The sequence below is a fragment of the Marichromatium purpuratum 984 genome (assembly GCF_000224005.2).
Classification (GTDB): Bacteria; Pseudomonadota; Gammaproteobacteria; order Chromatiales; family Chromatiaceae; genus Marichromatium; species Marichromatium purpuratum.
This window is the reverse complement of the sequence record NZ_CP007031.1, coordinates 1,318,050-1,375,720: the sequence shown is the minus strand read 5'-3', so window position 1 is coordinate 1,375,720 and position 57,671 is coordinate 1,318,050. Positions and strand designations below refer to the sequence as shown.

The following is a 57,671-nucleotide window of genomic DNA, read 5'->3' as shown; positions in this document are numbered from 1 at the left end:
AGGATGCGCCAGGGACGGCGCCAGCACGGCATCACAACGAAAACGCCCCGTCAGGCCAAGCCTGACGGGGCGTTTTCACGCCTGCGACGAGGGACCGGCTCAGTGGCCGGGGAAGCGTACCCCGGCCATGCGGTCGATCGCGCGGGTCAGCGGCTGCCAGCGCTCCGGCGGCTCGAAGGCATCGAGGAAGTTCTTCAGATACAGTCCGAGTTCGGTGCTGCCCGACATCCGCAGCCGACGCTGGAAGAACAGGGTGTCGGCGTCCTCCTGACGCGCCGCCAGCATCATGAACTCGCGGGTGTCGCCGGCGATGCTGGCGTCGGCCGGACGCTGCTCGCCATAGCCCTGGATACGACCATTCTCGAAACCGAGGCGATAACGCACACCCATGTCGGCGATCTCGATGGCGACTTGACGGCCCTCGAGGAAGTCGAGTTCGCCATCAGCGATGGCCTCCTTCATCACCTGGTTGAGGATGCGCGCCAGCGCGCGGCTGTGGAAGGTCGTCGGCATCAGGCGCAGCGGCAGAGAGAGCGGACGCAGCAGACGGGGGGGAAGGACAGACGACATGGTGGTAATGATCTCTATCAAGGACTTTTATCAGATTAACTTTGGATTTTCGCCGCTCTCTCGACACAAGCGAATGACGCATGTCAAATAGCCACTTTGGCCGCTCGCCACCGGGGGACCCGTCACCATGGCCACCAGCCTGCTTGCCCTGCTCGACGACATCGCCAGCGTGCTCGACGACGTCTCGCTGCTGACCAAGGTCGCGGCGCGCAAGACCGCGAGCGTCCTCGGCGACGACCTCGCGGTCAACGCCGAACAGGTCCACGGGCTGCGCGCCGAACGTGAACTGCCGGTGGTCTGGGCGGTGTTCAAGGGCTCGCTGCGCAACAAGCTGGTCCTGGTCCCGGCGGCGTTGCTGATCAGCGCACTCGCCCCCTGGGCGATCATGCCGCTGCTGATGCTCGGCGGACTGTTTCTCTGCTACGAGGGCTTCGAGAAAGTCGCTCACCGTCTCCACGGCAACCCCAAGGGCGAGACGCGCGAGGCCGAACTCGAACAGACCCTCGCCGACCCCACGACCGACCTCGCCGCCGTCGAGCGCGCGCGCATCGCCGGCGCCATCCGCACCGACTTCATCCTCTCGGCCGAGATCATCGTCATCACCCTGGGCACCGTCGAACAGGCCGGCTTCATCACCCAGGTGCTGGTCCTCACCGGCATCGCACTGCTGATGACCATCGGGGTCTATGGTCTGGTCGCGGCCATCGTCAAGCTCGACGACGCCGGGCTCTATCTCAGTCGCAGCAGCGGCGCGGGCGCGCTCGCCAGCGTGCGGCGCCGACTCGGCGCGGCCATCCTGCACGCCGCACCACGACTGATGAAGGGGCTGTCGGTCGTCGGCACCGTCGCGATGTTCCTGGTCGGCGGCGGCATTCTCGTCCATGGCCTGCCGATCATCGGCGAACCGCTCCACCATCTCGCCGAGGTCCTCGCCGGACTGCCCGTGCTCGGCGCTCTGCTCGCAACCCTGACGCCGCTGCTGATCAACGCCCTGATCGGTATTCTCGCCGGCGCCCTGGTACTCAGCCTGGTCGAGACCATCGATCGGCTGCGTCGCGCATAGCCCCAACCCAGAAAGGTCAACGATGCCCGCACCCGTCACCCCGCTACTCACCGTCGACGTCATCATCGAGCTGATCGACCGGCCCGAGCGTCCGATCGTGTTGATCGAGCGGCGCAACCCGCCCCACGGCTGGGCCATCCCCGGTGGCTTCGTCGATCCCGGCGAACGGGTCGAGCACGCTGCGATCCGCGAGGCACTGGAGGAGACCGCCCTGAACGTCGAACTCCAGGCGCTGCTCGGCGTCTATTCGGCGCCACTACGCGACCCGCGCGCTCATACCGCCAGCGCAGTCTATATCGCCACCGCCAGCGGCGAGCCCGAGGCCCGTGATGACGCCAAGGGGATCGAGCTGTTCGATCCCGATGCGCTTCCCGAACGGCTCGCCTTCGATCACGCCGAGATCCTCACCGACTATCGTCGCTTCCGCCTGGTCGGCACCCTGCCGCCGCCACGTCTCGGTTGACCGCCGGCCCCGGCCAGAGACCAGCGTGACAGCGCGACGCACGCGCACCTTGCGCCACTGCCGTGACAGCTCGATCGGGAACCGACGGACAGCGCTTGATCGACGCCATCGGCGGGCCAATTCTCAGCCCCGTCTACGCGCCAAGCCCCGCCTCATCGACCAACAAGGAGCACAATCGAGATGCGTCCGTTCAACCTGCTCGTCACACTGTCACTGCTCGCGCTCGTCACCGGTTGCGGCACCACCATCCCCACCACCACCGAGCGCGAAGTCACCAACACCTCGATCCAGCGCCTGCTCGGTCCAGACGAGACCCTGGTCGAGGTCCAGTCGCCCTCCAGGAGCGGCCCCGTGTACTTGCAAGGCCGCATCGATGGCTACGCCAGCCCCGCCTACGCCGTCCGCAGCGCCCCCGGCGAGCGCCTGGTGGTGACCATGGAGAGCGCCAGCCAAAACGCCTATTTCAACGTCCACGACAGCTCCGACAGTCGCGGCAGCGCGGTCTTCCGCGGCGAGTTCGAGGGCCGTACCGCCACCCTCGAGGCCAGCGCCCCGACCGTCTGGCTGATCCGCCCCTTCCAGCCCCGCGCCTCGGCGCGACGCGGCGAGCGCATCGACTTCAGCATCCGCATCTCCCGCAACGGGTAGGTCGGAGCCGCCAGCCGCCAGCCGCCAGCCGCCAGCCGCCAGCCGCCAGCCGCCAGGAGATCGAACCGCGATGACGCGAAGGACGCAAAGGGCTTGAAAGCCCCCTTTGGTCAAAGGGGGTTGGGGGGATTCGATCCGAAGAGATTGCGATCAACCCGGGCTCGACGTCTCGTCCGCGCACCGCTCAGTCGACGAGCTGGGAACGCCCGTGGACGTGTCACCCGGCATCGGCGCGCCATCATCGGGCAACGGCGCCGGTGTTGGGTTGCCGACGGCAACCCAACCTACAGCTGGCGGCGGGGAGCGGGACGCCATCCTGGAACAACGGCGCCTTTGTCCACCTTACGAAATCCCTTCGCGTCCTTCGCCTCATCGCGGTTCAATCTTCTGGCGGCTGGCACACGGTGGGCACGCTGCACTTTGCCCACCCTACGATCGTTGCCCACCCTTCGCGTCATCGCGGTTCACTTCCCTGTCGATCGCTCAGCGTCGTAGGTTGGGTTGCCAACGGCAACCCAACACTTTCAAACCCTTCGTGTCCTTCGCGTCATCGCGGTTCAATCCCCCGGCGGTATGGGCATGATGCCGCAACCCTGAGACACCGACCGGCGCGGGGCAGCACCCCTGGTGCCCCGCGCGATCAACCCACCGACAGCGCCGCCACCCGCCTCTGCGGCCGACCGATCAGCCGCGGCACCACCACCTCCCAGCGCGTGCAGCGCAGCTTGCTGCGGAATGGTGGCTCGCTGTCCTCGGCCTCGCGGCGGATGATGGCGACGACCTCGCAGACCGGATCGACCAGCCCCAGCCGGAAGGCCCGCGCGGTCCGCCCGACTACCTGACCATCGGCGCGGCGCAGCAAATACCGCTCCCCCTCGGAATCGAGGAACAACCGCTCGCCCGGCACGATCGCGGCGATCGCGGCATGGATCGGCGCCCCCTCGGGCTGGCGCCCCGGATAGCCGAGATCGATCTCCTGCAACCCCAGGGGCTGATAACACACCTCCAGCTCGGGGGCGTGCGCGAGCCGCACCTGGCGCTCGAACAGCCCCTCGCCGAGCGCATCGAGACAGGGGTTCCCCGCGCCGATGGCGCACAGCGTCAGGGTCTCGCGAGCACGGGTCATACCGACGTAATAGAGTCGGCGCATCTCCTCGATCGCCTCGGGCGTCGCGCGCCAATCACCATCGAGCAGCACCAGATGGCGGAACTCCAACCCCTTGGCCGCGTGCACCGTGCCGAGGAAGAGCCCCAGGCGCGGCTGCTGGCGGATCTCGCGAGCATGGTCGTAGAGCCAGTCGATCAGCGTCGCCGGGGCGAGCTGGCAATCACCAAGCTCGCCGGCCAGCGCCGCCAACGCCTCGGCGAAGAAGCGCCGCCAGCGCGGCTCGAGCCCCAGCACCGCGGTCCGCGTCCCTGTCGCGGCGGCATCGAGCAGCTGCTCGCGGGGCAGCGCGCGCAGCGCGTCGATCACCCGCAGGAAGCCGCGCTCGCGGGTCAGCGGCAGCGCCCGCCCCTGTTCGGCGGCAAGGTGATAGGGCACCCCGGCGCGCTCGCACCAGCTCTGTAGCGGGCGCAGATAGCGATGGCTGCGCGCCAGCACCGCACAGCCCTGCCACTCGCCCTCGCCCTCGCCCTCGAGCGCGAGCAGCCGGCGCAGCTCGCCGAGCGCGGCCTGGGCCTGCTGGTTGCCGCTGGCGCGGTCGTGCTCGGGCAGACGCAGACAACACACCCGCCCCGCCGCCACGGGATCGAGCCCCGCCCAGCGCCCGCCCAGCGGCGCCTGCGCGCGCGCGGCATCGACCCGTACCGGGTGCGCCTCCTTGAGCCTGTCGGGATTGGTCGCGATCAGCCGGTTGGCGGCGGCGACGATGGCGCCGCTGGAGCGATAGTTCTCCACCAGATAGGCGATCTCGGCATCGTATTCCTCGCGATAACGTTCGATGTGACGGTTGTTGCCGCCGCGCCAGGCATAGATGTTCTGATCGTCGTCGCCGACGGCGAGGATACACAGCCCGGCATCCTGCTCGCCCTCGGCACGCCGCCTGGCCAGACCACTGACCAGGCGGTACTGACGGTCGTCGATGTCCTGGTACTCGTCGACCAGGATATAACGGTAGCCGCGCAGCAACTGCTCGCGCAGATCGTCCTCGCCGTCGGCCTCGACCGTGCCATCGAGCAGCGCGGCGGCGCGATCGAGCACCTCGTCCAGGCACGCCTCGTCGACGCTGTCGCGCCGCTCGAAGCTGGTGCCGGTCAGGCGCATCGCCATGGCGTGATAAGTCAGCACCGTCAGCCCCCAGGCATCGCGCCCGACCAGGTCGAACAGACGTCGGCGGATCTGGTTGGCGGCATGGCGGTTGAAGGTGAGCGCGATGATGCTCGCCGCCGGTACCCGCAACACCCGCAGCAGATAGGCGATACGGTGCACCACCACCCGGGTCTTGCCCGAGCCCGGCCCGGCGAGCACCAGCCGGTTGCGATCGTCGTGGGCGGTGACGATGCCGCGCTGGATCGCGTTGAGCGGCTCGACGATCGCCCGCCACGACGCCTCGCTGGTGGCCAACTTCAGCACCTCGGCCTTGCCGGCGAAGTAACGACGCTGGAAGGCCTGGCGGGACTGGCTGAAATAGTCGGCCAGCAGCGTCCGTGCCGCCTCCATGCCGCTGTCGAGGGCGCGCTCGGCATACTCGCGCATAGCGTGGATCTGGAAGCGACGCTCGCGATAATGGGCATCGAGCCGATCGTGGTCCTTGCGCTGGTAGCCACCGGTGCGCTCGGGCGCAAGCGCGATGGTCATCGCCCGCCGCATCACCGTCATGCCGTGATTGAGCGCCAGCACCTCCTGCTGATGGAGGAAGAGCAACACGTGCTCGATGGCCGCGCGACGCTGCTCCGGGCGCAGGGTGGCGGCGAGCACGGCATCACCCTCGATGCAGCCGAGCAGCTCGCCGAAGGTGGTGCTGACCAGGACATCCTTGCGCCTGACCCCCTCGGGGATCCGCGCGATGAGGAAGCGCAGCAGCGTCGCTGCGAGCGCGCGCCGGCGCTCGCCGAACTCACGGATCTGCCTCCAGCCCCAGCGCCCGCGCAACCGCAATCGGAGATGGTCGCGACTGAAGGCATCCAGCTCGAAGGCGCTGGGCTGGCGACTGTCGCCATCACGCTCCTGCGCGAGCCCGCGCAGCAGCCGCAGCACCCGTGGCGGGCTGAGCCCGTCCTGCCCGGTCTCATCGCGCAGGCGCGCGGTGAGCCGGGGCAGATTGAGGTCCTGCCACTCGCCCTGGTCGGCGTCCGGGGCGAGTTCCGGCAACAGCGCGAACAGCGCCTGTTCGAGCGCGAGACAGCGCTCCAGGCGCCCCTTCGCCGCGCCACTGACGCCATGGCGCAAATACAGCGTGAGCTGGGTGTCGTTGTCCACCAGCCCGAGCTGTTCGAGCTGGCGCAGCACCCCGGTCACTTCCTCACCGCTGGTCCCGGTCGCCCGCGCCAGGGTGTCGGTGTCGATCCGCGCATCGGCCGCGGCGGCATAGAGGCAATCGAGCACGGTGTCGAAGATCGTGCGCTGGCGGCGCGGCAATCCCGCCCGGTCGAGACGGGCGGCGGCGCGGGCGCGATCCGGCTCGTGCAACCGCGCGGGGAAGATGCGGGTCTCGTTGACATCGCGCTCGAGCAGCGCGGCGCGCTCCAGCCAGGCGAGCGCGGTCACCACCTTGATCTCGGCGTGATCGGCATCGGCGTCGAACCCGGCATCGAGCGCGGCGTGCTGGAGGATCTCGCCACTGCTGACCACCAGATCGCGATTCTCGCCGCGTATCTCATGGACCCGGTACAGCGCGGCGAGGACCTGCTTGATATCGCGCAGGCTCAGCTGGGTGCGGGCGGCGAGCCCGAACTGGGTCTCGATGTCCTGCGGATCGTAGAGCAGCACGCAGCGCGCCGGTTGCTGGTCACGCCCGGCGCGCCCGGCCTCCTGCAGATAGTTCTCCAGCGAGCCGGGGATGTCGGCGTGCACCACCAGCCGCACGTCGGGCTTGTCGACCCCCATGCCGAAGGCGTTGGTGGCGACGATCACCCGCAGCTCGCCGCGCTTGAAGGCGTCCTGGATGTCCTTCTTGGCGTTCGGCGCCAGCCCGGCGTGGAAGTGCCGACAGTCCCAGTCCTGCCCGACGAGGAAGTCGGCCAGCTCCTCGGCATGGCGCCGACTGGCGGCGAACACCACGGCGCCGCCGGGCGAGTCGGGCTCGGGGAAGGTCTCGGTGAGCAGCTGATGGATGCGCACCGGTTTCTCGGCGGCGCCGACCGGCAGCACCCCGTAGTCGAGATTGGCGCGCCGGGGCGTGCCGATCAGGTCGCGGAAGCCGATCCCCAGCACCTTGGTGAAATGGGCGCGGATGTCCTCCAGCACATCGGGCTTGGCGGTGGCGGTGAAACACCCGATCGGCGCCACCGGCGCATCGTCGCCGCCGAAGCGGCGGATGAAACGCGCGACATAGAGATAGTCGGGCCGGAAGTCGTTGCCCCACTTCGACAGACAGTGCGCCTCGTCGAAGATCCAGGCACCGACCTCGCGCTGGGCGATGGCGGCGCGGAAGGCGCGGTTGCGGAACTGCTCGGGCGAGACCAGCAGGAGCCCGACCGCGCCGCGCCGGATGCGATCGAGTACGTCGGCGCGCTCGGGCAGGGTCAGCAGGCCGTTGAGCGTCGCCGCGCAGTGCAGGTTGTGCGCCAGCAGCCCGTCGACCTGATCCTTCATCAACGACTGCAATGGCGAGACGATCACCGTCAGCGCGCCATTGCGCTGATAGCGGTTGAGCGCCGGGAGCTGGTAGCACAGCGACTTGCCACCGCCGGTGGGCAACACCGCCAGCAGCGACTCGCCGCGCATGCCACCGAGCACCAGATCGTGTTGCAGGCTGCCGCCCTCGGGCTCGCGGCGGAAGTCGTCGAAGCCGAAATAGCGCCGGAGCTGAGTCCTCGGGTCGTGGACCTGCGCGCAATAGGCGCAGGCGGGATCGCCACAGGGAGTGTCGCGCAGCCGCGCGATCAGCTCGGCGGTGACGGGGAACTGATGGCGCACCCAGGGCGCGAGCACCGCCTCGCCCACGCCCGCCAGCAGCCAGGACAAGGCATAGGCCAGCGACCAGCGCTGCTCGGTGTTGACGACCAGCCCGGCGAGCAGCGCCTCCAGCGCGGCGGGACAGACCCGGACGGCCGCCGCCGTCATCTCGTCGACGAGCAACCCGCGCAACGCCCCGACCAGCCAGTCCGCCGCATGTGGCGCGTGCCCGGTCAGGCCAGCGAACCAGGCGCCGAGCCCGCCGTCGGCGCGCTCGGTGAGCAGGGTCTGATAGCAGTCGAGCAACTCGGGGCAGCGCGCGCCCAGCGCGGCGAGGGCCTCGGTCTCGGCTTCGAACAGGGCCGCGGTCGCGCGACAGTCGGCCAGCGGCGAGTTACGGCTTGCCGCGACCGCCTTGTAGTCCTTGACCAACTGGTGATAGGGGTCCTGGGGGAAGGCCAGCGGCGAGAGCCTGAGGGTATCGATCGCCGGCAGGCGCAACAGCCTCAGATCGGGGGCGGCAGCACGCAACAGCGGCAGGTCGTGGTCGAGGATATTGTGACCGAGCACGCAGTCGGCACCCTCGGCCAGGGCATCGAGGCGCCGCAGCGCGGCATCGAGCCCGCCGTCGGTGTCCAGCTCCAGCGTCTCGCCGGACCCCTGGCGCAGCGCACCGATCTTGAAGATACGGGCGGGCGCCTCGTCGCCCGCGGGAACCACCTCGAGGTCGACGATCAACCCATCCACCGCACACCCAGCTCCTGCTCGAATCCTGCATCCTCGACCGCCAACCACCGGGCGCGCCGCAAACCGTGGACGTTAGACGCAGATCGCGACCGATGCAAGATCGGTCGCCAGAAGATTGAACCGCGATGACGCGAAGGACGCGAAGGTTTTTTGTAGGGTGGGCAAAGCGCAGCGTGCCCACCAGCCGCCAGCCGCCAGCCGCCAGCCGCCAGCCGCCAGCCGCCAGCCGCCGAGGGATTGAACCGCGATGACGCGAAGGACGCAAAGGGCTTGAAAGCCCCCTTTGGTCAAAGGGGGTTGGGGGGATTCGATCCGAAGAGATTGCGATCAACCCGGGCTCGACGTCTCGTCCGCGCACCGCTCAGTCGACGAGCTGGGAACGCCCGTGGACCTGTCACCCGGCATCGGCGCGCCATCATCGGGCAACGGCGCCGGTGTTGGGTTGCCGTCGGCAACCCAACCTACAGCTGGCGGCGGGGCGCGGGACGCGATCCTGAAACAACGGTGCCTTTGTCCACCTTACGAAACCCCTTCGCGTTCTTCGCGTCATCACGGTTCGATCGGCTGGCTGCTGGCTGCTGGCTGCTGGCTGCTGGCTGCTGACGGCTGACGGCTGGCCCACGGTGGGCACGCTGCGCTTTGCCCACCCTCCGCGTTCTTCGCGTCATTGCGGTTCACTTCCCTGTCGATCGCTCAACGCAAACGCTGACTCATCGAAATAAATCGATACAAATCAGCTAAAAGATCGATTTTTTAAGGAGGGATGACCGACCTACCCTGAGGACATCGCCCATGGATTGCTCAGTCGGGAGGATTCGGTATGACGCTCACGCTCTCCACCCTCGCCGCCCTGCTCACGCCCGCCGTGCTCTGGGCCGCCGGGGCGCTGCCCGGGCTGCGCGCGCGGGAGGCCGGGCCCGGGATGGCCCGGCTCTCCGGGCTGGCGGCCTGGACGGCCTTCGCACTGGCGCTGGTCACGCTTCTCGGACACGGCTTCGGCCCGGCGCAGTCGATCACCCTGTTGTCACTGCCGGTACCGCTGTTCGGCAGCCTCGGGCTCGGGGTCTATCTCGACGGGGTGACCGCGATCATGCTCTGTCTGGTGTCGCTGGTCGGCGCCGTAGTCACCCGCTATGCACGCAACTACATGGCCGGCGACCCCGGCGAGGGGCGTTTCCACCAATGGCTACTGCTGACCCTGGCGGCGATCCTCACCCTGATCGTCGCCGGCAACCTGCTGCTGTTCGCGCTCGCCTGGATCGCCACCAGCCTGAGCCTGCACCGCCTGCTGCTGTTCTACCCGGAGCGGCCCGGCGCGCAGCTTGCCGCACACAAGAAGTTCGTGTTCAGCCGTATCGGTGACGTCAGCCTGTTGATCGCGGTGGTGCTGATCGGCGCCGAGCTGCACACCCTGGAGTTCGCCGGACTGCACGCGGCCATGGCCGGGCATCTCGGACCGCTGTCGGCGCCCTTGCAGTGGGCGGCCTGGCTGGTGGTGCTGAGCGCGGCGCTCAAGTGCGCCCAGTTCCCCTTCCACGGCTGGTTGTTGCAGGTGATGGAGGCGCCGACCCCAGTCTCGGCGCTGCTCCACGCCGGGATCGTCAATGCCGGGGCCTTCCTGGTGATCCGCATGAGCCCGATCATGTCCTTCTCGGGCGCGGCGCTCGACGCCCTCGCGCTGATCGGGCTCGTCACCCTGGTGGTCGCCTCGCTGGTGATGCTCACCCAGACCAGCATCAAGGTCTCGCTGGCCTGGTCAACCTCGGCGCAGATGGGTTTCATGCTGCTCGAGGCCGGGCTCGGACTCTACAGCCTGGCGCTGCTGCACCTGGTCGCCCATTCGCTCTACAAGGCGCACGCCTTCCTCGCCTCGGGCAGCAGCGTCGACGGCTTCCGCGCCCCCACACCGCAGCTCGCCCAGGCCCTGCTCGCGCCCTGGCAGTGGCTGGTCGCCTTCCAGGGGGCGCTGCTGATGGCGCTGCTCGCCGCGCTGGCCTTCGGCATCGATCCAGGCCACCAACCGGCGCTGCTCGTCGCCGGGGCGATCGTCACCGTCGCCGTCGCCCAACTGCTGCTGCAGGCGCTGCGCCTCGGCGCCGAGGCCGCGCTGCTGCCGCGCGCGACCCTGATCGGCGCCCTGGTCTGCGTCGGCTACTTCGGGCTGCACCGACTGTTCGAGCTGGCCGTCGCCGACGACCTGGTGGCGCTGCCGGTCGCCGCCGCGCGGCTCGGCACCCTCACCGCGCTGGCGATCGTCGCCGTCTTCGTCGGCCTGCTGCTGCTCCAGCATCTGTTCACCCGGCTGCACGGACCGCTGCGCCAAGCGATCCAGGTCCATCTCTACAACGGACTCTACGTCGACATCCTGGTGACCCGACTGATCACCCGACTGTGGCCGCCGCGTCCGGCGACCGTCACGGCCTGATGGAGGGATCTCAGATGAAGCCCAATGACCTGCACACCCCGGAGCCACGCATGGCCGGCCAACTGCCACTCGATGCCGAGACACCCGGTCCCGGCGAGCACGACCTGATCGAGGCGATTGAGACGGCCTGCGCGCGCATCGCCCCGGTGTGGCCGCTCGACCGCTTCGTCGCGGTCAACCCCTTCCACGGGCTGCGCGCGCTCGACTTCGACCACGCCGGGGATCTGCTGCGACGCATCGCCGGGGTGCGGATGTACATGCCGCGCGGCTATTTCCGCGAGCGGCTCGAGCGCGGCGAGATCGGCGAACGGGACCTCGTCGAGGCCGCCGCACGCTGCGCCAGCACGCTCACCCCCGAGCAGCTGCGTGCGGCGCTCGGCCGGGAGCGCGCGCCACGCACCGGGGTGCCGCTGATCACCGCGCTGGTCGACGAACTCGACGCCGACGACTGGTCGGGGTTCGTGATCGATCGCATCAGCCATCACTGCGCGGCCTACTTCGACATGGGCCAGGCGACCTGGCAGCACCCCTGGTCGGGGATGCGGCTCTACGACGCCTGGCGCGCCTTCGCCGCGCTCGACTACAGCGCCGACATGATGGGCCAGAGCGGCATCCGCGCCCGGGTGCGCGCCCTGCCCGAGGCGCCACGCGCCTGTATCGGCGCGGCCCTGGGACGGCTCGGCATCCCCCAGGCGGCCTGGGCCGACTATCTCCACGCCGCGCTGCTCGATGTCGGCGGCTGGGCGGCCTGGACCCGGCTGCTGCGCTGGGAGGCCGAACTCGAGGGCAGCAGCGACGACCACATCGAGGCGCTGCTCGCCATCCGTCTGGCCTGGGAGGTCCTGGTCTACGAGCACAAGGCCAGCCCCGGTCTCACCGCCCGCTGGCACGCGCTCTGCGCCGACCTCGAACGACGCGCCGGCGACCCCGACGCGCCCGACCCCGAGGACACCATCGACCGGGTGCTGCTGTGCGCCCAGGAGCTGGCCTATCAACGCGCTCTGATCGCGCGACTGCGCGCACACCGCCACAGCGCGCCCGCCACCCGCCCACCGCTCCAGGCCGCCTTCTGCATCGACGTGCGCTCCGAGGTGATCCGCCGCGCGCTGGAGACCGTCAGCCCCCAGGTCCAGACCCTCGGCTTCGCCGGTTTCTTCGGCGCCCCCATCGCCCACCAGCCGTTCGGCGCCGATCGAGCACGCCCGCAGCTCCCGGTGCTGCTCACGCCGCGCTACCGGGTCTGCTCCGAGCTGCACGAGGCCGAGCCCGAGGAGCAGGCCGAGGCGCTGACCGCCCAGCACCGACGGCTCGGCATCGGCAAGGCATGGAAGACCTTCAAGATGGGCGCGGCCTCGTGCTTCTCCTTCGTCGAGGCCGCCGGCTTCTGGCTCTACGCGCCCAAGCTCATCGGTGACAGCCTCGGCTGGAGCCGCCCGGTGCCGGCCCCGGACGATCCCAGGCTCGACCCCGAGCAGGCCGCGCGCCTCGCCCCCAGCCTCGCGCCCTGTGGCCACCCTCATGCCGATCACGCACTCGGCATCCCCGAGGCCGAGCGTGTCGCGCTCGCCGAGGGCATCCTCCGCGGCATGTCGCTGACCACCGGCTTCGCCCGGCTGGTGCTGCTGGTCGGACACGGCAGCAGCAGCGTCAACAACCCGCATGCCACCGGGCTCGACTGCGGCGCCTGCGGCGGCCAGAGCGGCGAGACCAACGCCCGCGTGGTGGCGGCGCTGCTCAACGCCCCGGAGGTCCGCGCGGGACTCGCCGAGCGCGGTATCGCGATCCCGCAGGACACCTGGTTCCTGCCCGCGCTCCACGACACCACCACCGACCGCATCCGGCTGTTCGACCACCAGCGACTCCCCGCCGACTCTGCCGAGGAGCTGGCCGAACTCGGCAGTCGGCTCGATCAGGCCGGCGAGCTGACCCGGCTGCAACGCGCCACGCTGCTCGGACTCGGCGGACGCGAGGGCCGGGCGCTGACCAAACGGGTCGAGCACCGCGCCCGCGACTGGTCGCAGGTGCGCCCGGAGTGGGGGCTGGCCGGCAACGCCTGCTTCGTTGCCGCGCCACGCGCGCGTACCCAGGGTCTCGACCTCGGTGGCCGCGCCTTCCTCCACGACTACGACTGGCGCGCCGATCACGGCTTCGCGACCCTGGAGCTGATCATGACCGCGCCGATGGTGGTCGCCAGCTGGATCAACCTCCAGTACTACGCCTCCTGCGTCGACAACCACCGTTTCGGTAGTGGCAACAAGGTGCTGCACAACGTCGTCGGCGGCGCCATCGGTGTGATCGAGGGCAACGGCGGCGATCTGCGCGTAGGGCTGCCGCTGCAGTCGTTGCACGACGGCCGACGCTGGATCCACGAGCCGATCCGGCTGAGCGTGTTCATCGAGGCGCCGCAGAGCGAGATCGACGCTGTGATCGCGCGCCACGACCTAGTGCGCGAGCTGGTCGAGCACGGCTGGCTGCACCTGTTCCGCATCGAGTCGAGCGGCGACTGCGCCCGACGGACGGAGGACGGGGACTGGTGCACGGTCGAGTCGCACTGAGCACGCCCAGCGCGGCGCACTGGACCGCGGCGGATCTCGCCGGGGTGGTCGCGGGACACTGGCTCGGCCCGATGCCCGTCGCGCGACCGCTCGCCGGGTTCGGCATCGACGGACGGCGACTGCGCCCAGGCGAGGTGTTCGTCGCCATCGACGGGGCACGATACGACGGCCACGACTTTCTCGCCCAGGCCGCCGGCGCGGGGGCCGCGCTCGCCATCGTCGAGCGCGCCCCGCCCGACCCACCGCCGGGGCTGGCGCTACTCGCGGTCGACTCCACCCTCGGAGCGCTGCACCGACTGGCCATGGCCCAGCGCACGCGCCTGCGCGCCGCCGGTTGCCGGGTGATCAGCGTCTCCGGCTCGAACGGCAAGAGCACCACCCGACACCTGATCCACCAGCTGCTGAGCGCCGGTGGCCTGACCGGCACCCAGAGTCCGCGCAGCTTCAACAACCATCTCGGGGTGCCACTGACCCTGCTCGCGGCACGCCCCGGAGACGACTTCGTCGCCTGCGAGATCGGCACCAACCACCCCGGCGAGATCGCCGCGCTCGGCGCGCTCGTCCAGCCGGACCTTGCGGTGATCACCAATATCGGCGAGGAGCACCTGGCCTTCCTCGGTGACCTGTCCGGGGTCGCGCGCGAGGAGTTCGCGCTGCTCGACCAGCTCGCCCCGGACGCCCTGACGCTGCTCCCGGCGTCCCCCTGGCTGGCGATCGAGCCACCGGCCTGTCGCGCCCGGATCGCGCGCTTCGCCCCCGAAGCGGGGCTGGTCGCAGCGGCGCTGCCCGGCGTCCACAACCAGCTCAATGCCGCGGCGGCGGTCGCCGTCGCACGGCGTCTGGGGATCGCCGAGTCCCGCATCCGCGCCGCGCTCGACACCGCCCAACCGCTACCCGGTCGCAGTCGGATCCTGTTCGCCGCAGATCCCGGCCGGCCGACCCTGATCGACGACAGCTACAACGCCAACCCCGACTCGATGCGCGCCGCGCTCGCGCTGCTGCGCACCTGCCCCGCCCCACGCCTCGCCGTGCTCGGCGACATGCACGAGCTGGGCGCGCACGCACCCACCGCCCATCGCGAGATCGCCGCCCTCGCCGCCGCCAGCGCCGAGCGCTGCATCCTCATCGGCCCCGGCTTCGCCGCCACCGCCGCACCCACATCACCAGCCCAGGTCGAGCATCATTCCAGTCAACCGCCGACACTGGCGGCACGGATCCTCGCCGACACCGATCCAGCGACCTGCATCCTCGTCAAGGGATCACGCGCGATGGCGCTGGACCGGCTGGTCGAGGAGCTGAGTCAGCGCATTGCTTTCCCTGCCGGCGACTGACCATCCCACCCTCGCCGACAGTCAGACGGACCCGTCTCCCGGCCCCTTTCGATCACGTCCAGACACAAAAAAACCGCCCAGGGGCGGCGCACAAGCAGGGAGTGTTCACGGATAGACCTGCCATCTCTGACCTCTGGTTTGGACCCTTAGTGAAAAATTCACTAAGCCCTCTCCCAAACGCCAGCGCCAGCCACGTCTACGCGGCGTCTTAATCCCCTTTGGATCGGGTTTCTGGTTCGGACTCCCGGCGATTGATCGCCAGCTTTGCGAGGCGATGTCTTAATCCCCTTTAGATCGGGTCTCTGGTTCGGACCCCACCGAGGCACACTGCAAAGGTGCCGGGGTGCCGTCTTAATCCCCTTTAGATCGGGTCTCTGGTTCGGACCCCACCGAGGCACACTGCAAAGGTGCCGGGGTGCCGTCTTAATCCCCTTTAGATCGGGTCTCTGGTTCGGACTGCCAGTTGCCAGAAAGGCTTTACAAACAAACACCTGCAAGGGTGGTTCGCAAAAATTCCGGCAACCGGAAAGTTGACGTGCACGCGCAGCTCTCCGAGGGCTGTGCCAAGGGTCCGAGGGCCTCAAGGTAAGCGACCCGATGCCCGCTGTCCACCGCCCCACTCAAGGCTCGATCTCGAGCAGTCGGCGCGAGGCCTCGCGGACCAGCTCGGGCAGGTCGGTCGCCGGCACCGGGTAGCCGACGTGGTAGCCCTGGATGGAATCGCAGCCTTGGGCATGAAGATAATCGAACACATCCTGCGCCTCCACGCCCTCGGCGCAGACGCTCAGGCCGAGGTTGTGGCCGAGTTCGATACTGGCACGAATGATCACTCGCGCCTCTGACTGATCGATGCAATCGACCACGAAGGAGCGATCGATCTTGAGTTCGCAGAAAGGCATGCGATAGAGCTGCACCAGCGACGAGTAACCGGTACCGAAGTCATCGCAGGAGAGGTTGAAACCCTTGAGCCGCAACCGCGTGAGGATGTCCATGGCATGCTCCGAGTCGCGCATCGCCCCGGATTCGGTGATCTCCAGGGTGAACCATTCGGGCGAGGCGCCGGCACGCTCCACCAAGGCCGCGAGGCGGTCGGGATAGTCGAGATCCTGGATCACCGCCGGGGCGATATTGATCGCAACCGACAGGTGCAACCCATCGGCTCGCCATTGTGCCAACTGGCGAGCGCTCTGCTCGACCATGGTCCAGGTCAGCGGCAGAATCATCCCGGTCGATTCGGCCAACGGGATGAACTCCCCCGGCGCGATCAACCCATGCTGCGGGTGCTGCCAGCGCGCCAGTGCCTCGACTTCGCAGATGGCCGGGCCACTGGGATGGACCAGGCAGGCCTTGGGCTGGAAGAAGGGCAGGATGTCGCCGCGATCGAGCGCTTTGCGCAGATCGGCCGCATCGGGCTTGAATGCACGCGTCTCGATGGGCGCGATGAGGTTTTCGAGATCCTGGATGGAGAACGGCTTGCGGAGCGAGCCGAGCATCCGCAGCCCGTGGGTCTGGCCGATGCGCATCGCCGAGCCGACCACCCGGGTGTCGAAGCCGCTGATGACGATGATCGACGCCTCGCAACCCTGGTCGGCGAGATAACGCAGGATCTCGACCCCATCACCACCGGGGAGTTGCAGATCGAGAGTGATCAGGGTCGGATCGATCGCCGTGAATACCGTCTCGAAGTCGTCACGAGACATCACGACCTGGACCTCGTACCCCAGATCCTCGGCGAGATCGCGAATGAGATCGCACACCCCCGGGGTGTCATCGACGACGAGAAGTCGCTCGCTATGCGTCATCAGACATCATCCTGCGCTGAATTGATCGATTCGACAACGGCACCCTCCTCCGGGTCGAGCAGCGTGCTCAGTATTTCGGCGAGCTTGCGCGCCGAGAACGGCTTGGAGATGAAGGGGTGCGCGCCGAGTGCGCCGCCGAGATGGTCGCGTGGGTGCCCCGAGGTCAACAACACCGGCAAGGTCGGACGCAGGGCACAGGCCTGCTCGGCCAGCTCCGGACCGGAGAGACTACCGGGCATGATCACGTCGGAGAACAGCAGCGCGACCTCAGGTGTCTCGCGCAGCACTGCCAGCCCCTGCTCGCCATCCTCGGCGCTCCTCACCCGATAGCCGAGTTCCACCAACAGCGCGACGTGGGTCTCGCGTACTCGGGGGTCGTCCTCGACCAACAGGATCAGCTCGCCCTGGCCATGACGGACGCCGATCTGCCGGGCACCGGGATGCCAGACCGCAGCGTTCTGGTCGTCATCGCTCGCCCGCGGCAGATAGATACGGAAGGTCGCCCCCTGTCCTCGCTCGCTGTAGACCTGGAGATCGCCCATCGACTGGCGCACGAAGCCGTAGAGCATGCTCAACCCGAGCCCGGTGCCCTGACCGGCGGGCTTGGTGGTGAAGAAGGGTTCGAAGATGCGTCCCTGGATCTCGCGGGGGATGCCGGCACCGGTGTCGGTCATACCGATCATCACGAACTCGCCGGCATTGAGCTGGGGATGGGTGGCGGCATAGCGCGCGTCGAGTTCGATGTTGTCGGTCTCGATCAGCAAGCGGCCGCCTTCGGGCATGGCATCGCGGGCATTGATCGCCAGGTTGAGCAGGGCCGATTCGAGCTGGACGGGGTCGACCATCACCGGCGCGATCCGCTCGCACAGCCGCAGCTCCACCTCGATCTGCGAGCTGAGGGTGCGCCGCAGCAGGTCGGTCATCCCCGAGACCAGCGTATTGACGTTGGTGAGCCGGGGTGCGAGCGGCTGACGACGGGCGAAGGCGAGCAACTGCCGGGTCAGCTCCGCGCCCCTGGCCGTCGCCTCCAGGGCATTGCACACATTGGTGCGGACCCGCTCGTTATCGTGCACCCGGCGCTCGACGAGTTGCAGATTGCCCATCACCACCGCCAACAGGTTGTTGAAATCGTGCGCGATGCCGCCGGTGAGTTGACCGATCGCCTCGAGTTTCTGCACCTGACGCAACTCGTCCTCGGTGCGTTTCTTGTCGGTGATATCGTTCATCACCGCCAGGGCGCGCACCAGCCGCCCCTCGGCGTCGACATCGGCGATCGCCGAGAGTTCGACCTCCAGCGACGTGCCGTCGTGGCGCACGAGGGTATAGGCCACCCCTTCGCAACTCCCTTGCCGCAACAGCACCGGCAGCGCCTGCTGGAGGTAGAAGTGGCGCGACGCCTCGGTGAGGAACTCGACCACCGGTCGGCCGATGACCGCCTCGCGGGCATAACCGAGCTTGCGCAACCAGTAGTCGCTGACCGCCACCAATCGCCCCTCGGCATCGATCGAGCTGAGCATCACCGGGGTGTCGTTGTAGAGCGAGCGATAACGCTCGTGACTCTCGCGCAGCGCCTCCTCGGCACGGATGCGCTCGGTGACGTCGGTGACGATGCCGACGAAATGGACTAACTCGCCGTCACTGTCAAAGACCGGTGCGATCGAGATCTGGTTCCAGAACAGGCTGCCGTCCTTGCGATAGTTACGCAGCAACACCGTGACCGGCTGCCGCCCGCCAAGTCCCTCGCGCAGCATCTTCACGCCGGGCTGATCCGAGTCGCCGGCCTGCAACAGCCGGCAGTTGTGGCCGACGACCTCGCTGGCGCGATAGCCGGTGATGCGCTCAAACTCGGGATTGACATAGACCAGCGGATTGTCGGCGCGACGCGCATCGGTGATGAGGATGCCGCAACTGGCCGCCTCGATCGCGCGGTCGCGCAGATTGAGTGCGGCCTCGGCCAGCTTGCGCGAGGTGATGACCTCGGTGAACATGATGATCCCGCCGACCGACTCGTCGTCGAACCAGGGGTGGATCTCCCAGCGCACCCAATCGACCGTACCGTCGGCGCGGATGAATGGGTCCTCTTCGCAACGCTCGACCCGTCCCTCGAGGCAGCGCTGATGGATGGCGCGCCAGCGCTCCGGGACCTCGGGGAAGATGTCGTAATGGCAGTGGCCGAGCAACGCCCGGTCGCCAAGCCCGTAATCGGTGCGCCAGCGCTCGCTGCACAGCAGATAACGCATCTCGCGATCGAACATCGCCACCGCCGCCGGGGTATGACGGACGAAGGTTTCCAGCCGCGCGCGTTCCATGCGCAACGCCCGTGCGGCATGGTGGCGCGCCGAGACATCCCGCACCACGCAGATCGCCAATCGCAGGCCAGCCGCCTGCATGGTGCCGCGCGAGACCTCGAGCGGAATCTCGCTGCCATCGCCCCGACGCCCCCGTGTCTCGTGCGAGAGATCGACATCGTCGAGGACCAAGCCGGGGATCAATGCCTGGATATCGTGATCGACCATGGCGCTCGCCGCACGCCCGAAGATCTGCGCCGCGGCCGGATTCGCCGAACGCACCCGACCGTCTGTATCGACGGTGATGATGCCCTCGGCGACGTGCTCGGTGATACCGCGCAGCAGCTCGTGCTCGCGCATGATCCGGTGCGCCATCGGGCGAAAAATGAAATGCCAGATCCCGACCAGACACAGCAGCAGCGAGAGAAACAGCACCGCGCCGATCCAACCGACCGCCCGGACGCCGGCGCTCACCTCACGCTCGAACTGCTTGGTGAGCGCCTCGAGCCCCAGCACCACCTCATCGCGCAACGCCCACAGCTCGTTGAGTACGCCATCACGCGCGCCGAGACCGGATGTCAGCGACTCGCCGACCCGATCAAGATAATGCGCCATGGCATCATCGAGTCGATAGGGCAGCTCATGGTAGATCGCCTCCACCGCGCGACTTTCGGCACGCACCAGCCGCAGCTCGGTGGAGCCGTCGATCAGCGCGCGGTGTACGCGTTCGAGCTGGGCCAGATTGGCCGCGAGTTCATCGTGCAGGCGTTGCACCTGCCCCGGCTCGTCGCTCAACGGCAGCCGGGTCATCAAGGCATCGACCCGGGTCACCAGCATCCGCTGTCGCCCCGAAAGATTGACCACCCGACTCGCACCCTCGAGTTCGCGCAGCCCCTGGGAGAGCACGAAAAAGCTTGCACTCAGCAACAACGCGATGAGCGCCAGGCTGGCGATCAGATAGCCACGCAGGGCGACGAGTTCACCAAACCCGACCGCGCGCGGCGGCAAGGCACGTCCACCGGCATGATCACCGGCGACCGTGAACACAGTGTCGGCTCGACCAGGCATCGCCTCCCGCTCCCCTCATCATGACCGTCCCGGGTTCATCCGAGCGGCGTCAATGGATCCCGCCGCGCACCTGACGCAACTCCAGCAGATCGATGGTCAGGCGCGCGAGATCACGCAGGATCAACTGATGCCCGCCGGACATCCCAGGGCGGGGCGTGGCATCGATCACGCACAGGGTGCCGAGTGCGAAACCGTCGGCGGTGAGCAAGGGCGCCCCGGCGTAGAAACGGATGTGCGGCGGTCCCGTCACCAGCGGATTATCGCGAAAGCGCGGATCGAGTCTGGCATCGGGCACCACCATCACCTCCGTACCCTGGATGGCGTGCGCGCAGAAGGCCCATTCACGCGGGGTCTCGCGCCCGGCCAGCCCACAGGCCGACTTGAACCACTGTCGATCCCGATCCACCAGCGAGATCAGCGCGATCGGCGCCGAGAACAGAAAGGCCGCGATCCGCGTCAACCGATCGAACCCCTCCTCGGGCGGCGTGTCGAGCAGACCGTAACGCGCGAGCGCGGCCAGACGATCCGCTTCGTTGCTGTCTTCGCTCATAATCCCCCGCTTGACCTCCATGACGACTCCCGCTCGGCCCAGGCACACGATACACAGCGACCCTCGGTCAACGGCGTGATACACCCGTTGCTACAGGGATGGTGGCTGTGGGGGGGGAAGCCAAGCCGGAGGCGATGGAGTGGTGGGGGAGCCTCAGAGCGCTAAAGACCCGAAGAGATGAACGAGCAGATCGTGCAATCCGGGAACGATGTTGACGAGCGCTTCGGTCTGGATGGTTTCGTCGATCAGGATGGGCAAAGCGCCGGGGGTGCGTGCGCGTGCCCGAGACCCTGACTGTCGGCGGCCTGATCGGTCGCCGCTTCCAGGCGCATCGGGTGCGGGAGGGCCACCACACTCGAGGCAGTCATGGGGTCCACACTCAGGGACCTGTAGTGCCAGTCTGGAATGAAGCCCTGGTTGGTGGCCAGAGTCAGTAGAGGACCGAGAGTGCGCGCGAAGGCATTCTGGAGTTGATCGAAGTCCAACAGCGCTTCCAGCGACGGTAGATGCAAATCGGCCAGATAGTCCTCGACCACCTTGCCGAAACGCGCCTCGCCGAGCAACTGGCAAGCGATCAACAAACCGCGATGCTGCAAGGACACGAAGCCCGGCAGATAGTCAACGCTCGGGAGCCGGTTGGATTTGGCCGAGTTCACCGCAGACGGGGTTGGGATCAGGTTCCAGAGTTGATCGTGAACCACGAACGACCACGGCAGATAGTGATCGAGGGCGAAGCTCGCGGCAGTCAGCGGTTCACCGGAATAGATGCAGGTCAGTGGGGGATCGATCTCCTGCTCCAGGATCCCGCGCCAATACTTCGTCTGCTTGGTCAGCGCCTCGCGCTTGGCCGGCGGAAAGAGTTTGTTCGACAGACTCGGCGTGGTTGGATTGCGCCGCTGCATGTAGTGCAGCCAGCACCACGCCGCCCAGCTCTTGATGATCGACCAGTGTTGCTCCAAATAGGCCACCCAGGCCGGATGCCAGCGTATGGCCGAGCAATGCTGATAGTCGTCGCTATCGAAGCGGTAGAGTGGGCGTACCGTCTCGAAGTGGGCATTGGTGATCGCGGGCATGGCGCGTTCAAACACCATCCAGGCACTGCGGTCGACGCCCTGCAAGTGTGGCCCAAGGAAGGGAGCCAACAGACGATAGGGGACGAACTCCATCAGCCGCCCAGCCTCTTTGAGCGAGGCTGCTTCCAAAGCTGCACGCAGTACTTTGTGATCCACAACGCTGTGATTGGCGCTGCCCAAGTCCAGCTCTAGCCCATCGAGCTTCTGCGCGATCGTATCCTGAGTGCCGAACGACAACTTGAAGAAGGTGTGCGGATACCACGCAATCACCAGCATCTCGACGGTGAGTTCATCGTATGTATAGGGCCGTTCGGCGTCGAAGCGATGACGCTTGAGCAGATCCAGGAGCGCGAGGAAGAAGACGAACTTATAGGAGTTCGTGGTGTGCCGGAACAATGCCGAGAGGGCGCTGATGTTGAGGTCGAGGGCAGGAGGTAGCGTGTTGTTCTCGATCGGTTCGATCATCCTTTGCGTACCCTATCGACTTGATCAGCGCATCGATGCGAGCGCTTGATGACCGCCAAGTCTCTTCCATCATGGTCAGCTGGTGACCTTCCCGATTGGCGAGACCCAAACGTGGGGCAATACCCCCAGCATCCCATCATCCAGAAGGGCCAGCGTCAAGGTCTCGACATTGAAGCGAGCGGGCTTGCTCGGGGGCGTTGGCCTCGATCCAGCTTGGGATGTCGTGCTCGACCGAGTGCTCCAGTGTCGGGCACTTCCCCCACGAAGGGGCGAGCATACTGACCCAACAGGCATCCATCGTCAGCCGATGGCACAGGGGAGCGGCTTGGCGGTCTCGTCGATGACCTTGGCAGCCGCCGCGAGAAAACCGTCGAACGCAGTCAAGACCCTCTCGAAATCCCGAGTGGCCATGATTCGGCGAGGTATTCGATGCGATCGCGGGTGAGTTCCAGAAACATGGGGCCGCAAGGCCGATGGCGGTTCCGGGACAGCGTCGTGTAGACGCACAGTTATAGCGCGGACACAATCCCCGCATGACTCTTGATTACTACAACACCCACGCCAGCGCTTTCTTCGCCGCGACGCACAACGTCGACATGGAACCGCTCTACGCACGCTTTCTCGCCCATGTCCGGCCGGGCGGGCGACTGCTCGATGCCGGATGCGGCTCTGGCCGTGATACCCGCGCCTTCCTGGAACGCGGCTATACCGTGACCGCTTTCGATGCCTCGCCGACCCTGGCCACCCTCGCCACCGCCCATTGCGGGATCGATGTCGAGATTCGCCGCTTCCAGGAGGTCGAATGGTCTGCAATCTTCGACGGCATCTGGGCCTGTGCGAGTTTGCTGCATGTGCCACTGGCCGAGCTGCCCGCCGCCCTGTATCGACTCGCGCGATCGCTCAAACCTGCCGGTGTGCTCTATGCGTCGTTCAAGTACGGCACGAGCGAGCGTGAGCACAACGGTCGACGATTCACTGATCTCGATGAGGATAGGCTTGCAACGCTAGTGTCTCAGATCAAGGAACTGGAGATTCTAGAGGTCTGGACAACGGCCGATCGGCGACCGGGGCGGGAGTCTGAATGCTGGCTGAATGCGCTGCTACGACATCCGTAAGGTGTTGAAGTTCTGCGGGCATGATGGGGCCGGATGCAGCAGTCATCCTGAAAATGATATCGACTACTCAGTGCAGGCGGCTCTCCACCCCCGGTGTCGGCGCACCGCTTGGCAGCGCTGACGAGCGTCGTGCGCGAGGCGGGTGATGTCGTAGCCGAACTCGCGGCAGATCTGCTCGCCGAGGTAGCACTCGGCCTCGACCATGGCAAAGCTGTGCAGGTTCGTCGCCAGGCAAGGTAGCGAGGTCGTCAACGATCCAGCACCGACAGCATCAATGACCAGCGCCGCTCTCTTCATCCATCTTGGCGCGAACCAGGGCGAAGCCATTACGTCGATCCGGCCCGAAGTCGTCACGGATTGCCGTATGCAGTTCGGGCGGACTGCCTTTGTCGTCGATCCAGGGATGTCAAAGATGGTGGGCCGTGTAGGATTCGAACCTACGACCAAGGGATTATGAGTCCCCTGCACTAACCGCTGTGCTAACGGCCCGATGGGGTCTGACCCGTCGCGGATGGACGGGTCGAAAGGATAGCCGATCAGTCGGCGTCGAGGAAGCTGCGCAGGCGTTCCGAGCGGGTCGGGTGGCGCAGCTTGCGCAGGGCCTTGGCCTCGATCTGGCGGATGCGCTCGCGGGTGACGTCGAACTGCTTGCCGACCTCTTCGAGGGTGTGGTCGGTGTTCATGTCGATGCCGAAACGCATGCGCAACACCTTGGCCTCGCGCGAGGTGAGGCTGGCGAGCATGTTCTGGGTGGCCTCACGCAGCCCCTCGGAGGTGGCCGAGTCGACCGGGGAGACGACGCCGGCGTCCTCGATGAAGTCGCCGAGGTGCGAGTCCTCGTCGTCACCGATCGGGGTCTCCATGGAGATCGGCTCCTTGGCGATCTTGAGCACCTTGCGCACCTTGTCCTCGGGCATGTCCATGCGGATGGCCAGCTCCTCGGGGGTGGCCTCGCGGCCCATCTCCTGGATCATCTGACGGGAGATGCGGTTGAGCTTGTTGATGGTCTCGATCATGTGCACCGGGATGCGGATGGTGCGTGCCTGGTCGGCGATCGAACGGGTGATCGCCTGACGGATCCACCAGGTGGCGTAGGTCGAGAACTTGTAGCCGCGACGGTATTCGAACTTGTCGACCGCCTTCATCAGGCCGATGTTGCCTTCCTGGATGAGGTCGAGGAACTGCAGCCCGCGGTTGGTGTACTTCTTGGCGATCGAGATCACCAGTCGCAGGTTGGCCTCGACCATCTCCTTCTTGGCGCGACGGGCCTTGGCCTCGCCGATGGACATCTTGCGGTTGACGTCCTTCACCTCGGTGATGGTGAGGAAGTTCTCGCGCTCGAGGTCCTGGAGCTTGCGCTGGGCGCGACGCACGTCGACGGCCAGGGGCTCGAGACGCGCGGCATAGGGCTTGCCGCTGGCGAGCAGCTTGTCGAGCCACTCGGGGCTGCTCTCGTTGCCGCTGAAGCCCTCGATGAAGGCCTTGCGCGGCACGCCTGCCTGACGCACGCAGAGCGACTGGATCTGGCGCTCCTGGGCGCGGATGCGCTCGATGGTGCCGCGCAGCAGCTCGGCCAGCTCCTGGAACACTGCGGCGACCAGCTTGAACTCGAGGAAGACCTCGGAAGTCTCGGCCATCGCCTTGCGCGAACGCTCGTCGTCGCGACCGTACTGCTCGAGTGCCTCGCGCATCACCGCGAAGTGCTCGCGCAGCAGCTTGGCGCGGCGTGCCGCGTCTTCCGGATCGGGGCCGGTGTCGACCGGGGTGTCGTCTTCGTCGTCGTCATCGTCGGCGTCGCCGTGATCGGCGTCGTCGTCGGCAGCGGCGTTGTTTTTGTCCTTCTGCTGGGCGGACTGACCGTGCTGGACCGGAGTGGCCGGCTCGTCATCGGTGGCGTCGTTGAAGCCGGAGATGACATCGGTCAGGCGCTTCTCCTCACGCTCGACCTGGTCGAACAGCTCGATCAGGCGCTCGACCGCACGCGGATAGACCGACAGCGCGGCGAGCACCTGGTTGAGGCCGTCCTCAATGCGTTTGGCGATGATCAGCTCGCCCTCGCGGGTGAGCAGCTCGACCGAACCCATCTCGCGCATGTACATCCGCACCGGGTCGGTGGTACGACCGAACTCGCTGTCGACCGAGGCCAGCGCCGCCGCCGCAGCCTCCGCGGCCTCGTCGTCGGAGACCGCAGAATCGCTCAGGGTCTGGTCATCGGAGTCGGGCGCGGTTTCATGGACCATGATCCCCATGTCGTTGATCATGCGCACGATATCTTCGATCTGCTCGGCCTCGACGATACCGGGAGGCAGGTGATCGTTGACCTCGGCATAGGTCAGAAACCCTTGTTCCTTGCCCCTGGCGATCAGCTGCTTCAGCTGCGACTGATGATGTTCTTGGTCCATGGGATACCTTGACTAATGCTGCGGAAGGCGGCTTTTGAGCAAACTTCCAATTGTAGCATGAAAAATCACAAAGTTATGAGTCGTCGCGATGAGCGCGTGGATCGTCCGGGTCCCGCCCGACCCGAGCGCGCAGCTTGTCGTCAAGACTGCGCAACCATTCGCGCTTGCGGACCTCGGCGCCGAGCCGCTCCAGCGCCCCGTCGAACTCCGGCCCCGCGCCCTCCTCGGTGACGTGCCGCAGGAAGGGATGCACGCTCAGACGCTGCAGATAATCGAAGTGCGGATGATCACGCCAGCGCTCGATCAACGCAGCCTTGGTGAGAGTTGGGTGCTGCCGAATGGTTTCAAGCAATTCCACGAGGATTCCGACCCCTTGATTCGAGGCACGCCGCCAGTCCGTCGGCAGCTCGTCCACCCGCGTCACCAGTGACGGGTGATTGAGCAGCAGCGCAATGGCCCAGGCGGTACGGCTCGGGCGTTGCTGCTCCAGCGCGCCCTGATGCGGCGCCCGCGATGTCCGGCGTCGCGACGAGGGCGCGCGTCGCTCCAGCCCCACCAGCTCGCTCAGACGCTGTTCGAGCAGGTCGCGGAAGACCCCGGCGGGCACTCGCTCGATCAGTGGCCGGGCCAACGGCGCGAGCCGCGCCCGGCCATCGATGGTGGTCATGTCGACCTGGGCGGTGAGCTGGTCGAACAGGAACTGCGACAGCGGCGTCGCCCGCTCGACCCGCGCAAGAAAGCCCTCGGCGCCCTCCTTGCGTACCAGGGTATCCGGGTCCTCGCCCTCGGGGAGGAACAGGAAACGCTGGGGCTGGCTGCCGCTGGCCAGCGGCAGCGTGGTCTCCAGCGCCTTCCAGGCCGCGTCGCGCCCGGCGCGATCGCCATCGAAGCAGAACACCAGCTCGGGCGCGGTGCGCGAGAGGCGCTGCAGATGGTCCGCGGTGGTCGCGGTCCCCAGGGTCGCCACGGCGCAGTCGATGCCGTGTTGCGCCAGGGCGATGACGTCGAGATAGCCCTCAACCACCAGCACCCGTTCGAGCCCGCGCCGGACACCGCGCTGGGCCTCGAACAATCCGTAGAGTTCGCGCCCCTTGTGAAAGAGCGGCGTCTCCGGCGAGTTCAGATACTTGGGGCGGCCGTCACCGAGGATCCGCCCCCCGAACCCGATCACGCGACCGCGCCGATCGCGAATCGGGAAGATGATGCGATCGCGAAAACGATCGTAGCGCCGCCCGTCCTGCTCGCCGATCAGACCGCAGTCGACGAGCTGGCGACAGCGCTCGGGCGTACGCCCCAGACGCGAGAGCAGGAAATCTCCACCCCCGGGCGCGAAACCGATACCGTAACGGGCGGCGATCTCTCCGCTCAACCCACGCGACTTGAGATAATCGATCGCCCGCGCGGCTTGTGGGTGCTCGCGCAGCTGGCGACGAAACAACCCGTCGGCCTCGTCGAGCAGGGCAAACAGCGGACCATGATCCGGCCCGCGCACCTGCTCCCCACCCTCGACCGGGACCTCGACACCGGCGAGCCGGGCCAGTTCGTCGATGGCCTCGCGAAACGGCAGGCCATCGTGCTCCATGAGGAAGCCGATGGCGGTACCGTGAGCGCCGCAGCCGAAACAATGATAGAACTGCTTGGCCGGACTGACGGTGAAGGACGGGGTTTTTTCTTCGTGGAAGGGACAACGTGCCTGGAATTCCTTTCCGGCCTTGCGTAGCTGGACCCGCGCGCCGATGACATCGACGATGTCGACGCGCGTGAGGAGGTCATCGATGAACTCCGGAGGGATCTTGCCAGCCATGCGCGGATGCCAACGCCCGGAGGCGCGCGACGATCCGGTACTCAGCCCCCGAGCCGTTGCTTGACGAGTGCGCTCACCGCGCCCATGTCAGCACGCCCCTGGATCTTCGGGCGCAGCACGCCCATCACCTTGCCCATGTCGCTCATCGCGGCGGCACCGGTGGTCTCGACGGCCTCGTCGATACAGGCGGCGATCTCGGATTCGGTCAGCTGCGCGGGCAGATAGGTCTGGATGATCTCGACCTCGGCGCGCTCGCCGTTGGCCAGATCGTCGCGGCCGGCCTGGGTGTACTGATCGATCGAGTCGCGACGCTGCTTGACCATCTTGTCGAGCACCGCCAGCACCTGGGCATCGTCGAGTTCGATGCGCTCGTCGACCTCGCGCTGCTTGATCGCGGCCATGATCAGCCGGATCACCGCGAGCCGATCCTTGTCGCCCGCCTTCATGGCAGACTTCATATCCGCTTGGATTTGCTGCTTGAGCATGTGTCTTTCAGGAAGCCTGAGGGATGGGGTCAGGCCGAGATCGTTTCGCTCTGGATGCGCAACGGAACCGACAGGGCGAGACAGGCGCCGGTCCGTCGACCTCGGTCAGGGATACGCCGGGGATGGGACCTCAGTACGGGCGTTCCCAGCGACGTGCCTCGCGCTGCAGCTTCTTCTGGTGGCGCTTGACGGCCGCAGCCTTCTTGCGCTTGCGCTCGGAGGTGGGCTTTTCGTAGAACTCGCGACGGCGGACCTCAGCAAGCACTCCTGCCTTCTCGCAGGAACGCTTGAAACGTCGCATGGCGACCTCGAACGGCTCGTTTTCTTTGACGCGAACGCTGGGCATGGATTGTCCTTTATGGCTCCAAGTGGGTTGATTGGGCAATACAAAGAAGGGGGATTTTACGAGAACCCCGAGTCGATTGCAAAGACGAAAGCGCATACACCCCGGCGAGAAACCCCGCCAGGGAACCGGGGCCTGTGGGCCCGAACGCGTATACTAAACCGTTTGCGATTCGAGTGTTCGAGGGCCATTGCGGCATGCGTGTATTAGGTATCGAGACATCCTGCGACGAGACCGGCGTCGCCCTGTACGACGGCGAGCGCGGCCTGCTCGCCCACGCGGTCTACAGCCAGATCCCGATCCATGCCGAGTACGGCGGCGTGGTGCCCGAGCTGGCCTCGCGCGATCATGTCCGCAAGGCGTTGCCGCTGATCCGTCAGGTGCTCGACGAGGCCGGACTGACGCGCGAGGACATCGACGCCGTGGCCTTCACCGCCGGCCCCGGGCTGATCGGCGCGCTGCTCGTCGGCGCCGCGCTCGGGCGCAGCCTCGCCTGGGCGCTCGGGGTGCCGGCGGTGGGCGTGCACCACATGGAGGGGCACCTGCTCGCGCCGCTGCTGGAGGATTCGGCCCCTGATTTCCCCTTCGTCGCCCTGCTGGTCTCGGGCGGCCATACCCAGCTCGTCGACGTCACCGGAGTGGGCCGCTACCGCATCCTCGGCGAGTCGCTCGATGACGCCGCCGGCGAGGCCTTCGACAAGACCGCCAAGATCCTCGGCCTGCCCTACCCCGGCGGCCCCGCGCTCTCGCGCGTGGCCGAGCAGGGCGATCCGACGCGCTATCGCTTCCCCCGCCCGATGACCGACCGGCCCGGACTCGACTTCAGCTTCAGCGGCCTCAAGACCTTCGCCCTCAACACCTTGCGCGAGGCCGAGGCGGAGGGCGGCGGCGGCATCGACGCACAGACCCGCGCCGACATCGCCCGCGCCTTCGAGGAGGCGGTGGTCGACACCCTGGTGATCAAGTGTCGCCGCGCGCTGCGCGAGACCGGTCGGCGGCGCCTGGTGCTCGCCGGCGGGGTCAGCGCCAACCGCAGGTTGCGCGCGCGCATGGGCGAGGCGCTCGCCGCCGAGGGTGGCGAGGCGCACTACCCCCGGCCCGAGCTGTGCACCGACAACGGCGCGATGATCGCCTATGCCGGCTGGCAGCGTCTCGCCGCCGGCGCGAGCGAGCCGCTCCTGTTCAAACCCCGCGCGCGCTGGCCGATGGAAGCGCTGGCGCCGCTCACCCCTGCCATCGAAACGGAGATGTAGATCACGATGGACAGCTTCACCGAAACCACCCACCGCTCCTGGTTCAGCCGTCTCGGCGGTGCCCTCACCGGCATCCTCTTCGGCCTGATCCTGATCGTCGTCGCCAGTTCCCTGCTGTGGTGGAACGAGGGACGCGCGATCGACCGCACCCGCACCCTCGACGCCGGCGCCGAGGCCGTGGTCGCGATCGCCGCCACACCGGTCGATCCGGCCAATGATGGGGAACTCGTCCATCTCAGCGGCACGACCCACACCGATGCGCGGCTGCGCGATCCCATCTTCGCCATCGAGGTCCCGGCGATCCGCCTGGAGCGTCGGGTCGAGATGTACCAGTGGAGCGAGCAGCGCGAGTCGGAAACGGTCAAGGAACTCGGCGGCGGCGAGACCACGCGAACCACTTATAGCTACCAGCGCACCTGGTCGAGCCAGCCGATCGACTCCAGCGACTTCCGTCACCCCGAGGGCCATCACAACCCGACGATGCCCTACACCAGCGAGCAATGGCTAGCCGATCGGGTGACCCTCGGCGCCTTCCGCCTCGCCCCCGCGTTCGTCTCGCAGATCAACGGCGCGCGGGCGCTCCCCGTCGACGCCGAGGAGGCACCGACGGGCTTCGTCAGCGACGGCAGTGGCTTCTACAAGGGCACACCGGCGAGCCCCGAGGTCGGCGACCTGCGAGTCAGCTTCCGGGTGGTCGACCCCGATGGCGAGATCAGCGCGATCGGGCGCCAGCAGGGCGACACCCTGGTCACCGCGCGACTCAAGCACGGCACCATCGCCCTGCTCGAGCCGGGGCAGGTCGACGCCATCACCATGTTCGAGCACGCCCACAGCGCCAACGCCCTGCTCACCTGGGGGCTGCGTGTGGGTGGCGTGGTGGCGCTGTGGATCGCCCTGGCGCTGATCCTCGCGCCGCTCAAGGTCATCGCCGACCTGATCCCGATGCTCGGCAGCCTGGTCGGCTTTGCCACCGGACTGGTCTCGGCGTTGCTCGCACTGGCCACCGGCAGCCTGGTCATCGCCCTGGCCTGGATCGCGCACCGTCCATTGCTCGGCGGCGCCCTGCTGGTCGCCGCCCTGCTGTTCGCCGTGCTCGGCGCCGGACAGTGGCGCAAGGGTGCGCGCCAGGCCGCAGCAAACGCCACGGCCTGAACGCACCAAGGCGCTACCTGCCGGTGCAGGTAGCGCCTTGGTGAGCGGGACAGCGGATCGGCGGCGAACGGCTCAGTCGCTCGCGCTGATCCGTCCCTCGGTCCCTTCGAGCAGATTGCGGATGTTGCTGCGGTGACGCCAGATCAGCAGCCCGGTGATGATCAGCTGCATGCCGATCAGCGGCTTCTCGTCCCAGAACAGCCATACGAACAGCGGTGCCAGCGCCATCGAGATCAGCCCCGAGAGCGAGGAGATCTTCAGCACCTTGGCGACGAACAGCCACACCGCGGCGACACAGAGCCCGACCGGCCAGTAGAGGCCGAACTGCACGCCGAGCGCGGTGGCGACCCCCTTGCCCCCCTTGAACCCGAAGAACACCGGGTAGAGATGGCCGATGAAGGCCGCCAGGCCGACCCCGGCGAGCGCCAGCGGGTCGAGTCCGAGCAGGTGCCCGGCGAGCATCGGCACCAGCCCCTTGAGGCTGTCGCCGAGCAGGGTGATGGCGGCGGCCTTCTTGCCGCCGAAGCGCAACACATTGGTCGCGCCGGGGTTGTTCGAGCCCTGGGTACGCGGATCGGGCAGCCCCATCAGACGGCAGACGATGATGGCGCTGGAGACCGAGCCCAGCAGATAAGCGACGATGATGAGCAGGATGGATGTGATCATGGCGCGCATTGGACCCGGGATGCCGCCACAGGTCAAGCCTCGCGCGCACCGGCGCGAGGGCGTATCCTCTCTCGCTTTTCGCCGCCACCGGAGCCTGTCATGGACACCGTCTTCATCCGCGGCCTGCGCGTCGACACCGTCATCGGCATCCACGACTGGGAGAAGGCGCAGCCGCGCCCGCTGATCCTCGACCTGGAGCTGGCCACCGACGCCGCCCGCGCCGCCGCCACCGACCACATCGACGACGCCCTCGACTACGACGCCGTCGCCCGCCGCATCCGCCGCGAGGTCACCGACAACCGCGCCGAGCTGATCGAGACCCTGGCCGAGCGCTGCGCCACCGTACTGCGCGAGGAGTTCGGCATCCCCTGGGTACGACTGCGCATCAACAAACCCGGCGCCATCGGCGTGGACATCGACGTCGGCGTCGAGATCGAGCGCGGCTCGCGTCAGAACGACTGAGCCGCTGAGACCCAAGAACGTGCTGGAGAGAAGCGCCTCCAGCGATCAGCCTTTCAGCCGCCAGCCGCCAGCCGCCAGCCGCCAGCCGCCAGCCGCCAGCCGCCAGCCGCCAGCCGCCAGGAGATTGAACCGCAAAGACCCAAAGGACGCGAAGAAAGCCGAGCCGCGTGAGGGCAAACGGCCACTGGCGGCTGGCGGCTGATCGCTGGCGGCTCCTACTTCACGGCTCGCACCGAGCCGGCTCACCTGATTTCACCACCCACGTATCACGGAGACACGACATCACAATGGCCTGGATCTATCTCGTCATCGCCGGCATGTTCGAATGGGGGTGGCCGGTCGGACTCAAGCTCGGGATGACCGATCAGGGCATGCGCTGGGGCTGGATCCTGTTCGCGGCGGTCTGCATGGTCGCCAGCGGGGCGCTGCTACTGCTCGCCCAGCGCGACATCCCGATCGGCACCGCCTACGCGGTCTGGACCGGCATCGGCGCCGTCGGCGCCTTCGCCATCGGCATCTGGCTGTTCGCCGAACCGGCCACCCTCGCCCGCTTCTTCTTCGTCGGCCTGATCGTCATCGGCATCGTCGGACTCAAGCTGGTCTCGCCGGAGTAAGGGGGGCGAGCCGCCGGCTTTCAGCCGCCAGCCGCCAGCTATCAGCCTCCAGCGCGGCAGGCCGGGCAACGCGCAGCGTGCCCGGCGAAGAGGCGGATAGCTTGTGAAGATGGGCACGTTGCACTTTGCCCATCCTACGCAGCTTGCCGTTTGCGACGGTCGCTGAGTGAGGGCGCCGACTGGAGGCTGGCGGCTGGCGGCTGGCGGCTGGCGGCTGGCGGCTGGCGGCTGGCGGCTGATTCGTCTTCAGCTCGCAACCATCATCAACCCGAACCCCAGCGCCAGCAGCGCGGCGACCAGGATCAACCGCAGCGCGCGGCGCAGGTCGGCGCCGTCGAGGTCGGCGGACCAGTCGGGATCGCCGATATAGGCCTCGCCCATCAGCACGCCGCCGTACCACACCGGACCGAGCAGCCGCACCCGCAGCGCCCCGGCGCAGGCCGCCTCGCTCCAGCCCGAGTTCGGGCTCGGCAGCAGCGTGCGATAGCGCAACGCCGGCCACACCAGCCGGGGATGGCCGCGCAACAGCGCGGCGGCGAGCGCGATCAGCGGCACCGAGAGACGCGCCGGCAGCCAGTGCACCACATCGTCCGAGCGCGCCCCGGCCCAACCGAAGCGACGATAGCGATCGTTCTTGTAGCCGATCATCGAATCGAGCGTGGAGATCGCCTTGACCACCACCAGCCCCGGCACCCCGAACAGACAGAAGGCCCACAGCGGCGTGAGCACGCCGTCGGTGAGGTTCTCCGACAGGCTCTCGATGGTGGCGCGCACGATCCCGGCGCGATCGAGCCGGTCGGTGTCACGCCCGACCAGCATCACCATATGCCGGCGCGCCGCCGGCAGGTCATCGAGCGCGCGCAGCACCCGCAACCCCTGACCGAGCAGATCGCGGGTACAGAGCAGGCTGTAGGCGATGAACAGGTCCCAGCCGAAGGCGAGCGCCGGGTGCAGCGCAGCGAACCCGAGATGGCCGACCCACCACACCCCGAGCGCACCGCCGACCACCAGCAGCCAGTGCAGCACACCCCCGAGATAGCCATCGAGCCCGCGCGCAAAGAGCACGCGCTCGCAGGTCTGGATCCAGGCACCGATCAGCCGCACCGGATGGAAGCGATAGACCGGATCACCGAGCAGGGCATCGAGCAGACAAGCGCCGAGGACCAGCGCGACGGAAGAGGTCAGTTCCATTTGCGCGCAAACCCCTCGACCACCGCCAGTGCCGCCAGCTCGGCGGGCGCAAGCCCCGGCTCGGCGAGCAGACGCTCGCGCAGCGCCACGAAGGCATCCGGGCGCACCGCCACCGCCGCGCCGAGCTGCGCGGCCTGGTTGAGCACCGCCTCGCGGGCGACCTCGGCGTGCAACACCCCGTCGCGGGCCAGATCCAGCACCTCGGCCAGGGCGAAGGCCGCCGCCGCACTCAGCGGGTCGTGCACCAGCGCCTGCAGGTTACGGGCAAAGACCTCGGCGAGATCCGCCGCCAGCCAGCGCTCGGCGGCGCGGCACAGCGCCTGCTCGTCGCAGCCGTGACGTCCGAGCGCGCCGCAGAGGTTGCGCCGCAGCTCGGGACAGAGCCCGTTTTGCAACAGCAGCGAGCGGGTCACCGCCTGATGGGTGGCGCGCCCGAGCAGCTCGCCGAGCAGGTTGTGCCCGCCAGCCCACTGCCGCTCCCACTCACCCTCGCGTGCCAGCGGCGCGGCGATGGCGAGCTGATCGGTGCCGGTGCCGGTGGCCAGCGCGCTCGATTGCAGGCTGGGCACACGTAGATCGAGCACCGCCGCGCTCTTGCCCTCGGTCACCAGGGTCGCGGCGCGCACCAGACAGGCCGGCGTGCACGGCTGATTGACGAACACCAGGGTGACGATGGTACCGGCGCCACGCTCGGGTGGCGCCGCCTCGGACGCGGCAGCGCGCGCCCGACAGCCCTCCTCGCACTCCAGCCAGCCGGCGCGATCCCCGGCACGGGTGGCGTTGCCAAGCACCCCGGCGGTGGCGGCCACGGTCACCGCCAGATCGCCCTCGGCGGCATGCCCGAGCACCGCGCACTGCATGTTGGCGGCGGTGGCCATCAGCGCGGTGCGCGACGGCGGCAACCCGGCATCCTCGCAGGCGCGCACATGGTAGCCACCCGGCCCCTCGTCGACCGCGGTGGCCCCGCGCGGGTCGTGCGCCACACCCTCGCAGCCCTGGTGATTGGCCACATGGGTCAGATCCTCGCGCAGCCCGCCGTTGATCCGGCAGGTACTGAGCACCCGGTGCGGCCGCGCCAGCGCGGCGTACAGATAGCGGCCCCGACGATGGAGCTGATAACGATCGGTCTCTTCGAGCAACATGGGCGGGACCTGAGAGTGGCTGAATCGTGGGGGCGAGGAAAGGTCTTCAGCGGCCAGCGGGATTGAACCGCAAAGCCGCGAAGGGCGCAAAGATGAGCCGGACGGGCCGGGTAAGGCGCGGCATGCTTGGCGAAAAAGGCCGATAAACAGTGGCGATGGCCGAGGATGGTCCGACCGCGCCCTCTGCAATCAAGGGACGCGCGAAGTGACCTTGGTCACCACCGGGTAAGCAATCAGCCCTCAGCCGCCAGTGGACGCGTGCATCCCGAGACAGTCATCAGAAGGATGAACCGCCACACTGTCGACTGCCCCCGCCTGGAAGCCCATCACGCGCTTCTCTGCTTCGCGTCCTTTGCGCCTTTGCGGTTCACAGTCAATCCTCGCGCGCCGGGCGGAAGCGGCGCGGGAAGCTGGCGTCGTAGAGCTTTGAGGTGGCGCGCGGGGCGTGCTGGCGGGCGCCGAGCGCGGGGCTGACCAGGATCAGCGCCTGACGCTCGACCTTAGCCTCGCGGCAACGCGCGGCGATGTCGGCGATGGTGCCGCGCAGCACCAGCTCCTCGCCCGGCCAGGTCGCCTTGTGCACCACCACCACCGGCGCATCGGCGGCCCAACCGGCCTCCTCCAGGCTCTGGGCGATCGACTCGATGCGCTCGATCGAGAGGAAGATGCAGAGGGTGCAGCCGTGCGCGGCAAGCCCGGCGAAGTGCTCGCGCTCGGGCATCTTGGTACGCTCGGAGACGCGGGTGAAGATCACTGTCTGGGTGACCTCGGGCAGAGTCAGGCACTCGCCGGCGGCCGCCGCCGAGGCCATCGCCGAGGACACCCCGGGGACGATACCGACCTCGACCCCGGCGGCGTCGAGTGGCCGCGCCAGCTCGGCGACGACGCCGTAGAGGGTCGGGTCGCCGGTCTGCAGGCGCACCACCGTCTGGCACCGCGCGGCGCGATCGAGGAGCCACTCGGTGACCTGCGCCAGGTCCATCGACTTGGAATCGGCGATCTCGCACTCGGGCGAGGCCCACTGCAGCGCGGTCTCGGCCACCAGCGAGCCGGTATAGAGGATGGCGTCGGCCTCGGCCAGCAGCCGGGTGCCGCGCACCGTGATCAGGTCGGGCGCGCCCGGACCGGCGCCGACGAACCACACCTTACCCATGGGCTCGGCTCCTGCGCGATGCGACGCGTGCGCGGATCAGGGATGGGGTCGGTTGCATGGGGCGCGGTCCTCTCGTATGGTCAAGGCCAAAGCCGAGTATTCTTGTAACCCATGTCACCCCTTGTCAAACCACCCGCGTCCGGCCCGCTAGAGCGGCCCTGCCCCACCCCCCGTCCCCAGCTGCGATGATCCCCGACCCGACCCCGGACGTCCTCGTCGCCGGTGGTGGCACTGCGGCGCTGTGCGCGGCGATCAGCGCACGCCGCGCCAGCGCCCGGGTGACCCTGATCGAACAGGCGCCCCGCGCCCGACGCGGCGGCAACACCCGTCATGCGCGCAACTTCCGCTATGCCCACGACACCGCCAACGCGCTGTCGAGCGGTCCCTATCCGGCCGCGACCTTCCTCGCCGACTTGCAAGGGGTGACCGAGGGCGGGACCGACCCGCTGCTCGCCCGGCTGCTGGTCGAGCGCTCGGCCGACCTGCCCGCATGGCTCGGCGGCTGCGGGGTGGCGCTGCAGCCGCGTGCCAGCGGGGTACTGCCGCCCTCGCGCAAGACCGCCTTCCTGCTCGGCGGCGGCACCGCGATGATCAACGCGCTCTATGCCGAGGCCGAACGGCTCGGCGTCGCCATCCACTACCAGTACGCGCTCGACGACCCGGGCCTGGACGGCGAGCGGGTCGAGCGGGTCGGGGTGCGCGACCCGCACGGCGCGACCCTGCACCTCGCCCCCGGCGCACTGCTCCTCTGCAGCGGCGGCCCCCACGCCAACCGCGACTGGCTCGCCCGGCACTGGGGCGCGCGCGCCGCCGGCATCCTCAATCGCGGCACCCCCTACTCCGAGGGCCGAGCGCTGCTGCGCCTGCTCGAACAGGGCGCCGAGCCGGTCGGCGACCCGGGGCGCGCCCATCTGGTCGCGATCGACGGGCGCGCGCCGGTCGATGACGGCGGCATCGTCACCCGGGTGCGCTGCATGCCCGCCGGGATCGTCGTCGACGGCGCTTGTCGACGCTTCCTCGACGAGGGTGGCGATACCGCCTCGACCCGCTATGCCCGCTGGGGCCAACGGCTGATCGACTGTCCCGACCAGGTCGCCTATCTGGTGCTCGACACCCCGGCGTGGCAGAGCGCCCCACCCTCGCTCTACCCACCGATCACGGCCCCAACCCCGGAGGCGCTGGCCGGGCGCCTCGGACTCGACCCGGAGGCGCTCATTGCCACCCTCGCCGCCTACAACGCCGCCGTGCGTCCGGGCGAGACCCCGGAGGCCGGTCACACCGAGGGGCTGGAGCCGCCCAAGAGCGGCCATGCGCGGGTGCTCGACACCCCGCCCTTCGCCGCCTACCCGATGCGCCCGGGCATCACCTTCGGCTACCAGGGTCTCGCCGTCGCCCCCGACACCCGGGTGCGGCTGACGCGAGGCGGGGTCGCCACCAACCTGTTCGCTGCGGGGGTCGCGATGCAACCTAACCTGATCCCGCGCGGCTATGTCTCCGGACTCGCGCTCACCATCGGCATGGTGTTCGGGCGCATCGCCGGCGAGGAGGCGGCGCGTCATGTCCTCAACTGATCCCCACGCCGAGGCGCGGCGCGCGCTCGCCATCTGCAACGCCTGTGGCTACTGCAACGGCTTCTGCGACGTCTTCGAGTCGGCGCGGCTGCGCCCGGCGCTGACCGACACCGACCTCGAACACCTCGCCCATCTCTGTCACCACTGTCGCAACTGTCTCTATGCCTGCCAGTACGCGCCGCCGCACCCCTTCGCGGTCAACGTCCCCCGGGCGCTGACCGAGCTGCGCCACCACGCCTATCTGCGCCACGCCTGGCCGCGCCCGCTGGCACGGCTGCTGGTCGATGGCCCGGCGAGTGCGCTGCTGGTGGCACTGGCGACCATCGCGCTGGTACTCGGCGCGGTGCTCGCGCTGGTGCCCCACACAGTGCTGTTCGCCGCGCACCAGGGCCCCGGCGCCTTCTATGCCGTGATCCCCTGGGGCTGGATGAGCCTGCTCGCAGCGTTGCCGCTGGGCTGGTCGCTGCTGGCCGTCACCGTATCGCTGCGCCGGGTGTGGCGCGAGGGCGCGAGCGCCGGCGAACCGCCCCCGGCGTGGCGTGACTGGCGCGCCGCGCTCGCCGATCTCGCCACCCTGCGCAACCTGCGCGGCGGCGGTCCCGGCTGCAACGACCTCGACGACCGCCCCTCGCACTGGCGCCGTCGGCTACACCACACCCTGCTGCTCGGGCTGCTCGGCTGTCTCGCCGCGACCACGGTCGCCACCGTCTATCACCATCTGCTCGGGCTGCAGGCGCCCTACCCCTGGTGGAGCCTGCCGGTGGTGCTCGGCACCCTCGGCGGACTGGCGATGACCATCGCCACCTTCGGGCTGGCCTGGCTCACCCTGCGCGCCGACCCGACGCCGAGCACCAGCGCGAGCCGTGGCGCCGACGCCGCGCTGCTCGCACTGCTCGCCGCCGTCGCGCTTAGCGGCCTGGCCCTGCTCGGCTGGCGCGCCACCGCGGCGATGGGCGTGCTGCTCGCGCTCCACCTCGCCACCGTGATCGCCTTCTTCCTGCTCATCCCCTACAGCAAGCTCGTCCACGGCGGCTACCGCGCCCTCGCCCTGCTGCGCGAGGCCGCGGCAAAGCGTCGGCGGACCCGGCGTGGGGCCGGCGATGCTTCAACCACGGGGTAGCTTTCAGCCACCAGCCGCCAGCTGACAGCCCCCAGCGGAGAGCGCCGACGCTCAGTGACTGACGACTGGCGACTGGTGGCTGAGGCCGGTGTGCGGCCGGGATGTTTGAACCGCGGGGCAGCTTCCAGCCACCAGCTGACAGCCGCCAGTGGGGAGGGCCGACGCTCATGACTGGAAAGGTTCGGCGCACGGCCGGGGATGCTTGAACCGCTAAGATACTGTCTTTCCCGTCAACCGCCGATCATGCACACCAGTCTCCCCGACTGGAGGCTGGATGCTGATCGCTGGAGGCTGGCTCGAACCACAAAGTCGCAAAGCGCGCAAAGTGAACGAGGGGTGAGGTTGGCGTAGGTCCCGACCGGCGCGGATCCACTCCGCTGCCTGGTCAGCGCGCCTGCTGGCGACTGGTCGCTCAGCGCTCAGCGAGAGCGTAAGACACCTTGCTCAGCTGACCACAGCTCTACCTCAACCACACCCCCCTTGGCGCCCTTCGCGCCTTTGCGGTTCTATATCCTGGCGGCTGGGAGCCACCGAACTGACCCATGCCCCTTGCGGTCCGGAATCGCCACCCGGCCCCCGGCAATCGCGCGCGACCCCGGGTATAATCCGCGCGCCGTACGGTCATCCAACCGTCATCCGGCCTCCCACTACAACAGCACGATAAGGAGGACAGAGCCTTGGCGCACAACCAATGGGCATTCACCGACAGCGAACGCGAGGCGGTCTACAAGGCGATCTTCTCGCGGCGCGACGTGCGCCGCGAATTCCTCCCCGAGCCGGTCCCGGAGCCGGTGTTGCGCCGCCTGCTCGCCGCCGCCCATCACGCCCCGAGCGTCGGTTTCATGCAGCCCTGGGACTTCGTGGTGGTGCGTGATCGCGACACCCGCGCCGAGATCAAGACGGCCTTCGCCCAGGCCCACGCCGAGGCCGCCGAGCAGTTCGATCCCGCCTCGCGCGAGACCTATCGCCGCCTCAAGCTCGAGGGCATCCTCGAGGCCCCGCTGGGGATCTGCGTCACCTGCGACCGCAGCCGTCACGGCCCGGTGGTGATCGGGCGCACCGCCAACCCCGAGATGGACCTCTACAGCAGCGTCTGCGCCATCCAGAACCTGTGGCTCGCCGCCCGCGCCGAAGGCATCGGCGTCGGCTGGGTGAGCATCATCCATCATCAGCGACTGCGCGAGATCCTCGCCATCCCCGACGAGATCGACGTGATCGCCTATCTGTGCGTCGGCTATGTGCGCTTCTTCCGCGACTGCCCGGAACTCGAGAGCGCCGGCTGGATCGAGCGCGCCGCGCTCGACGGCCTGATCCATGAGGAACGCTGGCAGGGCGGGCGGGAAGCATGAAGGCAACGGTGATCATCCTCGGTGGCACCACCGAGGGCTATGCGCTGGCCGAGGCGCTGGCGGGACGCACCGGGATCCGGCTGATCAACTCGTTGGCCGGACGCACCGACAACCCCCGGCTGCCGGCTGGCGAGACTCGGGTCGGTGGCTTCGGCGGCGCCGAGGGGCTGGCCGACTTCCTGCTGACGGTCCAGGCTGATGCGGTGATCGACGCCACCCACCCCTTCGCCGCGGCGATGGGCTGGAATGCTCACGCCGGCTGTGCCGCAGCCGCGGTGCCGCTGCTGCGCATCGAGCGCCCGGCGTGGCAGCCGCAGCCCGACGACCAGTGGTTCGAGACCGACGACTGGGAGGGCGCGCGCGCCCGGCTGCTGGAACGCGGCGCGCGGCGCGTACTGCTCGCGCTCGGTCGTCAAGAGCTTGCGCCCTTCGCCGGACTCGACGACATCCACTTCCTGATCCGCGCAGTCAGCGCGCCCGACCCCATGCCGCCCTTCGCCGACGCCGAGCTGCTGCTCGCGCGCGGGCCCTTCGACCTGGAGGACGAGCGCGCCCTGCTCGACACCCACCGCATCGACACCATCGTCTGCAAAAACAGCGGCGGCACTGCCACCGCCGCCAAGCTCACCGCAGCGCGCGAGCGCGGCATCGAGGTGGTGATGCGCCGCCGCCCGCCGCGCCCGCAACGCCCCACGGTGGCGCGGGTCGACGAGGCGCTCGCCTGGCTCGAACGCAAGCTCGACCACCCGCCCGAGCGCTGAGCGGCCACTGCAGGCGATCGCTTGGAGACAGACGCCGCCCGCAGTGACGACGTCTGCCGTTGGCAGGCTCAGTCCTGCTCGGCCGGTTGCGGATACCAGCGCGGGGTATAGACCCAGTCGCGACCCTCGGGGGTGCTGAAGTGACGGGTCTGGGAGGAGCCGACGATCACCACGGTGCGCATATCGACCTCTTGCGGGTCGAGCGCGCCCAGGGTGGTCACCCGCACCCGTTCGGCGGGACGGCCAACGTCGCGCCCGAGCACCACCGGGGTGTCGGCGTCACGCACCCCGCGCAACACCGCCAACGCCTCGCCGAGCTGCCAGGGCCGCGCCCGCGAGATCGGGTTGTAGCAGGCGATCACCAGGTCGGCGCGAGCGGCCAGCTCCAGCCGGTGGACGATCTGCGACCACGGCTTGAGGTTGTCGGAGAGCGAGACGATGCAGAAGTCGTGACCGAGCGGCGCGCCGATGCGCGCGGCGGCGGCCTGCGCCGCCGAGATCCCCGGTACCACCGCCAGCTCCACGCCGTGCCAGGCCGGCTCGGCGTGCTCGTCGAGCGCCTCGAGCACCGCCGTGGCCATGGCGAAGACGCCAGGATCGCCGGAGGAGACCACCACCACGTGCCGCCCCTCGGCGGCCAGCGCGAAGGCGGCGCGGGCGCGATCCATCTCGCAGCGATTGTCCGAGCCGTGGATGACCTGATCGGCGCGGAAGGGACCGGCCATCTCGACATAGGTGTTGTAGCCGATGATGTCCTGCGCCTGCTCGAGTTCGAGCCGCGCCGCCGGGGCCATCAGCGCGTGCGCCCCCGGTCCCAGCCCGACCACCGCGAGCCGTCCCGGACGCGGGCGCGGCGGCTCGACGGCGGTGATCGCCGCGCGCACCCCGAGCACTGCGGCGATGCGCTCGGCCAGGGCGTCGGCGCCACGCGCCGCGCCGAGCAGCGGCACCACCGCCGAGCCGTCCTCGGCGACCACCACCACCGCGCCGGCGTGATCGCCACGGGCATCGAGCAGTGGCGCTAGGGTCACCGCCACCGCACCGACCTCGCCGAGCACCACGCAGGGCAACCCGGCGCGATAGCTCGCGCGCAGCGCCTCGTCGCAACTCTGCTCGGCCTCGGTCGAGAAGGCGCACGGGTGCGGGTTGATGTCGTCGCAGGCGGCGGCGATACGTCCGGCCGTCACCCGTCCACGCGCGCTGGTAGCCAGCAGCAGCGGTCCCTGTTCGATCCGTTCCATCACACCCCCTGCCAGCGTTCGCCGGGAATCAGCACCATCGAGAAATACGGCACCTGCTCGGGTTCGACCTCGGCGAAGGGCCGCACCCGCTCGCCGTCCATGGTGGCGCGCTCGACATAGCGCGCGCGCTCGGCGATGCCGAGACGTTCGAGCACCCGGCGCAGCTTGGCGAAGTTGCTGCCGAGCTTCATGATCGCCGCGGCCTCGACCCCGGCGAGCCGCGCCTCCAGCTCCGCCTCCGGGAGAGTGGCGGCGATCACCTGCAGCGACTGATCGCGATAGACCAATGGAGTGCGCAGCACCGAGGCGCTGGCCATCACCGAGCAGATGCCCGGCACCACCTCGACCGGATAGCGCTCGGCGAGGCGGTCGTGCAGATACATGAAGGCGCCGTAGAAGAAGGGGTCGCCCTCGCAGGCGACGGCGACATCACGCCCGGCGTCGAGATGATCGGCGATGCGCGCGGCCGACTCGTCGTAGAAGGCGCGCATCGCCCCCTCGTAGTCGTAGGGCGGCGGCGGGCGCTTGCCGGTCACCGGATAGACCAGCGCCAGGCGCTCCTGGATCTCGCAGAGATGCGGCTCGATGGTGGCGAGCGCGTTGCCACGCTTGCCCTTGCCGATGTAGTAGGCCACCACGGGCGCGGCGCGCAACAGGCGCAGCGCCTTGAGGGTGAGCAGCTCGGGGTCGCCCGGGCCGATGCCCAGGCCGAGTAGACGGCCCTTGCCCATGTCGCTCACTCGTGCTCGCTGCCGAGCGCGTTGACCGCCGCCACCGCCATGGCGCTACCGCCACGCCGCCCGCGCAGGGCGATATAGGGCACACCGCGACTGTCGGCGGCGAGCGCCTCCTTGGACTCGGCGGCACCGATGAAGCCGACCGGGAAGCCGAGGATCAGCGCCGGACGCGGGGCACCGGCATCGAGCATCTCGAACAGACGGAACAGCGCCGTCGGGGCGTTGCCGACCACCACCACGGCCCCCTCCAGGTGCGGGCGCCACAGCTCCAGCGCGGCGGCGGTGCGGGTGTTGCCCAGCTCGCGCGCCAGCTCCGGCACGCGCGGATCCTGCAGGGTGCAGATGATCGGGTTGTCGGCGGGCATCCGCGCCCGGGTGATGCCCTCGGAGACCATGCGGCTGTCGCAGAGGATCGGCGCACCGGCCTGGAGCGCGGCGCGCCCGGCGGCCCCGGCGCCCTCGGAGAACAGCAGGTCCTCGACCACCTCGGGCATGCCACACGCATGGACCACGCGCACCGCGACCTTTTCGAGGTCATCGGGGATGCGTGCCAGGTTCGCCTCGGCACGGATGATGGCGAAGGACTGGCGGTAGATGTCGTGGGCGTCGCGGTTGTATTCGATCATCGCAAATCTCTATCGAGCGGCAAGACGGGAGGGGTCGGGGTCGCGGTGGATCCCGACGAACAAGCCATGGCCGAGGGTGGTCTGCCTGGGGGAAGAGGAAGGCATGTTCAGCAAAAGATTGATTATAATGCCTGCGCCAGCGGGCGGCCACTCCGGTACCACCCAGCAATCCACCCCGACCGACCGAGCCTGCAATGACCGACCCGACCCCAGCCAGCGCCCCTCTCAACTCGACCTGGCTGACCGTGGTCGGCATCGGCGAGGACGGACTCGCCGGGCTCGGCGAGGCGGCACGCGCGGCGATCGCCGGGGCCGAGGTGATCTTCGGCGGCGCGCGTCATCTCGACCTGATCGAGCCACGATCGGAGCAGGAACTGCGCCCCTGGCCCAGCCCCTTCAGCGACGCCTACCCCCAGCTCGAGGCGCTGCACGGACGAGCGGTCTGCGTGCTCGCCAGCGGCGACCCCATGTTCTACGGTGCGGGTTCGAGCCTCGCGGCACGCTTCGGCGCCGCCGCGCTGCGGGTGCTGCCGGCACCCTCCTCGGTCTCGCTCGCCGCCGCCCGGCTCGGCTGGGCGCTGCACGAGATCACCGTGGTGCCCGCACACGGTCGTCCGCTCGCCCGGGTCAACCTGCACCTCGCCCCGGGCGCACGGCTGCTGGTGCTCTCGGCCGACGGCGCCACCCCGGCCGCGCTCGCCGCCGAACTGGTGGCGCGTGGCTATGGCGAGAGCCGGCTGACGGTGTTCGAGCACCTCGGTGGTCCGGCCGAGCGCAGCCTGCGGGGGCACGCTGCCGACTGGTCGGTCGGGCAGTGCGCACGACTCAACCTGATCGCACTGGAGTGCCGTGCCGACGCCGGCCGTCGGTCGTACTCGCGCCGCGGCGCGCTGCCAGACGCGGCCTTCGCCAACGACGGCCAGCTCACCAAGCGCGACGTGCGCGCGGCCACCCTGGCGCGGCTCGCACCGCTGCCCGGCGAGCTGCTGTGGGACGTCGGCGCCGGCAGCGGCTCGATCGGCATCGAGTGGCTGCGCGCCGAGCCGAGGGCACGCGCCATCGCCATCGAGGCCGACGCCGGGCGGCAGGCGCTGATCGCCGCCAACCGCGATGCGCTCGGGGTGCCTGACCTGATGCTAGTGGCCGGACGCGCACCCGAGGCGCTCGACGGGTTGGCGGCGCCGGATGCAATCTTCATCGGCGGCGGACTGACCCGCGCCGGGGTCGCCGAGTGCTGCTGGGCGGCGCTCAAGCCCGGCGGACGTCTGGTGGCCAATGCTGTCACGCTGCAGAGCGAGGCCTTCCTGGTCGAACTGCGCGGGCGCATCGGCGGCGAGCTGACGCGGATCTCGGTGGCCCACGCCAGCCCGCTCGGCGCCTTCGACGGCTGGCGCACGGCGATGCCGGTGACCCTGCTGAGCGCAACCAAACCAGGGCCCTGACCCCGCCCGAGCAAGACACCGCACACGGATGTCAGCAAGAATCGAAGTCCGAGATGCGACACCGCCAGAACATCAACAACATCTATGCCCTACTCGGACTCGCCGTACTCTTGTTGGTGGCAAGCTTCTATCTGCTGGGAATGCTTCCGCTGATCAAGCATCTGGAACGTACCCACGACGAGCGCGTCGACTTCCAGCTCAGCGAGAGCAGCGCGCTGATCCGCACCATCCTCGACGACCAGCGCAACATCGCCCTTCAGGTCGCCAGTCGCAGCGCCATCCGCAATCGCCAAGTGGCCTATCTGCGCGGCGAGATCGATCGCCAGACCCTGGCCGAGTTCAGCCGCCCCAAGCTCGCCGACGCCATCACCGCTCACGAGGGCCTGATCTCGGTAGTGCGCTACGCGCCCGACGGCAGCCGTCTCTACAGCGCGGGCAGACAGATCCCTAGCGCATACGACCGTCTCTGCACCACGTACCCGGTCGAGTCGATACGACTGGTCATGATCGAGCCCGACGCGCGTCGGGTCTATTACTGCTCCCCCCTGCACGATCGTGGCGGACGACACATCGGCTTCGACCTACTGGTGATGTTCGACCACCCCCTGCACGAGGCGGTCGAACGTCAGAGTCGCGCGGGACTGGAGCTTGCGCTGGTGCTCGACGATGAGGGCCTCGACGGTTACTGGCCCAACCGCCCGATCGACTCGCACATGCACAAGGCACTGACCCAGTATCTGCAGACCTCCGTCATGCCATCGGGCTTCAGCATCGCGCAACGCAGGCTCGAGGACGAACCGCGCTGGCAACTCTTCCTGATCGTCGACGACGCCGAACACGCCCGCCCGCTCGAGCGCCAGACCCTGCCGCTGCTGTTCGCCGTCCTGGCCTCGACGGCGGCGATCTATCTGCTCACCGTCATCACCCTGCGCCCGATCATCGCCGCACTGCTCGAACAGAAGGCGCTGCTCGCCCGCTCGCGCTGCGACGGGCTCACCGGCGCCCACAACCACGCCTACATGCAGGAGCTGCTCGATGCCGAGCTGGCGCGCACCACGCGCTACGGCCGGCCACTGTCGCTGATCCTGCTCGACATCGATCATTTCAAGCAGGTCAACGACCGTCATGGCCACCAGGCCGGCGACCAGGTGCTGCGCATCCTCACCCAACGCTGCCGCGAGACGATCCGCCAGACCGACCAGCTCGCGCGCTACGGCGGCGAGGAGTTCCTGATCATCCTCCCCGAAACCGGACGGACCCAGGCGATGACGCTCGCCGAGCGGTTGCGCCGACACATCGCCCGGAGCACGTTCCCGATCCCCGGCGACAGCCTGCACATCACCATCAGCCTCGGCGTCATCAGCACCGAGGGGCAGACCGACGCGTTCGACAAGTACGACCTGATCGAGGCCGTCGATCGCGCGCTCTATCACAGCAAGCGCGAGGGCCGCGACCGGGTCAGCTACGGCGCCATCACGCCCGCCGCACCGCCCGCATCGGGGAGGAAGAGCGCGGCGGCCTCGCGCGGTGAGGAAGGGAAATAGAGATGCAGGTAGCTCGCGCGGATCGAACCGTGACGATAGAAGGGCTCGCCCTCGGCGCCGTCGCGCTGACGCGTGCCGAAGGCCGCGGGCGCAGGCGCGCCCTGCATCGTCGAGTGATGGAAGCTATGACCGCGCAGCCCGCCGAGCGCCTGCATTCCCAACCCGGCAAGACGCTGCTGCATCCGCCCCTCGCCCGGCAACAGCGCGGCGAGCCGAGCGGCGTCACCGTCCTTGCCGACCAACCGCTCGAGCAGATAGAGCATGCCGCCGCACTCGGCGTAGAGCGGCCTCCCGGCCTCGACATGGGCGCGCAGCGCCCGGTGCATGGCCTGATTGGCGGCGAGCCGGTCGAGGTGCAGCTCCGGGTAGCCGCCGGGCAGATAGACGGCATCGGCCTCCACCCCAGCATCGGCCAGCGGCGAGAAGAAAACCAGCTCGGCGCCCAGCGCCTCCAGCAGGCGCAGGTTGTCGGCATAGAGGAAGGAGAAGGCCGCATCGCGCGCCACCGCGATCCGGCGTCCAGCGAGCAGCCGGGGCGGCGGCTCGAGCGCCGCCGGGGCGTGGAAGGCGACCGGCTCGGGCAGGCGCGCCAGAGCGCTGTCGGCGATCCGCTCGGCGGCGGCGTCGAGACGGCGTTCGAGATCGGCGATCTCGGCGGCCTGCACCAGTCCCAGGTGACGGCTCGGCAGCGCCGCCTCGGCCAGCCGCGGCAGCGCGCCGAGGAAGGGCACGGTCGCGGGCATCCCGGCGGCGATCATCTCGGCGTGACGGGCGCTGGCGACCTGGTTGGCCGCGACCCCGGCAAAGCGCAGCCCGGGGCGGTAACTCGCCAGCCCCAGCGCCAGCGCGCCGAAGGTCTGGCCCATGCCGCGAGCATCGATCAGCGCCGCCACCGGCAGCCCGAAGCACGCGGCCAGATCGGCGCCCGAGGGGGTGCCGTCGAACAGCCCCATCGCGCCCTCGACCAGGATCAGGTCGGAGGCGCCGGCGGCGGCATGGAGCTTGGCCTTGCAGGCCGTCTCGCCGACCATCCACAGATCGAGCGGCTCGACCTCGGCGCCGCTGGCGCGGGCGTGGATCATCGGGTCGAGGAAGTCCGGTCCGATCTTGAACACCCGCACCCGCCGACCCTGACGACGATGATGACGCGCCAGCGCGGCGACCAGGGTGGTCTTGCCCTGCCCCGAGGAGCAGGCGCTGAGGAAGAGTGCGGGACAGTGGTGGACGGGGGCGTTCGACATGGCTGAATCCGGACGGGCGATCACGATCGGGGTGGGTTTCCAGCGCGGCGTGGCGCGCGCGAGCCTGGAGTCTGCCATCGACGCCGCGCTCGGGCCACTCGGCGCGATCGAGGTGCGCGCCATCGCCAGCCTCGATCACAAGTGCGCCGAGCCCGCGCTGCGCGCACTCGCCACCGCGCGCAGCTGGCCGCTGCAGGGCTTCGCGGCCGCGCGGCTGGCCGAGGTCGAGGTGCCGGGCGGTTCGGCGCGGGTCGCCACGGCGGTCGCCACGCCGAGCGTCGCCGAGGCCGCGGCGACGCTCGCGGCAGGCGACGGTCGGGTGCTGCTCCCCCGCCAGGTCCACCGCGACCCCGGCGGCAAGGCCTTTACCCTGGCGATCGCCGTCTGCGCCGACTGAGCCGACTCAGCCCGCGCTCGTGCACAGCGCGGGCACCTCGGGGTCCGCACGACGCTCGTCGCCGTCGCGCCCGATCAGCCGCTGGGTGCTGTACTCGGTGCAGGGCAGCGGGCTCACCCGGGGCGGCACGGCGAGCAGCGCCGCGCCCGGGGCCGCACCACCGAGGTCGCGCTGCAGGTACTCGATGAAGACCTGGGCGTCGGTGGTGCCGATGTCGTGCCCGACGATGGCGGCAAGACCGTCGTAGCCGTCGCGACCGGCGGCGAGGAAGCTGTTGGTGATCAGGCTCAGTCGGTCGTCGTCGCCCAGGGGGCGCCAGTGGGTCTCGCCGCGCCGCCGAAAGCTCAGCGCCGAGAGCCGCTCGCCGGCCGGGCGCGAGAGATCCAGGGTCCAGCGCAGATTGGCCGCATAGGGGTAGGCACCATTCGACCCGGGGCCGTCGAGGAAGCTCGCCAGCGCCCCTTCGAGCAACGCGCGCAGCTCGGCCCCGCTCAACGCCAGCTCGACCAGAGTGTTGCCGAAGGGCAACAACCGATAGACATCGGCCAGGGTGACCGGCCCGGCGGGCAGGTCGACACGCACCGCCCCGGCGTTGAGCAGCGCGACATCGGCCCGCGCGCCACGTGCCAGATAGGCGTGGGCGACCAGCTGCTGGATGTCGCCGCCGTGGACCCGGGTGGCGCGCCGATCGCAGCGCGCGCTCTGCCCCTCGCCGGGGATGCGCTCGAAGCAGAGATCCGCGCTCACCTCGCCGACTACCTGAGCGCCGAGCGTCGCCACCTGATCGGCATAGCGGGCGATCACCGCCGCCACCGCCGGATCGGGCGCGATCGATTCCAGCTCCGGGGTACGCGCAATCTGCGCCCGCACCTGCGCCTCGACCTCGGGGTCGAGCGGCGCGCCGTCCAGGGTGAAGGTGTCGCCGAGCAGCAGGCGCGGGGTTCCGGCGCACTCGCGCACCCGACCTGCGGTATCGAACACCACCTCCAGCTCGCCGACCAGGGTGGCGTACTGCCAGGCCTGGACCACGCACACCGGATTGCCGTCAAGGTCATGCACCCGGCTCGGATAGGGACCGACCGGATTCAATCCGAGGGGTGCGAAGCCGTCGCCGAGCAGGCTGTGCGAATCGCCACCGACGATCACGTCGACCCCGCGCAGCGCACGCGCCAGCGCCAGGTCGTTGGCGTATTGGTAGTGGGTCAGCAGCACGATGTGCTCGACCCCCTGGGCGGTGAGCGCGTCGATCTCGCGTTGCGCCGTCTCGCGCTCGTCGAGGAAACGGGTGCTCGGCAGCGGACTCGACGAGCGCCGGGTCTTGCCGGCGATGTCGAGTCCGACGATACCGATCCGCGCGCCACCGCGCTCGAGCACCACGTGCGAGTCGATCAGCGGTGCCTCACCGCGCGGTGCCAGCGGCGTGCCGGACGCGGGCACCACGTTGGCCGCCAACACCGGAGTGCGGCAACCCGCACCGTCCGACGGGTTGAGCGCGCGCAGAAAGTGGGCGAGCCCGGCATCGCCGCCGTCGAACTCGTGGTTGCCGAGGGCGAAGGCGTCGAAACAGATCTCACGCATCGCCGCGGCATCGGCCTCGCCGTCGAACAGACTGTGATAGGGCGTACCGGTGATGGCATCGCCGGCATGCAACACCAGCACCTCGGGATCGGCGCCACGGGCACGCGCGATCAGCGCCGCCACCCGCGCCAATCCGCCGATCTCGACCTCGACCTCGTCGAGTCCGGCGAGATCCAGTTCGCCCGGCTCGGGATCGAGATGGGAGTGATGATCGTTGATATGGAGGATGCGGAGCCGATCGTCCGCGACCGCCCCCAGCGAGAGGATCGAGAACAGCACGGCCAGGGCCAGCGGTTGGATACGGATGGACATGTCGGACTCCCGCCGCGACGGCGGCTCAGTGATCGTCGATACAGCGCCAGGGGATCAGGTAGGGCTCGCCCCGGTGGTGGCCGGACAGGACCTCGATGCCATAGGCGGCGCACAGACTGGCCGCATCGAGCACCTGTTCGGGTCGCCCCCGCGCCAGCACCCGCCCCTCGTGGAGCAGCAGCAAACGGTCGCAGAAACGGCTGGCCAGGGTGAGGTCGTGGAGCACCAGCACCACCCCGGCGCCACGCGCGCAGTGCGCGCGCAGCAACTCCATGATGCGCAGCTGATGACGCGGATCAGCGGCGGCGATCGGCTCATCGGCGAGCAGCAGCGGGGCCTCGACGGCGAGCGCGCGCGCCAGCCGCGCGCGCGCGCGCTCGCCGCCGGAGAGGGTGTCGAGCCGACGCGTGCGCAGCGCTTCGACCTCGGCGGCGAGGAGCGCGCGCTCGACCGCCTCGCGATCACGCGCGGCGCGCGCCGAGGCGCCGCCCCAGCCGCCGGACTGCCAGGGATGGCGCCCGAGTGCGACCAGATCGGCCACCGAAATCGGCCAGCGCACCCCGTCGTCCTGACCGAGATAGGCCAGACGCCGCGCTCGCTGACGGGGCGACAGCCGCGCCAGCGAGTCACCGTCGAGGCGCACCGCGCCGCGATGGGGCAGCAGCTGGGCGATCGCCTTGACCAGCGTGCTCTTGCCCGAGCCGTTGGGACCGACCACACCGAGCAGCTCGCCGGCCTCCAGCGCGAACGCGACCTCGCGCAGCAGCACCCGCCCACCGATCCGGACCTCCAGTCCCTCCACCGTCAGCAGGCTCATCCCGGCGCCCCGCGCGAGCGCAGCACCAGCACCAGGAAGAAGGGCGCGCCGACCAGCGCGGTGACCACCCCGAGCATCAGCTCGCGCGGGGTGTCGAGCAGACGCAGCGCAATGTCGGCGACCAGCACCAGCAGCGCACCACCGAGCGCGCTCGGCACCAGCAAGGCGCCGGGACGGTGATGCACCAACCGACGCAGCAGGTGCGGCACCACCAGGCCGACGAAGCCGATGGTACCGCTCACCGCCACGGTCGAACCCACCGCCAGGGCCGCACCGAGCACGATCAGCCCGCGCAACCGTGCCAGGTCGACCCCCAGGCTCGCCGCCTCGGCCTCGCCGAGGGCGAGCACCTCCAGCGCCGGCGCGGTGGCCAGCAGCAGCATGAGCCCCACCACCACGAAGGGCAGCGCCAGCAGCACGTCGTCGAAGCTGCGATCGCTGATCGAGCCGAGCAGCCAGAGCACGATGTCCTGGACGCTCGCCGGATTGGGCGCAAGATTGAGCGCCAGCGAGGTCAGCGCCCCGGCGAGCGCCGAGAGCGCCACCCCGGCGAGGATCAGCGTCAGGTTGCCGGTCCCGCGCCGGGTGAGCAGATAGAGCGCCAGGGTGGCGAGCAGCGCGAACAGCATCGCCGCCCCCGGCAACAACCACAGGCTGATGGCGGTGAGACCGAAATGCAGGGTGAGCACGGCACCGAGCCCGGCGCTCGCCGAGATCCCCAGCAGCCCCGGTTCGGCCAGGGGATTACGCAACAGCCCCTGCAGCGCCGCACCGCTGGCCCCCAACGCGGCGCCGACCAGCCAGGCCAGCACCACCCGCGGCAGCCGGATCTGCTGCACGATCAGCTGTTGTTCGGTACTGCCGGTGCCGAGCAACCCGGCGAGCACCTCGCCCGGCGTGAGCGGCGCGGCGCCGAGCCCGAGCGAGAGCAGGCTGGCGAGCGCGAGCGCCACGAGCAGCGCGAGATTCAGCGACCAGGGCACGAACAGCCGGCGCATCACCGCCCTCCCCCGACGCTCGACGGCAGCGCCTCGACCGCGGCGACGATGGCCTCGGCCGCCGCGACCAGCTCCAGCCCGCCGCAGCCCCAGGCATCGCCCGGCACCCGCACCGCGGGGATGCGCGCGAGCTGCTCGCGAAACAGCGGGTGACGGGCATAGGTCGAGGCGCTCGGCGGCTGGCGGCGGTCGAAGTAGCCGAGCAGGAAGAGGTCCGGCGGATCGCTCACCAGCCGCTCCAGCGGGAAGCGACCCCAGCCGCGATGCCCGGCCTCGGCAGCGAGGTTGACCAGCCCGAGATGACGCATCAGCCCGTCGACATAGGTCCCGGCCCCGGCGCTGCCGCCGCTCGGGCGCAGATAGAGCGCGCGCCGCCCGGCGAGCCGCCCGGCGAGCGCGCGCATCCGCCCGCGCGCCTCGACAGCCAGCGCGGCCCCGGCCGCGGCACGCCCGATCGTGGCGGCCACCGTGCGCGCCGTCTCCAGGCTGTCGTCCCAGTCGCGCGGATAGGGCAGCTCGATCAGCCGTACCCCGCGCTCGGCGAGCAGCCCGGCGTGGCGCCGCCCGCCCCAGCCACTGTAGACCAGGGCGACGTCGGGCTTGAGATGGAGCAGCTCCTCGACGCGCCCCCGGTTACCGGGATAACGCTCGGCGAGCGCCGCGCGCGGCAAGCCGGGCCGCTGGCTCTGTACCGAGACCGAGCGGATCTGTCGGGGATCGGCGACGGCCAGCAACAGCAGGTCGGCGCAGAGATTGGTGCTGGCCACGCTCGGCGCGGGCGCGGCGACCAGCGACGGGTGCCAGCACAGCACGACCAGCGGCAGGCACCAGACCCAGATGTGGCGCACGCGAGAAGCGAACCTGGACATCGGCGGATCAGTCGATGGGGATGCCGAGTCGGGACAGATCGACGGCATGCCCGGCGCTGACCAGATAGCTCGCCGCGCAGCGCGGCCCCAGCCGTCGGGTCAGGGCGCCGAGCCGGTCGCGAAACAGCCGCCCCTGCGGGTGGGCCGGGATCACGCCCCAGCCGGTCTCCTCGGCGACCAGGATCACCGGCGCACGGGTACGCCCGAGCTGCTCGAGCAGACGCTCGACCTCGGCCGCCCACTCGACCTCGGCGGCCTCCAGCCAGTTGGCCACCCAGGTGCCGAGCGAGTCGACCAACAGACAGTGACCGGTGCGGTCGTGCTCGGCCAGCGCCGCGACCAGCGCGCTCGGCGCCTCACAGGTCAGCCACTCGGCCGGGCGACGCACGCGGTGCGCCTCGATACGCGCGCACCACTCGGCGTCTTCGGGGTCGAGCGCGGCGGTGGCGACATAGACCACCGTCAGCCCGGAGTCACGCGCCAGACGCTCGGCCCACTCGCTCTTGCCGCTGCGCGCCGGACCGGTTACCAGGATGGCGCCGGTACGCGGCTCGATGGGGTGATCGGGACGCATCTCAGGCATCGTAGCCCAGCACCGGCGAGAGCCAACGCTCGGCCTCCGCGAGCGTCATGCCCTTGCGCGCGGCATAGTCCTCGACCTGATCCTTCTGCACCCGGCCGATACCGAAATAGCGCGACTCGGGGTGCGAGAGATACCAGCCCGAGACCGCCGCCGTCGGCCACATCGCATAATTCTCGGTGAGGCTGAGATCGATGCGCCGCTCGGGTTCGAGCAGCTGCCACAGGGTGCCCTTCTCGGTGTGATCGGGGCAGGCGGCGTAGCCCGGTGCCGGGCGGATGCCGCGGTAGCGCTCGGCGATCAGCGCGTCGTTGTCGAGGGCCTCGTCCGGCGCATAGCCCCAGAAGCGGGTGCGCATCAGCTGGTGCAGCCGCTCGGCGAAGGCCTCGGCGAGACGGTCGGCCAACGCCTTGAGCATGATCGCGCTGTAGTCGTCGTGATCGGCCTCGAAGCGTTCGAGATGCGCGTCGATACCGTGCCCGGTGGAGACGGCGAAGGCGCCGAGATAGTCGGCCCGGCCCGAGTCGCGCGGGGCCAGATAGTCGCTCAGGCAGAGGTTGGGCTGGGTGCCGTCCTGGGCGCGCAGCATCTGCTGGCGCAGGTGATGGAGCACCACCTGCGGCTCGGCGCGGGTCTCGTCGGTATAGAGCGCGATGTCGTCCTCGCCCCAGGCGTTGGCCGGGAACAAGCCAAAGACGCAGCGCGCGCGCAGCCAGCGCTCGCGCACCAGACGGTCGAGGAAGGGCAGCGCCTCGGCATAGAGTTCGCTGGCTTCCTTGCCGACGATCTCGTCCTCGAGGATCGCCGGGAACTTGCCCGCCAGCTCCCAGGCCTTGAAGAAGGGCGTCCAGTCGATGCAGCCGACCAGATCGTCGAGCGGATAGTCCTCGATCACCGCGATCACCCCGTCGCCGACCCGCTCCAGGCGCAGATCGATCCCCTCGGGGACGACGAAGTCGGGATCGAGCAGCGCCGGGCGCGGCGGCTGGTAGTCCGCCCAGTCGAACACCGGCCGGTTGGCCCGCGCCGCATCGATCGGCATCGCCTTGCGCACCGTGCGCTTGCCCTCGCGATCGGCGCGCACCTTGGCGTATTCCTCGCGGATACCGGTGACATAGCCGGCGCGCTGCCCCTCGCTGAGCAGGTTGGAGGCGACACCGACGGCGCGCGAGGCATCGGGGACATAGATCACCGGGGCCTCGCGCTGCGGGGCGATCTTGATCGCGGTATGGAGCTTGGAGGTGGTCGCGCCGCCGATCAGCAGCGGCATCTCCATGCCCTGGCGCTCCAGTTCCTTGGCCACGTGCACCATCTCGTCGAGCGAGGGGGTGATCAGCCCCGACAGCCCGATGATATCGACCTGCTCCTCGCGGGCGCGCTGGAGGATGGTCTCGGCCGGCACCATGACGCCGATGTCGATCACCTCGTAGTTGTTGCACTGCAGCACCACGCCGACGATGTTCTTGCCGATGTCGTGCACATCGCCCTTGACGGTGGCCATCAGGATGCGACCGTTGTTCTGCTGCTCGCTGCCGGAGGCGGCGCGCTCGGCCTCGAGGAAGGGGAACAGATAGGCCACGGCCTTCTTCATCACTCGCGCCGACTTGACCACCTGCGGCAGGAACATCTTGCCGGCGCCGAACAGGTCGCCGACATGGTTCATGCCCGCCATCAGCGGTCCCTCGATGACGTGCAGCGGGCGCCCCAGGGCCTGACGCGCCGCCTCGGTGTCCTCATCGATGTACTCGGTGATGCCCTTGACCAGGGCATGCTCCAGGCGCTTCTCCACCGGCCAGCTACGCCACTCCTGATCCTGCTGGCGCGACTCGCCGTTGCCACCGCCGCCGGCCTGATACTCGGGGGCGATGTCGAGCAGTCGCTCGGTGGCCTCGGCACCGCGGTTGAGCACGACATCCTCGACCGCCTCGCGCAGCGCCTCGGGCAGGTCGTCGTAGATCGCCAGCTGACCGGCGTTGACGATGCCCATGTCCATCCCGGCGCGGATGGCGTGGTAGAGGAAGACGGCGTGGATCGCCTCGCGCACCGGGTTGTTGCCACGGAAGGAGAAGGAGACGTTGGACACGCCCCCGGAGATCTTGGCGTGCGGCAGGGTGCGCTTGATCTCGGCGACCGCCTCGATGAAGTCGACGGCGTAGTTGTCGTGCTCCTCGATGCCGGTGGCGACGGCGAAGATGTTGGGGTCGAAGATGATGTCCTCGGGTGGGAAACCGACCTGCTCGGTGAGCAGCCGATAGGCACGGGTACAGATCTCGACCTTGCGCGCGCGGGTATCGGCCTGACCGACCTCGTCGAAGGCCATCACGATCACCGCCGCGCCGTAGCGCCGACACAGCCGCGCCTGGTGGAGGAACTTCTCCTCACCCTCCTTGAGCGAGATCGAGTTGACGATCGGCTTGCCCTGGACACACTTCAGCCCGGTCTCGATCACCTCCCACTTGGAGGAGTCGACCATCACCGGCACCCGGGCGATCTCGGGCTCGGCGGCGACCAGGTTGAGGAAACGGCGCATCGCCGCAACGGCGTCGAGCAGCCCCTCGTCCATGTTGACGTCGATCACCTGGGCGCCGTTCTCGACCTGCTCGAGCGCCACGCTCAGTGCGGTGTCGTAATCCTCTTCCTTGATCAGCCGACGGAAGCGCGCCGAGCCGGTGACATTGGTCCGCTCGCCGACGTTGACGAACAAGGCGTCGGCGCCGATGTTGAGCGGTTCGAGCCCGGAGAGCCGACAGGCCGGAGCGATCTCGGGGCGCTGTCGCGGCGAGACCTCGGCAACCGCCGCGGCGATCGCGCGGATGTGGTCCGGGGTGGTGCCGCAGCAGCCGCCGACGATGTTGAGGAAGCCACTGCGCGCCCACTCCGAGACCTGCCCGGCCATGGTCTCGGGGTCGAGGTCGTAGCCGCCGAGTTCGTTGGGCAGTCCGGCGTTGGGGTGGGCCGAGACATGACACTCGGCGATGCGGGAGAGCTCCTCGACATAGGGACGCAGCTCGCTCGGGCCGAGCGCGCAGTTGAGCCCGACCGAGAGCGGCTCGGCATGACGCAGCGAGTTGTAGAAGGCCTCGGTGGTCTGGCCGGTAAGGGTGCGCCCGGACTGGTCGGTGATGGTGCCCGAGAGCATGATCGGCCGCTCCACCCCGTCCTCGTCGAACACCTGGCGCACGGCGAACACCGCGGCCTTGGCGTTAAGGGTGTCGAAGATGGTCTCGATCAGGATCAGGTCCGCCCCACCCTCGATCAGCCCGCGGGTGGACTCGGCATAGGCTGCCACCAGGGTGTCGAAGTCGATGTTGCGCTTGCCCGGATCGTTGACGTCGGGCGAGATCGAGGCGGTGCGATTGGTCGGGCCGAGCACCCCGGCGACGAAACGCGGCCGCTCCGGGGTGGAACAGGCATCGGCGGCGACGCGGGCCAGTCGCGCCGCCTCGACGTTGATCTCGCGGGCGAGCGCCTCCATGCCGTAGTCGGCCATCGCCACCGAGGTGGCGTTGAAGGTGTTGGTCTCGATGATGTCGGCGCCGGCTTCGAGATAGTCGCGATGGATGCCGACGATGACCTCGGGCTGGGTGAGCACCAGCAGGTCGTTGTTACCCTTGAGGTCGCAGGGCCAATCGGCGAAGCGCTCACCACGGTAATCGGCCTCGGTCAGACCATGACGCTGGATCATGGTGCCCATGGCGCCATCAAGGATCAGGATCGAGCGTTCGAGACGCTCACGGATGAGGGCATTGGAGTCAGTCATGGGTGCTCGCGGATGTTCAGTGGCAACGCGCGCCGGATCGTCGCGTGTCCCGGCGCTCCCGACCGAGCCCGTACACGACACCGTGCGGACGTCCGCTCCGTTGCTGTCCGCCCCGGACCTGCGGACCGCTCCATCCGGATCCGGGGTGGAGGCCCATTCGGCGCGAAGACCGTCGAGAGGAGACCGGCGCGACGCACGCGAGGTGTTCAGCACCGGGCTAGTCAGTGAAGACCCTGGGGGTTCGGGACACGCGTAGGCAAGTCTCGGACGATAACAGAAAACGAGATCGAGTTCCGCATCCAAGGGCCGAGCGCCCTCGCCCCGCGTTGGGGGCACTCCAGCCGGAGGGCTACCCTGCTCACCCGTCGTACCGTTGACGGTGACCTTTGCGGCAGTGTGCCCGCACCTTGTCGAACACATCCGTGCAACCTTCGGCGAGCGGCATCAGACGATGCGCCTCAAGCAAGGGCTCGCCCGTTTCACCCCAGACCCATCACAGGCTCCAAGGGGCTACCCCATGCCCCAGGTCCGTTCGCACACCCCAGGGGCAGGCAGATAACGCGCGGTCAGTAGCGAGACCGGCGTGGGTTCCAGTCGTGCATCATCGCCACACTGGCGATCAACCTTCATCCCGACCTCGGTCTCATCGGCCATCGAGCTGGCGCAACAGCGCCTCGGCCTGCCCGCGCTCGGCGAAGGTCTCCGTGCCCCGCAGCAGCGACTGGAGCAACGCCCGCGCCTTGGCGTCCTCGCCGGCGGCGTGGAGGATGCGCGCCTTGTGGAACTGCATGGTGACATTGCCCGGTGCGCCGGCGAGCGCCTGGTCGATCAGGGTGCGC

43 protein-coding genes, 1 tRNA gene and 1 pseudogene (1 of these 45 only partly in view) are annotated in these 57,671 nt (G+C 68.9%); 18 read left to right on the top strand and 27 right to left on the bottom strand.

What is annotated here, in order from left to right:
- Positions 1–99: 99 nt before the first annotated feature.
- Complete coding sequence (gene ubiT, locus MARPU_RS06225; RefSeq protein WP_005220913.1) at positions 100–570, bottom strand: ubiquinone anaerobic biosynthesis accessory factor UbiT; 471 nt, start codon at positions 568–570, stop codon at positions 100–102.
- Between the two features lie 127 nt (positions 571–697).
- Between ubiT and MARPU_RS06220 the strand changes: the two genes are divergently transcribed.
- The 3 genes from MARPU_RS06220 to MARPU_RS06210 all read left to right on the top strand — a co-directional run bounded on the left by MARPU_RS06220 (position 698) and on the right by MARPU_RS06210 (position 2,744).
- Positions 698–1,633 (top strand): DUF808 domain-containing protein, encoded by a 936-nt coding sequence (locus tag MARPU_RS06220; protein WP_005220911.1) that lies wholly within the window; start codon positions 698–700, stop codon positions 1,631–1,633.
- A 22-nt stretch (positions 1,634–1,655) separates the two neighbouring features.
- The gene (locus MARPU_RS06215) at positions 1,656–2,096 is read left to right on the top strand and encodes an NUDIX domain-containing protein (protein ID WP_005220909.1); all 441 of its coding nucleotides are present in this window, start codon (positions 1,656–1,658) and stop codon (positions 2,094–2,096) included.
- A 180-nt stretch (positions 2,097–2,276) separates the two neighbouring features.
- Complete coding sequence (locus MARPU_RS06210; RefSeq protein WP_005220907.1) at positions 2,277–2,744, top strand: hypothetical protein; 468 nt, start codon at positions 2,277–2,279, stop codon at positions 2,742–2,744.
- 640 nt (positions 2,745–3,384) lie between these two features.
- On the opposite strand, the gene MARPU_RS06205 is transcribed toward MARPU_RS06210, so the two are convergent.
- A complete protein-coding gene (locus tag MARPU_RS06205; protein WP_005225101.1) occupies positions 3,385–8,550 on the bottom strand; it encodes a RecQ family ATP-dependent DNA helicase in 5,166 nt (1,721 codons plus the stop codon).
- Between the two features lie 820 nt (positions 8,551–9,370).
- Here MARPU_RS06205 and MARPU_RS06200 point away from each other — a divergent pair.
- From MARPU_RS06200 to MARPU_RS06190, 3 genes are read left to right on the top strand one after another with little or no spacing between them, the layout of a single operon-like run.
- Positions 9,371–10,975 carry an NADH-quinone oxidoreductase subunit L gene (locus MARPU_RS06200; RefSeq protein ID WP_005220895.1) on the top strand — a complete coding sequence of 535 codons (1,605 nt, stop codon included), beginning with the start codon at positions 9,371–9,373 and terminating at the stop codon, positions 10,973–10,975.
- Between the two features lie 14 nt (positions 10,976–10,989).
- The gene (locus MARPU_RS06195) at positions 10,990–13,530 is read left to right on the top strand and encodes a YbcC family protein (protein WP_005220893.1); all 2,541 of its coding nucleotides are present in this window, start codon (positions 10,990–10,992) and stop codon (positions 13,528–13,530) included.
- Positions 13,509–14,861, top strand: a complete 1,353-nt coding sequence (locus tag MARPU_RS06190; protein ID WP_005220891.1) for a UDP-N-acetylmuramoyl-tripeptide--D-alanyl-D-alanine ligase — start codon at positions 13,509–13,511, stop codon at positions 14,859–14,861. The genes MARPU_RS06195 and MARPU_RS06190 overlap by 22 nt, the downstream gene beginning before the upstream one ends.
- Before the next feature lie 620 nt (positions 14,862–15,481).
- On the opposite strand, the gene MARPU_RS06185 is transcribed toward MARPU_RS06190, so the two are convergent.
- The 4 genes from MARPU_RS06185 to MARPU_RS06170 all read right to left on the bottom strand — a co-directional run bounded on the left by MARPU_RS06185 (position 15,482) and on the right by MARPU_RS06170 (position 22,107).
- Positions 15,482–16,663 carry an EAL domain-containing response regulator gene (locus MARPU_RS06185; RefSeq protein WP_005220889.1) on the bottom strand — a complete coding sequence of 394 codons (1,182 nt, stop codon included), beginning with the start codon at positions 16,661–16,663 and terminating at the stop codon, positions 15,482–15,484.
- On the bottom strand, positions 16,663–20,019 hold the full coding sequence (locus MARPU_RS16575) for a PAS domain S-box protein (RefSeq protein WP_005220887.1): 3,357 nt from the start codon (positions 20,017–20,019) through the stop codon (positions 16,663–16,665). The genes MARPU_RS06185 and MARPU_RS16575 overlap by 1 nt, the downstream gene beginning before the upstream one ends.
- Before the next feature lie 49 nt (positions 20,020–20,068).
- Positions 20,069–20,569: a GAF domain-containing protein gene (locus MARPU_RS18075; RefSeq protein WP_025275151.1), complete on the bottom strand. Its 501-nt coding sequence runs from the start codon at positions 20,567–20,569 to the stop codon at positions 20,069–20,071.
- 245 nt (positions 20,570–20,814) lie between these two features.
- Positions 20,815–22,107: an HNH endonuclease domain-containing protein gene (locus MARPU_RS06170; RefSeq protein WP_005220885.1), complete on the bottom strand. Its 1,293-nt coding sequence runs from the start codon at positions 22,105–22,107 to the stop codon at positions 20,815–20,817.
- 533 nt (positions 22,108–22,640) lie between these two features.
- Between MARPU_RS06170 and MARPU_RS06165 the strand changes: the two genes are divergently transcribed.
- Positions 22,641–23,222, top strand: coding sequence for a class I SAM-dependent methyltransferase (locus MARPU_RS06165; protein ID WP_005220884.1), 582 nt, complete (start codon positions 22,641–22,643; stop codon positions 23,220–23,222).
- A gap of 413 nt (positions 23,223–23,635) precedes the next feature.
- Here the strand turns inward: MARPU_RS06165 and MARPU_RS06155 are convergent.
- The 5 genes from MARPU_RS06155 to rpsU all read right to left on the bottom strand — a co-directional run bounded on the left by MARPU_RS06155 (position 23,636) and on the right by rpsU (position 28,259).
- A tRNA-Ile gene (locus tag MARPU_RS06155) sits at positions 23,636–23,711 on the bottom strand.
- Positions 23,712–23,758: 47 nt separating this feature from the next.
- On the bottom strand, positions 23,759–25,624 hold the full coding sequence (gene rpoD, locus MARPU_RS06150) for an RNA polymerase sigma factor RpoD (protein ID WP_005220883.1): 1,866 nt from the start codon (positions 25,622–25,624) through the stop codon (positions 23,759–23,761).
- Positions 25,625–25,697: 73 nt separating this feature from the next.
- Positions 25,698–27,428 (bottom strand): DNA primase, encoded by a 1,731-nt coding sequence (gene dnaG, locus MARPU_RS06145; protein WP_005220882.1) that lies wholly within the window; start codon positions 27,426–27,428, stop codon positions 25,698–25,700.
- Positions 27,429–27,469: 41 nt separating this feature from the next.
- Positions 27,470–27,913 (bottom strand): GatB/YqeY domain-containing protein, encoded by a 444-nt coding sequence (locus tag MARPU_RS06140; protein WP_005220881.1) that lies wholly within the window; start codon positions 27,911–27,913, stop codon positions 27,470–27,472.
- A gap of 130 nt (positions 27,914–28,043) precedes the next feature.
- Entirely contained in the window at positions 28,044–28,259 is a 216-nt protein-coding gene (gene rpsU, locus MARPU_RS06135; RefSeq protein WP_005220880.1) for a 30S ribosomal protein S21, read from the bottom strand.
- A 194-nt stretch (positions 28,260–28,453) separates the two neighbouring features.
- Here rpsU and tsaD point away from each other — a divergent pair, with 194 nt between their 5' ends.
- Together tsaD and MARPU_RS06125 are read left to right on the top strand one after the other, a co-directional pair.
- On the top strand, positions 28,454–29,509 hold the full coding sequence (gene tsaD, locus MARPU_RS06130) for a tRNA (adenosine(37)-N6)-threonylcarbamoyltransferase complex transferase subunit TsaD (protein ID WP_005220878.1): 1,056 nt from the start codon (positions 28,454–28,456) through the stop codon (positions 29,507–29,509).
- Between the two features lie 6 nt (positions 29,510–29,515).
- On the top strand, positions 29,516–30,661 hold the full coding sequence (locus MARPU_RS06125; protein WP_005220877.1) for a TMEM43 family protein: 1,146 nt from the start codon (positions 29,516–29,518) through the stop codon (positions 30,659–30,661).
- A gap of 72 nt (positions 30,662–30,733) precedes the next feature.
- On the opposite strand, the gene plsY is transcribed toward MARPU_RS06125, so the two are convergent.
- On the bottom strand, positions 30,734–31,327 hold the full coding sequence (plsY, locus tag MARPU_RS06120) for a glycerol-3-phosphate 1-O-acyltransferase PlsY (protein WP_025275149.1): 594 nt from the start codon (positions 31,325–31,327) through the stop codon (positions 30,734–30,736).
- 99 nt (positions 31,328–31,426) lie between these two features.
- On the opposite strand from plsY, the gene folB reads away from it, so the two are divergent.
- Both folB and MARPU_RS06110 read left to right on the top strand, forming a co-directional pair.
- Complete coding sequence (folB, locus tag MARPU_RS06115; protein WP_005220872.1) at positions 31,427–31,789, top strand: dihydroneopterin aldolase; 363 nt, start codon at positions 31,427–31,429, stop codon at positions 31,787–31,789.
- 287 nt (positions 31,790–32,076) lie between these two features.
- Positions 32,077–32,403, top strand: a complete 327-nt coding sequence (locus MARPU_RS06110) for a DMT family transporter (RefSeq protein WP_005220870.1) — start codon at positions 32,077–32,079, stop codon at positions 32,401–32,403.
- A 246-nt stretch (positions 32,404–32,649) separates the two neighbouring features.
- On the opposite strand, the gene cbiB is transcribed toward MARPU_RS06110, so the two are convergent.
- From cbiB to cobM, 3 genes are all read right to left on the bottom strand, one after another.
- Positions 32,650–33,594: an adenosylcobinamide-phosphate synthase CbiB gene (gene cbiB, locus MARPU_RS06105; RefSeq protein WP_005220867.1), complete on the bottom strand. Its 945-nt coding sequence runs from the start codon at positions 33,592–33,594 to the stop codon at positions 32,650–32,652.
- Positions 33,585–34,736 carry an adenosylcobinamide amidohydrolase gene (locus tag MARPU_RS06100; RefSeq protein WP_005220865.1) on the bottom strand — a complete coding sequence of 384 codons (1,152 nt, stop codon included), beginning with the start codon at positions 34,734–34,736 and terminating at the stop codon, positions 33,585–33,587. The genes cbiB and MARPU_RS06100 overlap by 10 nt, the downstream gene beginning before the upstream one ends.
- Before the next feature lie 373 nt (positions 34,737–35,109).
- Positions 35,110–35,889 (bottom strand): precorrin-4 C(11)-methyltransferase, encoded by a 780-nt coding sequence (cobM, locus tag MARPU_RS06095; RefSeq protein WP_005220863.1) that lies wholly within the window; start codon positions 35,887–35,889, stop codon positions 35,110–35,112.
- A 185-nt stretch (positions 35,890–36,074) separates the two neighbouring features.
- On the opposite strand from cobM, the gene tcuA reads away from it, so the two are divergent.
- The 4 genes from tcuA (at position 36,075) to MARPU_RS06075 (ending at position 40,690) form a co-directional block, all read left to right on the top strand.
- The gene (tcuA, locus tag MARPU_RS06090; protein WP_005220861.1) at positions 36,075–37,460 is read left to right on the top strand and encodes an FAD-dependent tricarballylate dehydrogenase TcuA; all 1,386 of its coding nucleotides are present in this window, start codon (positions 36,075–36,077) and stop codon (positions 37,458–37,460) included.
- Entirely contained in the window at positions 37,447–38,580 is a 1,134-nt protein-coding gene (gene tcuB / locus MARPU_RS06085) for a tricarballylate utilization 4Fe-4S protein TcuB (RefSeq protein WP_005220859.1), read from the top strand. Before tcuA ends, tcuB begins: the two co-directional genes overlap by 14 nt.
- Positions 38,581–39,257: 677 nt before the next feature.
- Complete coding sequence (gene bluB / locus MARPU_RS06080; protein WP_005220857.1) at positions 39,258–39,929, top strand: 5,6-dimethylbenzimidazole synthase; 672 nt, start codon at positions 39,258–39,260, stop codon at positions 39,927–39,929.
- Entirely contained in the window at positions 39,926–40,690 is a 765-nt protein-coding gene (locus MARPU_RS06075) for a cobalt-precorrin-6A reductase (protein WP_005220856.1), read from the top strand. The genes bluB and MARPU_RS06075 overlap by 4 nt, the downstream gene beginning before the upstream one ends.
- Positions 40,691–40,758: 68 nt before the next feature.
- On the opposite strand, the gene cobJ is transcribed toward MARPU_RS06075, so the two are convergent.
- The 4 genes and pseudogenes from cobJ to MARPU_RS06060 all read right to left on the bottom strand — a co-directional run bounded on the left by cobJ (position 40,759) and on the right by MARPU_RS06060 (position 43,294).
- Positions 40,759–41,484: a precorrin-3B C(17)-methyltransferase gene (gene cobJ, locus MARPU_RS06070; protein ID WP_407636536.1), complete on the bottom strand. Its 726-nt coding sequence runs from the start codon at positions 41,482–41,484 to the stop codon at positions 40,759–40,761.
- 129 nt (positions 41,485–41,613) lie between these two features.
- Positions 41,614–41,931, bottom strand: a pseudogene (locus tag MARPU_RS18115) (precorrin-3B C(17)-methyltransferase); the annotation flags it as partial.
- Positions 41,931–42,662 carry a precorrin-2 C(20)-methyltransferase gene (locus MARPU_RS06065; RefSeq protein WP_005220853.1) on the bottom strand — a complete coding sequence of 244 codons (732 nt, stop codon included), beginning with the start codon at positions 42,660–42,662 and terminating at the stop codon, positions 41,931–41,933. The pseudogene MARPU_RS18115 and the gene MARPU_RS06065, both read right to left, overlap by 1 nt.
- 5 nt (positions 42,663–42,667) lie before the next feature.
- Positions 42,668–43,294: a precorrin-8X methylmutase gene (locus MARPU_RS06060; RefSeq protein ID WP_005220852.1), complete on the bottom strand. Its 627-nt coding sequence runs from the start codon at positions 43,292–43,294 to the stop codon at positions 42,668–42,670.
- 194 nt (positions 43,295–43,488) lie between these two features.
- On the opposite strand from MARPU_RS06060, the gene MARPU_RS06055 reads away from it, so the two are divergent.
- Together MARPU_RS06055 and MARPU_RS16570 are read left to right on the top strand one after the other, a co-directional pair.
- Positions 43,489–44,736 carry a bifunctional cobalt-precorrin-7 (C(5))-methyltransferase/cobalt-precorrin-6B (C(15))-methyltransferase gene (locus tag MARPU_RS06055; protein ID WP_005220850.1) on the top strand — a complete coding sequence of 416 codons (1,248 nt, stop codon included), beginning with the start codon at positions 43,489–43,491 and terminating at the stop codon, positions 44,734–44,736.
- Between the two features lie 53 nt (positions 44,737–44,789).
- Complete coding sequence (locus tag MARPU_RS16570) at positions 44,790–46,280, top strand: GGDEF domain-containing protein (protein ID WP_005220849.1); 1,491 nt, start codon at positions 44,790–44,792, stop codon at positions 46,278–46,280.
- On the opposite strand, the gene MARPU_RS06045 is transcribed toward MARPU_RS16570, so the two are convergent.
- Positions 46,199–47,521 (bottom strand): cobyrinate a,c-diamide synthase, encoded by a 1,323-nt coding sequence (locus MARPU_RS06045; RefSeq protein ID WP_005220848.1) that lies wholly within the window; start codon positions 47,519–47,521, stop codon positions 46,199–46,201. The genes MARPU_RS16570 and MARPU_RS06045 overlap by 82 nt on opposite strands.
- On the opposite strand from MARPU_RS06045, the gene MARPU_RS06040 reads away from it, so the two are divergent.
- Positions 47,520–47,918, top strand: coding sequence for a cobalamin biosynthesis protein (locus tag MARPU_RS06040; RefSeq protein WP_025275148.1), 399 nt, complete (start codon positions 47,520–47,522; stop codon positions 47,916–47,918). The two genes, MARPU_RS06045 and MARPU_RS06040, sit on opposite strands and share 2 nt — an antisense overlap.
- Positions 47,919–47,924: 6 nt before the next feature.
- On the opposite strand, the gene MARPU_RS06035 is transcribed toward MARPU_RS06040, so the two are convergent.
- From MARPU_RS06035 to prsT, 7 genes are all read right to left on the bottom strand, one after another.
- Complete coding sequence (locus MARPU_RS06035; protein ID WP_005220846.1) at positions 47,925–49,808, bottom strand: bifunctional metallophosphatase/5'-nucleotidase; 1,884 nt, start codon at positions 49,806–49,808, stop codon at positions 47,925–47,927.
- 25 nt (positions 49,809–49,833) lie between these two features.
- On the bottom strand, positions 49,834–50,625 hold the full coding sequence (locus MARPU_RS06030) for an ABC transporter ATP-binding protein (protein ID WP_005220845.1): 792 nt from the start codon (positions 50,623–50,625) through the stop codon (positions 49,834–49,836).
- A complete protein-coding gene (locus MARPU_RS06025) occupies positions 50,622–51,623 on the bottom strand; it encodes a FecCD family ABC transporter permease (RefSeq protein WP_005220843.1) in 1,002 nt (333 codons plus the stop codon). Before MARPU_RS06025 ends, MARPU_RS06030 begins: the two co-directional genes overlap by 4 nt.
- Positions 51,623–52,471, bottom strand: a complete 849-nt coding sequence (locus tag MARPU_RS06020; protein ID WP_232229505.1) for an ABC transporter substrate-binding protein — start codon at positions 52,469–52,471, stop codon at positions 51,623–51,625. Before MARPU_RS06020 ends, MARPU_RS06025 begins: the two co-directional genes overlap by 1 nt.
- Before the next feature lie 28 nt (positions 52,472–52,499).
- Positions 52,500–53,075: a bifunctional adenosylcobinamide kinase/adenosylcobinamide-phosphate guanylyltransferase gene (cobU, locus tag MARPU_RS06015; protein WP_005220839.1), complete on the bottom strand. Its 576-nt coding sequence runs from the start codon at positions 53,073–53,075 to the stop codon at positions 52,500–52,502.
- Positions 53,068–56,832, bottom strand: a complete 3,765-nt coding sequence (gene metH / locus MARPU_RS06010; protein ID WP_005220837.1) for a methionine synthase — start codon at positions 56,830–56,832, stop codon at positions 53,068–53,070. The genes cobU and metH overlap by 8 nt, the downstream gene beginning before the upstream one ends.
- A gap of 643 nt (positions 56,833–57,475) precedes the next feature.
- Positions 57,476–57,671: the end of an XrtA/PEP-CTERM system TPR-repeat protein PrsT gene (gene prsT, locus MARPU_RS06005; RefSeq protein ID WP_005220835.1), read on the bottom strand. Its footprint extends 3,548 nt past the window's final position; the window shows 196 of its 3,744 coding nt (coding positions 3,549–3,744); its start codon lies beyond the right edge, outside the window; the stop codon is at positions 57,476–57,478.

Bases quoted from the DNA above. Each gene is read 5' to 3' on its own strand.
- ubiT (WP_005220913.1), bottom strand. From the start codon at position 570: ATGTCGTCTGTCCTTCCCCCCCGTCTGCTGCGTCCGCTCTCTCTGCCG.
- MARPU_RS06220 (WP_005220911.1), top strand. From the start codon at position 698: ATGGCCACCAGCCTGCTTGCCCTGCTCGACGACATCGCCAGCGTGCTC.
- MARPU_RS06215 (WP_005220909.1), top strand. From the start codon at position 1,656: ATGCCCGCACCCGTCACCCCGCTACTCACCGTCGACGTCATCATCGAG.
- MARPU_RS06210 (WP_005220907.1), top strand. From the start codon at position 2,277: ATGCGTCCGTTCAACCTGCTCGTCACACTGTCACTGCTCGCGCTCGTC.
- MARPU_RS06200 (WP_005220895.1), top strand. From the start codon at position 9,371: ATGACGCTCACGCTCTCCACCCTCGCCGCCCTGCTCACGCCCGCCGTG.
- MARPU_RS06195 (WP_005220893.1), top strand. From the start codon at position 10,990: ATGAAGCCCAATGACCTGCACACCCCGGAGCCACGCATGGCCGGCCAA.
- MARPU_RS06185 (WP_005220889.1), bottom strand. From the start codon at position 16,663: ATGACGCATAGCGAGCGACTTCTCGTCGTCGATGACACCCCGGGGGTG.
- MARPU_RS16575 (WP_005220887.1), bottom strand. From the start codon at position 20,019: ATGCCTGGTCGAGCCGACACTGTGTTCACGGTCGCCGGTGATCATGCC.
- MARPU_RS18075 (WP_025275151.1), bottom strand. From the start codon at position 20,569: ATGAGCGAAGACAGCAACGAAGCGGATCGTCTGGCCGCGCTCGCGCGT.
- MARPU_RS06170 (WP_005220885.1), bottom strand. From the start codon at position 22,107: ATGATCGAACCGATCGAGAACAACACGCTACCTCCTGCCCTCGACCTC.
- MARPU_RS06165 (WP_005220884.1), top strand. From the start codon at position 22,641: ATGACTCTTGATTACTACAACACCCACGCCAGCGCTTTCTTCGCCGCG.
- rpoD (WP_005220883.1), bottom strand. From the start codon at position 25,624: ATGGACCAAGAACATCATCAGTCGCAGCTGAAGCAGCTGATCGCCAGG.
- dnaG (WP_005220882.1), bottom strand. From the start codon at position 27,428: ATGGCTGGCAAGATCCCTCCGGAGTTCATCGATGACCTCCTCACGCGC.
- MARPU_RS06140 (WP_005220881.1), bottom strand. From the start codon at position 27,913: ATGCTCAAGCAGCAAATCCAAGCGGATATGAAGTCTGCCATGAAGGCG.
- rpsU (WP_005220880.1), bottom strand. From the start codon at position 28,259: ATGCCCAGCGTTCGCGTCAAAGAAAACGAGCCGTTCGAGGTCGCCATG.
- tsaD (WP_005220878.1), top strand. From the start codon at position 28,454: ATGCGTGTATTAGGTATCGAGACATCCTGCGACGAGACCGGCGTCGCC.
- MARPU_RS06125 (WP_005220877.1), top strand. From the start codon at position 29,516: ATGGACAGCTTCACCGAAACCACCCACCGCTCCTGGTTCAGCCGTCTC.
- plsY (WP_025275149.1), bottom strand. From the start codon at position 31,327: ATGATCACATCCATCCTGCTCATCATCGTCGCTTATCTGCTGGGCTCG.
- folB (WP_005220872.1), top strand. From the start codon at position 31,427: ATGGACACCGTCTTCATCCGCGGCCTGCGCGTCGACACCGTCATCGGC.
- MARPU_RS06110 (WP_005220870.1), top strand. From the start codon at position 32,077: ATGGCCTGGATCTATCTCGTCATCGCCGGCATGTTCGAATGGGGGTGG.
- cbiB (WP_005220867.1), bottom strand. From the start codon at position 33,594: ATGGAACTGACCTCTTCCGTCGCGCTGGTCCTCGGCGCTTGTCTGCTC.
- MARPU_RS06100 (WP_005220865.1), bottom strand. From the start codon at position 34,736: ATGTTGCTCGAAGAGACCGATCGTTATCAGCTCCATCGTCGGGGCCGC.
- cobM (WP_005220863.1), bottom strand. From the start codon at position 35,889: ATGGGTAAGGTGTGGTTCGTCGGCGCCGGTCCGGGCGCGCCCGACCTG.
- tcuA (WP_005220861.1), top strand. From the start codon at position 36,075: ATGATCCCCGACCCGACCCCGGACGTCCTCGTCGCCGGTGGTGGCACT.
- tcuB (WP_005220859.1), top strand. From the start codon at position 37,447: ATGTCCTCAACTGATCCCCACGCCGAGGCGCGGCGCGCGCTCGCCATC.
- MARPU_RS06075 (WP_005220856.1), top strand. From the start codon at position 39,926: ATGAAGGCAACGGTGATCATCCTCGGTGGCACCACCGAGGGCTATGCG.
- cobJ (WP_407636536.1), bottom strand. From the start codon at position 41,484: ATGGCCCCGGCGGCGCGGCTCGAACTCGAGCAGGCGCAGGACATCATC.
- MARPU_RS06065 (WP_005220853.1), bottom strand. From the start codon at position 42,662: ATGGGCAAGGGCCGTCTACTCGGCCTGGGCATCGGCCCGGGCGACCCC.
- MARPU_RS06060 (WP_005220852.1), bottom strand. From the start codon at position 43,294: ATGATCGAATACAACCGCGACGCCCACGACATCTACCGCCAGTCCTTC.
- MARPU_RS06055 (WP_005220850.1), top strand. From the start codon at position 43,489: ATGACCGACCCGACCCCAGCCAGCGCCCCTCTCAACTCGACCTGGCTG.
- MARPU_RS16570 (WP_005220849.1), top strand. From the start codon at position 44,790: ATGCGACACCGCCAGAACATCAACAACATCTATGCCCTACTCGGACTC.
- MARPU_RS06040 (WP_025275148.1), top strand. From the start codon at position 47,520: ATGGCTGAATCCGGACGGGCGATCACGATCGGGGTGGGTTTCCAGCGC.
- MARPU_RS06045 (WP_005220848.1), bottom strand. From the start codon at position 47,521: ATGTCGAACGCCCCCGTCCACCACTGTCCCGCACTCTTCCTCAGCGCC.
- MARPU_RS06035 (WP_005220846.1), bottom strand. From the start codon at position 49,808: ATGTCCATCCGTATCCAACCGCTGGCCCTGGCCGTGCTGTTCTCGATC.
- MARPU_RS06030 (WP_005220845.1), bottom strand. From the start codon at position 50,625: ATGAGCCTGCTGACGGTGGAGGGACTGGAGGTCCGGATCGGTGGGCGG.
- MARPU_RS06025 (WP_005220843.1), bottom strand. From the start codon at position 51,623: ATGCGCCGGCTGTTCGTGCCCTGGTCGCTGAATCTCGCGCTGCTCGTG.
- cobU (WP_005220839.1), bottom strand. From the start codon at position 53,075: ATGCCTGAGATGCGTCCCGATCACCCCATCGAGCCGCGTACCGGCGCC.
- metH (WP_005220837.1), bottom strand. From the start codon at position 56,832: ATGACTGACTCCAATGCCCTCATCCGTGAGCGTCTCGAACGCTCGATC.